The following is a 57,671-nucleotide window of genomic DNA, read 5'->3' as shown; positions in this document are numbered from 1 at the left end:
GACGGTGATTGATTTCATGAGGATGGATGCTAGGTGTTTGGTGCTGGTTGTGGAATTATATATAGTTTTTTTTACCGCAAAAGAGACAAAAGTTAACTATATATTTCAGTGAACCAAAAGAGGATAAAAGGATATGCTTAAAACCTCTCTGCTTTTGTGAACTTTATTATTGAGTTTTTCCATACAGCTTTTGTGACTTTGTGGTTAATACTTACAACGTTTTTTTGTTTTAGTTTTTAAAATTTCACGTCGGCGTACATTCCGATTTTCAGATAACCATCATTTTTTACATGAATCTTTACGGCATAAACCAAGTTCGCTCTTTCGTTTTTGGTTTGAATTGTTTTCGGTGTGAATTCGGCTTTGGAACTAATCCAGTAAACGGTTCCGGGAACTTCGCTGGTTTTTCCGTCGCCTTTGTCAAGCAAAACTTTCACTTGCTGACCGGTTTTTATTTTCGGCAACTGATCGCCGGTGATAAATATTTTTAAAGTCATCAGGTCGAGACCGGCCATTTTGAAAATTGGTTTTCCCACCGTGGCAAACTCACCTTCACTGGAATATTTCGTCAGCACCATTCCGGAAATGGGACTTACAATGGTGTTGTTTTTCAGCAGTTCATCGATCTGTTCCACTTTTTTTTCTGTCGGTTTTCTTTCACTTAAAACTGCTCTGTTTTGAATGGCAACATTTTCTTTTGCGGCAGAAATCTGCTGGGTGAGCGTTGTCAGTTGAGTTTGTGCTGCCAAAATTTGTTTTTGAATAACATCGATGAGCCCGTTGGCATCGTCGAGTTGTTTTCTGGTTGCCGCATCTTCACGGACGAGATTCGCTGTTCTGTTGCGTTCTCTGACTGCATTTTGCAACTGTTCCTTTAATACCGAAATACTGGCATTTTGAGAATGATACTGCGACTGTAAAACCTGAATCTGAGGAACTGCCGAATTGGTTTTTTGCCCGATTGCATCGAGACTTGCGATAACCTGCTCTTTCTGTAATTCGACCGTTTTCGGATCGATTTCTCCAACGTTTTGATTTTGGGTAAGTTCTTGGCCTTCTTCCACATTCAGTCGGGTGATGGTGCCGTTGGCTTTGGCGCTGACCATGACTTCATCGGCCTCGAAAGTGCCCGAAGCATCGTAATGACGATCTGCATTCCTGCAGGAAAAGAGCATGAGAGCAGTTATTAAGAAAATATATTTTTTCATGAGAAGTTTTTTGATTTTTAAAGAAAATTGCCGGTCATTTTAGAACTCAAACATTCAATCATTGATTGAGTTGTGCTTTTAGATTATATTGTGTTAAAAGATATTGGATTTCGTGGGTGATTTTCTGGTTTTTAGCACGATCCAATTCATTGACTTCCCGCAGATAATCGCTTGTTGTGATAACGCCGTTTGCAAGCTGAGCTAGAGAAGCTTTTTTAATGCTTTCACGCAGGATGATGAGTTCGTCGTCCTTATTAATTAGTTCCTGGATTTTATTCAGATCGTTATTGTTCTGAATGGTTTCGAACTGGAGGTTGAAAAGGAAGTTTTCTTTCTGTACTTCGATTTCCTGTTGTTGGGTTTGGATTAAAGCCAAATCGTTTTTCCGGGTATAAAATCCGGTGATGGGAATATTCAAACGCAAACCGCCAATATAGAAAAGGTCGAATTCATTTTTCAGCATGTTGAAACCCGGTTTACCGTAACCGCCCTGGAAAAATGCGCCTAACTTTGGTGTGTTTTTAGCATTAATCAATGATTTTTGGGTTTCTAAAGCCATTTTTTGTAAATCAAAAAGTTTCAGTTCTGCGCGTTTATTTTGTTCAGGAATAAGGATTTTTTCCGGTCTTTGGAGTTCAGTATTTTCGTCCAGATTTTTTTGAATGTAAAGGGAAAGCATTTGTATGAAACTTTTTTTCATACTTCGAAGTTCCAGCTCTTTCTGTTCCAGATTGATGAGTTGTGCTTTCAGAATATCCACGTTACTTCTATAGATAACACCATTCTGTAGTTGGGCTTCTGCTTTTTTTAATCCGTTTAAAAGGTCGGATTTCGTGAGTTGTGTTTGCTGGATTTGTTCATCGGTTTGCAGAATTCCGAAATAAATTTGGTTGATCCGCAATTCCAGCTGATCAGTTTCGACTTCGGTTTTCTGCAGTTCGACGTCAGAATTTGCGGTAGCCATTTTCTTTTGACCGGCGATCGTTCCGCCGTCGTAAATATTTTGCTGAATATCTGCGTACACTTTATACTGGTCTTTGCTCAGCGGACTAATGCTAAAATTAGGAATTTGAATGGGCAATTGCGTAACCTCATTTTGATAAGTAGCCTGTCCGGTAATCTGGATTTGTGGAAGCCAGCCTTTTGCGACATTCTGCAGATTGTATTCCTTTGTTTTGGCAATTAAATTATTTCTTTTGATAAGCGGATAATTCTGTTTGGCCAAACCGTAACATTCTTCTAAGGTTAATGTTTGGGCATTTCCAGTGAAAAAGAGGAGCAGTAATAGATATTTTAAAATTCTCATTTTTAATTAATTTAAAAAAATGGTGCGCAGGTAATTTAATGATCCAGCATCATCTTGATCCACATCGGAACCAACGTTTTTCTTTCTTCCACGAATTTCTGAAATTCAGCGTCATCCATTAAATCAAATGACTGTAAGATGGGTTTTCCTAAAAAAGGAAAAACGGTCATGCTTAAAAAGTTCAATAGAAAATGAAAAGGATCGATATCGGGTTTGCGGTCCTGAATCTGTTGTATCAAAAATGAATTCTTTAATAATTTGTCAAAGGGAAGAATTGATTTCACATCTGACGTTTTTTTCTGAATTTCACTCAAAACGAAAATGGGAAGATTCGGATTTTCAGACAAAATCTCGAAATATTTTGCGCTTGCCAAATCGAGTTTTTCATCTAATGAAGTTTTTTCGTTCGTAATGATTGGAATAATTTTTCCGAAAAGCAAAACGATTTTCACTTTCATGACCTGTTCAAACAATTTCTCTTTGGTTCGGAAATAATAATTGAGAAGCGCCACATTAATTCCTGCTTCTTCAGCGATATCGCGCGTTCTGGTTCCGGAGAAACCTTTTTCGGTAAATATTTTAGAGGCTGCGAGTAATATTTTGTCTTCGGAAGAAAGTTCGTCTGATTTCATATCTTTTTAAATCTAAAGTAAAGTTAGCACTATTTTTTTGATTTAAACAAATGAATTAATCAAATGATTAAACCGTTTGAAATAAAAAAACGCAACTCAGAAGAATTGCGTTTAATATTATATGGTAATTTGGTTTTAAAGTCCAAATTGTTTAGCAAACAAATCCGGGAAAACTCCCATCGCCACTAGTGCGAAGATGATAAATACTGCCACGATATTGTAAGTTAAGGAAACTTTTTCTGAGGTTTTGAAACTGCTTTCTTTAGGAAAAAACATCACCATGATCAGACGGAGATAGTAGGCAATTGAAATTGCAGATCCTAAAACGGCTACTAAAACTAAAAATGGCGCCTGATCAATCGCTTGGGCGAAAATCGCAAATTTCCCCATAAATCCCGCTGTTAATGGAATTCCGGCCATCGATAATAATGATACTGTTGCAGCAACCGCAAGAATTGGTTCTGTGTGTGCCAAGCCATTAAATGCAGTGTAAGATGTTTCTCTTTTCAGTTTTTCTACCCAGATCAAACACATCATAACTCCTACCGTTGCTAAGGAATAAGCGAATAAATAGAAAGCAAGATTATAACTTGACAGACTGTTCATTCCGTAGAAAATCAAAGATAAATATCCCACGTGAGAAACGGAAGAGTAGGCCAACATTCTTTTGACGTTGGTTTGCGCTAATCCCATGACATTGGCCAGGAATAAAGTAATGATAATTAAAACACCGATAATATTGATCCATTCTCCGGTAATTCCCAGGAAGCCGATGGTCATTAATTTAAAGAAAGCAAAGAAGGAAGCGATCTTCACCACCGACATCATAAAGGCGGTGATAAGCGAAGGCGAACCTTGATACACATCCGGACTCCACATGTGGAAAGGCGCAAGCGAAACTTTAAAAGCTAAAGCGACTAACATTAAAACCGCACCTAAAATAAACATTAAGTTTTTAGGATTTACAACGGCAAATTCGTGGATTTTATAAAGATCAAAACTTCCGCTGCTTCCGTAAATCAGGGCGACACCGAATAAAAGGAATCCTGTGGCAAAAGCGCCCATCAGGAAATATTTTATTGAAGCTTCATTGGACCGTAAATCGGTTTTGTTACTTCCTGCTAAAACATAGAGTGGAATTGAAAGAATTTCGACTCCTAAAAATAAGGTCACTAAATTTTGGAATCCAAATAAGATGATTCCTCCGCAAAGTGAAAATAACATCAGCGCATATAATTCTGACTGGTGATTGCGGTGATTGCTGAAAGAAAATCCCCCCAGAAAGAATAACAATATTGTTATGACAATCGCTATTTTAGTAAATAATGCAGCATTGGCGCCAAACTCAAACATGTGTTGGTATTGGCTGAAGAATGAAATTTCCGGTAAGAAACTGACATAAAAAGCAATCATCAGTCCCAAAATACCAATGTATCTTGAGAATTTTCCCTGTTCAAAAACACCCGCAAATAATGCGATAACTGCGGTAAGGAATATAATTATTAAAACGCTCATTGAGTATAGATTTGAGATTTATAGATTTGAGATTTCAGATTTCGTCCTGGTCTCGATCTCTTTATTTCTTAATTATTAATTTTATTAATTCATCATTGAAGTGAAAATAAACTTCAACGAACTGTTCACCATATCGAGGATTGGTTGAGGGAATATTCCTAAGAATATTACAAAAACAACCAAACTTGCCAATACTGAAAATTCAACACCGGTTAAATCTGCTGCGCTTGCCAATACTTCTTCGTCGCCTTCTCCAAACATGGCTTTTGCATAAAATCTGAAAAGGTAAACTGAGGAGAAAATCATGGTTGTTCCGGCGATCACCGCGGCGATAATACTGTAATCGAAAATCGATTTGATTAAGATAAATTCTCCTACAAATCCGTTGGTTAATGGAAGCGCAATTGATCCTAATAAAATGACCATGAATAAAACGGCGAATTTCGGTGCGACTCTTGCCAAACCACCCATTTGTCGGATGTCTCTGGTTTTGAATCTTTTGTAAAGAATATCTGCACAGTAGAATAGTCCTACGACGTTGATCCCGTGAGCAAATGACTGAATCAACGCTCCTTCGCCACCTTCAATCATCAAAGTTCCTTTCACCGTCAAGATTGCAGACGCCATAATACCGGCCGTCATTAAACCAACGTGAGATAAAGAAGAATAGGCAATTAATCTTTTCGAGTCATTTTGAATAATGGCAATTAAAGCACCGTGAACGACTCCGATAATTGCGAGAACCAATACAATCTGTCCGGAAAGTCCTAAAATCGGTTCTGGCGTAATTGGTAATAACCATCGTAGTAAACCGTAAACGGCCATTTTCAGCATAATTCCCGAAAGTAACATGGAACCTTGTGTTGGTGAATACGTATAAGTATCCGGTTGCCAGGAATGGAAAGGGAAAATCGGTAATTTCACTGCAAAGGCAAAGAAGATAAACCAGAAAATCACGGTCTGCGCTCCTGAAGTTAAATCAGCGTTATACAAATCGGTCAGTGCAAATGAAGCAGAGTGATTGTAAACGTAGATCAAGCCGATCAACATAAACAGGGATCCGACAAAAGTGTAAACAAAGAATCTTGTTGTAAACTGAATTTTCTTGTCTTCCTGTCCCCAAATTCCGGCGATCAACCAGATTGGAATCAAGGTTACTTCCCAGAAAATATAGAATAATAAGCCATCTAAAGAAGTGAAAACTCCAATTAAACCGAATTGCATTAATAAAATTAATCCGTAAAAAGTATTTCTGTAGCCCGGTTTTTCATTAAAGGAAGAAAGGATAATAAGCGGTGTTAAAATATTGGTTAATAACAACATCAGCATACTCATTCCGTCGATCCCGAAATGCAGATTACTCTTGATATAGTTGGACCACGGATAATTGATTTCATATTGCAAAACTCCGTCAACGGTAGGTTTGAAATCGAAACCGGTCAGCATATAAAAGGTCAATAACATTTGTGCAAATGCAATTCCTAATGCGAGATATTTACTGGCGGGATTTTTCCACGCGAACACCAATACTGAGCCTATAAGAGGTAAAAGCAGTAATGTTAATAATAGGTACGACATTTACTATTGTAATATAAAGTTAACAATTAAAATAATTCCGATGGCTAAAGACATGATGAGCACGTAATTCTCTACATTTCCGTTCTGAAGCTTTTTTGCGGCTCTTCCAGAATCTTCTGCTCCGGTACCGATGTAATCCCCAAATCTTTTGAGAACCCCTTTGTCAAACATATTTCCGCCGATACCAAGACCCTCGATGAATTTCACAAATGTTGCGTTATTCAGTTCATCGATGTACAATTTTCTGGTGGAAAGTTTCTCCCAGCCGGTATAATCTTCTTCCGGTAAAGCCATTTTTTTCTTAGTAACGTAAATGTTTCTTACAATGAACCAAACTACGAAGAACATTAAAACAGTTAAACCTAAAAGAATCATTTCTGTCATCAAAGGAACTTCTGGAAGTTTTACATCATAAACGTAAATATTCTGTAACCAAGTCCCTAACTTCGCATAGCTGCCGTGGCCGATAAAATGCGGAAGATTAATGAAACCTCCAATAACTGAAAGTACAGCCAAAACCATTAAAGGTAAAGTCATATTTAAAGGACTTTCGTGAAGATGGCTTTTTTGTTCTTCCGTTCCTCTAAACTCGCCGTGGAAAGTTAAGTAATATGCTCTGAACATATAAATCGCGGTCATCGCTGCAATGATGAAAAGGATGACCCATAAATAAGGACTTCTTCCATAAACATTTGCTAAGATTTCATCTTTGGAAATCATCCCTGAAAGGAATGGGAATCCCGAAATTGCTAATGTTCCGATTAAGAAAGTAATATGTGTAATTGGAATTTTTTTCTTTAATCCGCCCATTAATCTCATATCCTGTTCGCCGCTCATTGCATGAATTACAGAACCAGAACCTAAGAATAACAACGCTTTGAAAAACGCGTGCGTCATCAGGTGGAACATTGCTACTGTATAAGCACCAGTACCTACTGCTACGAACATAAATCCTAACTGAGAAACGGTAGAATAGGCTAAAACTTTTTTAATGTCATTTTGTCGAAGGCCAATGAACGCTGCTACCAAAGCGGTTAATAATCCTATGAAGAGGATTCCGTCCATCGTGGTTGGTGCCAATGAAAATAAGAAATTTGACCGAACTACTAAATAAATTCCTGCAGTTACCATCGTCGCAGCGTGGATCAATGCAGAAACCGGAGTTGGTCCAGCCATCGCATCAGGAAGCCAGGTGAATAATGGAATCTGTGCAGATTTTCCGACAGCTCCAATAAATAAACTTGCGGTGATGAAAATAATAACCGTAGAATCTAATTCGAATTTCCCTGAATTCTGAGCAACAGAAAGGTAATCGACAGCATTGGTTTGAGAGGCAATCATCAGAATCCCGATAATCATTCCCAAGTCTCCAATACGGTTCATGATAAATGCTTTTCTTGCTGCTGCACCGTATTCTTTGTTTTTGTACCAGAAGCCGATGAGTAAGTAAGAACATAATCCAACCCCTTCCCATCCGATGAAAAGAATCAGATAATTGCTTCCCATTACCAAAAGCAACATCATGAAGATAAATAAATTCAGATAAGAAAAGAATTTATGAAAACCTTCGTCAGTACTCATGTATCCGATAGAGTAGAGGTGAATCAAAGATCCGATTCCGGTAATAATCATGATCATCATTAATGATAACTGATCGATTTGGAAACCGAAATTCACCTGAATACCATTAATCCTGAACCATTCAAAAGCTCTTACAATAACGGGTTGTGAATCTGCATTAAACTTTAAGAATAAACTCAAAGCAATAATAAATGAAGCAAATACTACCGCAGTTGCCAAAGTTCCTACGAACATCTTCGGAAGTTTTTTTCCGAATAAGCCGTTGATCAGAAATCCTGCAAGTGGTAAAAGTATAATCGCGTAAACTAAATTTTCCATCCTTTATTATCCTCTTAATTTATTAAAAATACTGATATCTACTGATTTTGTATTTCTGTACAGCATCGCGATAATTGCTAAACCTACGGCAACTTCCGCAGCGGCAACCACCATGATGAAGAAAACCAGAATCTGCCCGTTCCCGTCACCTTTATAAGAGGAGAACGCTGCGAGCAAAAGGTTTACAGAATTCAGCATCAACTCTACACATCCTAAAATGATGATGGCATTTTTGCGGATCAAAACCCCCATGACACCGAGACTGAACAGAACAGAACTTAGAATAATGAAATATTCCAGCGGAACTGCCTGTATAAATGTATTTACTTCTCCCATAATTCTATAAATCTTTTTTACCAATTAAAACCGCTCCTACAATTCCGGCAAGAATAAGGATTGAGGCCAACTCAAACGGCAAAACATATTCGTTAAACAATAACCGGCCAAGGTTTTTAGTTAAACCAACCGACGAATCGGCATTTCCTGCAAATGTTTTTTGGTTCAAACCTTTGAATGCTCCTAAAATTCCTACCAATAATAATCCTGCGGAAAATACGCCGATGAATTTGGGAAGGTTTTTCTTTCTGCTTTCATCTTCCTTATTCAGGTTCAGCATCATTAAGATATAGAGGAACAGAACCATGATCGCACCTGCATAAACAATGATCTGTACAATTCCCAAAAACTGCGCATTGAGTAAAATATACAAGGCAGCAATCGAAAAGAAAGTAACGATGAGCGACAGAATAGCGTAGATGGCGTTTCTTGCAAAAACAAAATAAAATCCGCTTGCCAATGCCAAAAATGCCACGAAGAAAAAGATGATCTGTTCCATACTATTTTACTGATTTTTTTTGCAATTCACTTTGACGCTCCGTAATATCAATTCTTTCATTGATTTTTTCCACCAGTTTATCTTTACCATAAATGAAACTTCCGCGGTTGGTTTCCACATCCACCAAACGGTCTGTCAAATAAATCGCTGATTTCGGACAAGCCTCTTCACAAAGACCGCAGAAAATACATCTCAGCATATTGATTTCATAAACCGATGCGTATTTTTCTTCACGATAGAGGTGTTGTTCGTCTTTGGTCCGTTCAGCACCCGTCATGGTAATTGCTTCAGCAGGACAGGTCACTGCACAAAGTCCACAAGCGGTACATCTTTCTCGGCCTTCTTCATCACGTTTTAATACATGAAGTCCGCGCCAGATTTTAGTTCTTGGTTTTTGAACTTCAGGGTAAGAATAAACTTTACCTTTCGGTCCTGCTATTGCGTGCTTTAACGTAATTGCCATTCCCTTAAAAATTTCCGGGAGGTATAATTTTTCCATAAAAGTCATCTCTTTGTTCGAGACTACTTTTGATCTGTTTGTCAGTTTCATATTAATGGGTTTTAGCGCCACTTTTCAGTATTGCATTAAAACTTCTATTTTTAATTAATGGGCGAAGAAAACAATCACTGCAGCAGTAATTATTAAATTCACTAATGCTAAAGGAATCAGTGTTTTCCAACCCAAATGCATCAATTGGTCATATCTGAATCTTGGGATGGTCCAACGGATCCACATAAAGACTAAAATTCCAAATACTACTTTCGCTAACATTGCGAAAATACTTAAAGTTCCGGCAATATTTTCACCCCAGTTTTCAGAAACCCAGTTGATTCCAGGATAATTAAATCCACCGAAAAATAAGGTTGCAATCAAAGCATTGGAGATAAACATGTTGACATATTCACCGAACATATATTGCCCGAAGTTCATGGAGGAATATTCGGTCATATAACCATTCACCAGCTCCGATTCACATTCCGGTAAGTCAAAAGGTGCTCTGTTCGTTTCCGCCATTGCCGCAACGAAGAAAATGATAAATGCTAAAGGTTGATAGAAGATATTCCAGTTCATTCCGTCTGCCGGAATAAAACCCCATATTTTACCTGCACCCTGGGATGAAGTGATGAAATGTAAATCTAAACTTCCGGCCATTAATATAATAGAAAGAAGAGAAAGACCCATCGCCAGTTCGTAAGAAATCATTTGTGATGAAGCACGGATTGCACCGATCAGCGAGTATTTATTATTCGAAGCCCAGCCTCCAATCATCATTCCATAAACTCCGATGGAAACCATTGCTATCAAGTACAAAACCCCTACATCGATATTGGCCACCTGAATGTCAAAAGAATTCCCACCAATATTCAAAGATTTTCCCCAAGGAATCACTGCTCCGGTAATCAGCGAAATAAACATGGTTAAGGCAGGTCCGATATAGAATAAAAACCGATCGGCTCCCTGCGGTACAAATCCTTCTTTGAAGAAAAGTTTTCCACCATCGGCTAAAGGTTGTAAAAGCCCGAAAGGACCGGCTCTGTTTGGACCAATTCTGTCTTGCAGAATCGCCGCCACTTTTCTTTCTCCCCACGTAGAATAGGCGGCAACACCTAAGGATACTGCGAAAAGTGTAACAACTAATATTATTTTAAAAGTGATTAACTCCATAATTATTTCTCGTCTTTATCGCTCAGTTCTTTTGCATCTGGATTATCCAAAAGACTGATCATATTTTTAGGTTTTTCGTAATGGTTCAAAGAGATTACCGAATGGCGGTCGATATGACGTGGTCCTTCGATGGTCCAAAATTTCAAATCTTTTTTATGGAATCTACAGTCGTCGCAGATCCAATCCTGTACTTCATCGTACTGGTCTTTTCTGGCAGTTACCCTGATCACTTCCTCGCCTTTCATCCAAACGACTGCTTTACCTGCACATTTTGAACATTCGCAAGTGGCATTCATTGGTTTGGTGAACCAAACTCTGCTCGCGAACCTTGCCGTTCTGTCGGTTAAAGCACCAACCGGACAAACATCGATAACATTTCCAATGAAATCATTTTCTAAAGCTTTGTTCAGATTGGTTGAAATCTCCGCATGTTCTCCCCGGAACAAAATACCGTGTTCTCTGTTTTCGGTCAACTGATTGGCCACCAAAACGCATCTTGCACAAAGTATGCAGCGGTTCATATTCAACTTGATATTAGGACCGATATCTTCCGGCTCAAAAGTTCTTCTTTCGAATTCTGTTCTTGTTCTTTCTAAACCATGTTCGTAACCTAAATCCTGTAAATGACATTCTCCTGCCTGATCACAGATAGGGCAATCCAGCGGGTGATTGATCAGTAGAAATTCTGTTACGGCTTTTCTGGCTTCCTGAGTTTTTTCGGAGGTGAGGTTTTTCACTTCCATTCCGTCCATCACGCTTGTTCTGCAACTCGCGACTAATTTCGGCATCGGTCGTGAATCAGCGTCAGATCCTTTAGATACTTCTACCAGACAGGTTCTACATCTACCGCCGCTGGATTCCAGCGGTTTGTAATAACACATTGCCGGTGGTACCGATTTACCGCCGATTTGTCTCGCGGCTTCCAGAATAGAAGTGCCAGGCAAAACTTCGGTAGTTTGACCATCGATGGTTATTTTGAATTTTTTAACTTCTTCGCTCATTATGGATGAATTCAAAAATGAATTAATTATTTTTTCTTGTATTAAAAGTGTATCCTATCCCTGCATTAATCTGTCCGAAAACAAAGTCCTGGGTTGCTTTGTCAGGTTTATTATTTAAAGTCGTTTTGATGTCCCACATATTGATGTAGCCAACTTTTGCTTCAACTCTGGCCATCCAGTGTTTCCAGAATACGACATTCAAACTTGTTCTCAGATCGGTTCCCATTCCTGCAACGTGAAAACGGTCGCTTCTTTCGTTCCCGAATAATTTCACATTACTTTTTGGAAACATCACTCCAGCACCTGCACCGTAAGACCAAACCAAATCTATTTTGTCTTTATTAATGAGATTGTGATACTGTTCCAAACCCAGGCTTTCATAATTCAATCCGTCGGTATGCTCGAAAGTCAGGAAATTTTCATCGGCTAAATTCACCTGTCCGTTTTGCACATAAGCTGCATATTTAGGGTCGGAAACCGTTCCTGAAAAACCAACGGTTTGATTTTGGTTCATCACATATTTCATGTGGTCGATTCCCAAAACTAAAGCTAAATTATCTTTGATAAAATATCCTATTCTGAAATTATACTGCGTTACCGTAAACCAGGCCGGATCAAAATAAACCAATCCGAATTTCGTGGGTCTGTCTGCCGCGGCTACATTATTCAACTGAAAATCGTAGCCTTTTCCTTTAAAGTGGATGTCGGAGTTACTAAAAGCTCCTCTGTTCCACCCGTAAAAAACGAACATTTGACCTTTTTTGGTCAATGGTTCATTTTTAGGCGAAACATCTTGACCAAAGGCAAGAGTGAATCGTGAAAATACCAATGCTGAAACTATTACTTTCTTCATGTCTTAAAGAGACAGTACTCTTTATATCTTTCTTAATAAAACAACTTTTTACTCTGCTTTTGCAGCCACTGGTATGGGATCAGCATAATGGGCCAAACCATAGTTTCGGGTTTGAGATTCCGGATTATCGATATACCACTCAAACTCATCGCGGAAATGACGGATCGCTGCAGCGACCGGCCAGGCGGCAGCGTCACCCAACGGACAAATTGTATTTCCTTCGATTTTTCTTTGAACATCCCACAACAAATCAATATCTGCCAACGTTCCTGCGCCGCTGTGTATTTTTTTCAAAATCTTATACAACCAAGGCGTTCCTTCTCTACAAGGCGTACATTGTCCACAACTTTCGTGCGCATAGAAATGGGCTAAAGTCATGGTGTGTTTAACGACAGACTGATCTTCGTCTAAAACGATAAATCCGCCCGATCCCATCATTGTTCCGGTTGCAAAACCGCCGTCTGAAAGGGATTCATAATTCATGTATCTTGGTTCACCATTAATGGTTTTCAGCAATAAATTGGCAGGGACAATCGGCACAGAACTACCGCCGGGAATACATGCTTTTAATTTTTTACCATTTGGAATACCGCCGCAGTACTCATCAGAATAAATAAATTCTTCTACGGTAATGGTCATGTCGATTTCGTAAACTCCCGGTTTATTGATATTCCCGCAAGCCGAAATTAATTTTGTACCAGTCGAACGGCCAACACCTATTTTCGCATATTCTGCTCCGGTGATATTGATAATTGGCACAACTGCCGCAATTGTTTCTACATTATTCACTACGGTCGGTGACTCCCAAAGTCCTTTAACAGCAGGGAAGGGCGGCTTCAATCGCGGGTTTCCTCTTTTACCTTCCAGAGATTCCAAAAGGGCAGTTTCTTCTCCACAGATATAAGCACCGGCACCGCGGTGAACATAAATTTCTAAATCGAAACCGGTTCCTAAAATATTTTTTCCTAAAAATCCGGCAGCTCTGGCTTCTTCGATGGCCTGTTCCAGAATATCCGGAATCCAGGCAAACTCTCCGCGGATATAAATATACGCGGTATGTGCTCCTAAAGCGAAAGAGGAAATGATCATTCCTTCGATTAAAAGGTGGGGAATGTGTTCCATCAAATACCGGTCTTTAAAAGTTCCCGGTTCAGATTCATCTGCATTGACCACCAAGTATCTTGGCACGCCTTCAGGCTTTGCCAGGAAACTCCACTTCATTCCTGTCGGAAATCCTGCGCCGCCACGACCTCTTAATCCGGAAGTTTTCACCTCTTCGGTAATGGCGTCGGGAGCCATTTTGAAAGCTTTTTCCACCGCTTCGTAGCCACCTTGTTTCCGGTAGACTTCGTAAGTGCGGATTCCTTCTATATGGGCATCTTTAAGTAAAAGTTTTTTACTCATTATTCTTATAAATTAATCCAAAGCAAGAATTCCCTGTCTGCAAAGGTCAAGGATTTCGTTTACTTTTTCTTTTGTTAAATGTTCATGATAAAATTTACCGAGCTGCATCATCGGAGCATAGCCACAGGCGCCAAGACATTCTACTGTTTTTAAAGTAAACAGTCCATCGGCAGAAGTTTCTCCGGCATTGATGTGCAATGTATCTTTAATATGTTGAATGATTTCATCGCTACCGTTTAACATGCACGGTCCCGTTTGACAAACTTCCAAAACATATTTTCCTACAGGTTTCATGTTGAACATGCTGTAGAACGTCGCTACTTCATAAACCTCGATAGGCTTTATCTCTAACAGTTCTGCAACGTAATCCATTACTGGAACCTGCAACCAGCCGCCAAATTCCTTTTGTGCCAAATGAAGCACCGGAATCAAAGCTGATTTTTTTCTTTCTGCAGGATATCGTGCGGTAATTTTATGGACCTGAGCTAAGGTTTCAGGTTTAAAAGCAATCGTTTCGCTCATTATTTTTATAGATTAAAGAACAAAGAACAAAGAGTAAAGACTCTGAAACTGTTCCGTATTCTATTTAATTTTTTAATGATAAAAGTTGAAAAATTTTTCATCTTTTATCTATTTTCTTTTAATACTCAATTTTACGCGTCTAATTCGCCTGCAATTACGTTCATACTGCATAAAGTAACAATCGCATCAGAAATCAAACCGCCCTGTATCATTTCAGGATAGGCCTGATAATAGATAAAGCAAGGTCTCCTGAAGTGCAGACGGTAAGGGGTTCTTCCACCATCGCTTACGAGATAAAATCCTAATTCACCATTTCCACCTTCCACACAACTGTAAACTTCTCCTTTTGGAACTTCGGTTTCTGCCATCACGATTTTAAAGTGATAAATCAAAGCTTCCATATTGTTATAAACGTCTGCTTTTTCCGGCAGGTAAAACTCTGGAAGATCAGCATGGAATGGTCCTTCCGGTAAATTGGTGTAGGCTTGTTCGATAATTTTTAGACTTTCCCAAACTTCCTGCTGGCGAACCATGAATCGGTCGTAAGTATCTCCGGAAGTTCCAACCGGAATTATGAAATCGAAATCTTCATAAGAACAGTAGGGTTGAGCAACCCGTACGTCATAATCCACGCCTGTTGCCCGTAGATTGGGACCGGTGAAGCCGTAACTTAAAGCTCTTTCCGCAGAAATTGGTCCGGCATTAATGGTTCTGTCCATGAAAATTCTGTTTCTTTCATTCAGCGAACAGAAGTCCTGCCATACGACCGGGAATTTTTTCAGGAAGGTTTTCAGGAGTTCATGAAACTTCGGAGTGAAATCTCTTTCAAAACCTCCAATTCTTCCCATATTGGTTGTCAGTCTTGCTCCACAAACCTCTTCATACATTTCGTAGATTCTCTCTCTTTCCTGGAAAAGATAAGTTAATCCTGTAATCGCACCAGCATCCATCGCAATAACTCCGTTGCAGATCAGGTGATCTGAAATTCTGGCCAACTCCATCATAATCACCCGCATATAATCTACACGTTTTGGAATTTCGCAACCTAAGAGTTTTTCAACAGTTAAGTGCCATCCTATATTATTAATGGGAGCCGAACAATAATTCATCCGGTCGGTTAATGTTGTAATCTGAGTGAAGTTTCTTCTTTCTGAAATTTTTTCAAAAGCACGGTGAATGTATCCAACAGTTTGTTCGGCGTGCAGAATTCTTTCGCCATCCATCGTCAGGACGTTTTGGAAAATTCCGTGGGTCGCCGGGTGTGTTGGGCCGAGATTCAAGGTGTATAATTGTCCGTCAATCTGTTCCTTGGAATCGTGCTGGTTCAGTATATTTGAGAGTGCGTTGTCTTTCATAATTATTTGACTTTAAGTTAAAAGGATTTCCCTTTCAACTAATTATCTTCCGAACATTTTATCGTCTTTGTCGGTTCTGGTACCGTCTTCTAAACGATATTCCTTCAACATTGGGTGGTAACCCAAATCTTCCATATTCAGGATGACTCTTAAATCTGGATGTCCTTTAAATTTAATTCCGTAGAAATCGAAAGTTTCTCTTTCCATCCAGTTGGCACCTGCGTAGAGATCAGTCATAGAATCTACTTCTGCATTTTCTCTGGTCATGAATGTTTTCAAACGTATTCTGAAATTGGTCATCATATTATGAAGATGATAAATCACACCGATTTCTTTTTCGGGAGTTTCAGGGTAGTGAATACCACAAATATCAGTCAGGAAATTGATTTGAAGAGAAGAATCTTTTAAATGATGAATCACCTTTTTGATATCTTCTTTCTTTATTTCTAAAGTTAAGAAATCATAAGGCGTATCATGCGAAATTACGGATTCAGGAAACTCTCTGGTAATTGCTTCTAAAACAAAGTCATTCGTCATTTCCATTATTTTATGTCGTAAGAGGCTAATAATTGTTGGTATTCCGGTAAATCTCTTCTGCGGATGCTTTCACCTTCGCAAAGCGCTTGTACCTGCATGACGCCTTCAATGATTTGTTCAGGTCTTGGTGGGCAGCCGGGAACATAAACGTCCACCGGAATGATTCTGTCGATCCCCTGCAAAACAGAATAAGTGTCGAAAATGCCGCCGCTTGAGGCACAGGCACCCACAGCAATGACCCATTTCGGCTCAGCCATTTGGGTATATACCTGTTTTAAAACTGGACCTAATTTTTTGGAAATGGTTCCACAAACCATTAGCATATCTGCCTGTCTTGGCGAGAAAGAGTTTCTTTCCATACCAAATCTTGAAGCATCAAAAGTTGGATTTAGCGTAGCCATGAATTCAATTCCACAGCATGAAGTAGCAAAAGGCAATGGCCAAAGCGAGAATTTTCTTGCCATCCCAATCACACTGCTGAGTTTGGTGGCGAAAAAACCTTCTCCTTCAAAACCTTCCGGAGCTTCCGCATCCATTCTTATTACTGGTTTATTATCAGACATTTTAATTTTCTTAAAGTTACTAAAAATTCAAATTTTCAGACTGTTATTTATCCCAATCCAGTGCACCGCGTTTCCATACATAAACGAAAGCGATGAAAAATACAGAGATAAAGGTAAGTACTGCGAAGAAACCTTCGACACCGAATTCACGGATGTTAACCGCATAAGGGTAAAAAAAGACGATCTCGATATCGAACAGTACGAAAAGTACTGCGGTTAAAAAATACTTTACAGAGAACGGCGTTCTTGCATTTCCTTCTACTTCTACACCACATTCGAAACTTTCATTTTTTTTGGTAGACGTCGATTTTTGTCTTGGTCCTAAAAAATGAGTTCCTAAGATAGAGAGTAAAACGAAACCTGCACCAACCGCAATCTGAAGAATAATCGGGATATAATTTTCGGGAAGATTCATCTTGTCATTATTTTCTTAATCATGCAAATTTAAGGAATTAAGTATAATAGAAAAAATTATAACCCTTAAATATCGTTGTTAACAAACAAAAATTAAATGTATGACAAGCATATAATTTATTTTTTGCCGGTATCTTTTACTCTTTTCAAAACCAGATACGCCAAATACCCGATATACAGAAAAAGAAAACTGGCAAAAATAATGTTGATCGCTTCATTAAGCCGGGCATCTTTGACCTGAAAAAACTGGTTGTACACGATGAATGCAATGATCATCGCCATGTAGATGTAGAGTTGTTTCTTCATTTTTGTCTTATTGTTTTTCGTTGCCAATTTCCATTGCGTAAGTTCTGCGTCGTTTGTGATTTACAGGATTGTAATCCTGCCAGAGCACCTGAACACTTTTGTTTTCTTCTAATTCGGGGTTGGTTTCAAGGATTTTAACCCCTTTTTTACTGAAATTGCGCCAGATTTCTTTAAATATAATAGAAGTTACGCCTCTTCTTTGATAATCCGGGTGAATTCCGATGAGATAAAAATTAGCACGCAGGTTCTTTTTGCCCGCCTGTAAAAAATGGTACCAACCCAACGGAAATAATTTACCATTGGCTTTCTGCAGTGCTTTCGAATAAGAAGGCATTGTAATCGCAAAGGAAATCAGCTCATTATGTTCATCGACGATACATACAATGTAATCTTTATCAATAAAACCGAAATATTTTTCCCGGTAGGTTTTTATTTGCTCATCTGTAATGGGAGTGTAGGTTGAGAGGGTTTTGTAAGTTTCATCCAACAGCCTGAACATGGGTTCTACATAAGGAAGTATTTCCTTTTTATTTTTAAACTGGAGTACTCTTAATTTATATTTCTCAGCAATCAGATTGCTGAATTTCTGTACTTTTTCTGACAGAACTTCCGGGAAATCCAGTTCAAATTCTACCCATTCTTTTTCTTTAACTAAACCTAATTTTTCTAAATGTTGTGGATAATAGTCGAAGTTGTATAAACCGATCATCGTTGCGGTCTTATCAAAACCCATGGTCAGCATGCCGGCTTTGTCCAAATTGGTAAAACCCATCGGTCCTTCAATTTTACTCATGCCTTTTTCTCTGGCATAATCAGTGGCTTTCGAAATCAATGCCTTGGAAACCTCGATATCATCGATAAAATCTAACCACCCGAATCTTACTTTTTTGATTTTTAATTCATTGACCTCTTTATGATTGATCATCACTGCAATTCTGCCGACCACTTTTCCGTCTATGTAAGCCAGGTATTTTTTGAATTCTGAATAATCTAAAGCCGCATTTTCCCTGGGATTCCAGATGTTTTTTTCGTCATTGATTAAGGGCGGAACATAATTTTCATTACTTTTGTAGAGTTCCATCGGAAATTTGATGAAATTTTTTAAATCAGCATCGGTTTTTACTTCAAGAATCGTAATCACATTCATCAGTTTTAGTTTGAGAAAACAAAGATAAATCATTCGGCCAAAACTAAAAACTTTGGCACGTTTTTTATTGCTAGATAGTCGATTATTAAATTTAGATAAAAAAGAAAAAATGACAGGGTATTATGTAATTATTGGGATTTCGATGTTGGTGAGTTGGTTGGTTTCATCCAGATTAAAAGCAAAATTCGAACATTATTCGCAAGTACATTTGCGCAACGGGATGTCCGGAAAAGAAGTCGCTGAAAAAATGTTGAAAGATAACGGCATCAATGATGTTAAAGTAATTTCAGTTCCGGGACAATTGACGGATCATTATAACCCGGCAAATAAAACAGTAAATTTATCAGAAGGCGTTTATATGCAGAGAAATGCAGCTGCGGCGGCGGTTGCGGCACATGAATGCGGTCACGCTGTTCAGCATGCTGTGGGTTATTCTATGTTGCAGTTGCGGTCAAAATTGGTTCCGATGGTCAACATCAGTTCTAATTTGATGCAGTTTGTATTAATCGGTGGTATCGTTTTAATGGGCGCCACCAGAACCATCCAAAATCCAAATGGAAACACTACCGTTCTTGCTATTGGTGTAGCCATGTTTGCAGTAACCACTCTTTTTGCCTTTGTGACTTTGCCTGTGGAATACGATGCAAGTAACCGGGCGATGAAATGGTTGAAAGATACCGGAACGGTGACTTCAGAAGAATATGTAGGGGTGAAAGATTCCCTGACCTGGGCGGCTAGAACATATGTTGTTGCGGCACTGGGTTCATTGGCACAACTGTTATACTGGGCGTCGCTGCTGATGGGGAGAAGAGATTAAGAAGAGCCAGGTAAAAAGTAAAAAGAACCAAGTGAAAAGAGCTAGGTAAAAAAAGCTAAGTAAAAAGAATCGGGTACGAAACTGAATTTAGGAAGAGTTGTTTCCTAAGAATTCAGGAATTTAAACGAAATATTCTGCATCTCAGACAACTGCTCTGAGATGTTTTCTTTTTCAGAAGTTTTGAGCTGGGCAGTAATAGTACATTTTTCTTCTGTTTTAAAATCGATGATTTTGGCGCCAAATTTATTTAACAAGGTGAAAATCACATTTTGCTGGTCAAATTCAAACTGAATTTCTATTTCAGACTGCAATTCTTTGGTAATCAGTTCGCAGGATTCCAAGGTAAATTTGGCAGATTCTTTATATGTTTTAACCAAACCCGAAACGCCTAATTTTGTTCCGCCATAATATCTGACCACGATCAGCAGAACCTGGGTAATATTATGCGCCAGCAGTTGATTGTAAATCGGTAATCCTGCGCTGCCGGAAGGTTCGCCGTCATCGTTTGCACGGTAATTTTCACCATTTATTCCTAATCGGAAAGCGTAGCAGTGATGAGTTGCTTTTGGATGTGCTTCCTTAACTCTCGCCAATGCCGCTTTTATGTCTTTTTCATTTTCTACGGGAAAAGCAAAGCCAATGAATTTGCTTCCTTTTTCTTTAAGAAGAATGTTTTCGACCGGCGATTTTATAGTGTCAAATGAAAATTCCATGGTTAAGAATTTTTATAGAATTCAATCAGATTGTCCCGAAATTGTTTTGTTTCGAACTTTTCAAAATCAAATACCGGCGCTTTTGTTCCATGAAGTAAATGCAGATTTTCATTTTTAATGATAATTGCTTCATCCCAAAGATTTTGGCCGATAAACTGTTGCAAAGTAAAACGTCCGCCCTCAATGATAACCGATTGAATCTGTTGTTCAGATAATTTTTCCATTAGATTTTCTATGAAGTTTTCCCTTTTTATTTTAATAAAAGTAATATTTCTTTCAACTGAATTTTTCACAGCATTGAAAACCAACGTTTCCGCTTCGTCATTGTATAGATTAAAATGGGCAGGAACCTTTAAATCAAAATCGATTAAAATTCTCACCGGATTTCTTCCCACAATTTTTCTCGTTGTCAAACTTGGATTGTCGGTCAAAGCTGTATTTGTCCCAACTAAAATGGCATGTTCCTCACTTCTAAGCTGATGAACAAATTGTCTGGTCAAAGCATTACCGATTTGAGTCGGTTTAAAATCCTGATCTAAAAAACCATCACCGGATTCGGCCCATTTCAAAATAAGATAAGGTCTCCGTTTTTGGTGGAAAGTAAAGAACCGCGTGTTCAGTTCCCGACATTCTTTTTCCAGGATTCCGGAAATAACTTCAATTCCTGCGTCTTCTATAATCTGTTTGCCTTTTCCATTCACTTTATCGTGAGCATCCAAAGTTCCGATGACCACCTTTTTGAAACCGGTTTCTACAATTTTGTTGGCGCATGGAGGCGTTTTTCCGAAATGCGCGCAGGGTTCCAGCGAAACATAGATCGTAGATTCCTTTAACAATGCTTTGTTTTTAACAGAGTTAATTGCATTAATTTCAGCATGAGCACAACCTGCTTTTTCATGAAATCCTTCGCCGATAATTTCGTTATTATGTACAATTACGCAACCGACCAAAGGATTTGGATAGGTTTGCCCTAAAGCTTTTTGGGCGAGATCGACGCAGCGCCGCATGTAAATTTCGTGGTTCATCTGAATTAAAAAACACCCAACGGGTTGCCGGGTGTTTTATTGATTATCATTAAAGATTAATTTTTTGCAGCAACTTTTATTTCCGGAATCTTGAACTCAATCATCGTTGTAATGAGATGATCTCTTTGTCTTCCCAAAGATTTCGCGGCAGATTTTAAATCGCCGTACATTCTTTTTGCATAAGATAAAATAAGGAAGCTTTTTGAGGTTCCGTTATCATACTTTTTAAAACGATAGACATTATACTCGATAAAAGAACTGCCTTTTTCCGGACTTTCAGAAATGAAATAATCGACGATATATTCCTTTCCGTCGGGACTTTCAACTACATTTACTTTTGCGAATTTATCAGATTTCGCTCTTTGCTGGATTCCCTCAACTTTTTGACGGACCGCCAACTCCATTTCTATTTCTTTGGTGAAATACGAAAAATCGAGGAGTTGGGTGAAGTCTTCAATGCGCTCATCACTGGGTAAATACTGTTGCCGATAAAGGGTTTTCGACATCGGTTTGCTCCAGGACAAAAAATATTCAGTCCCATCATATTCTATCGGGCCGGGGATTGATAATAAATCCGGTACGCTGCCCTGTGCTTTAACAAAAGATAAAGTGCTGATGAAAAGGAGTAAGAATATTTTTTTTACCATGACTTTTTTATTGGTTTTCGCCGATCAGAATACTGTGTAAGCTTTGTTTCATGCTTTCGAGCTGTGCTTTTTTATCGTCAATTTTCTGGTAAGTTGCTTTCAGTAAAGGATTTTCTCTGGATGCATTGCTGAAGAATCCAATGTTGTTTTCCATTTTTACGATTTCCGCTTCTAAATCAGTAATTTGATTTTTGATTTTTCGGGCTTTATCGGTGACTTGGTTTTCAGAAAGTCCTTCTTCTTTCAAATCATATTCGTGGATTTTGTTCAGTTTCAGTTTGTCGCGAAGCACTTTGTTGAACTCAGTATTGATGGTGATTTTCTCTCTTGGAACTTTTCCGATATTATTCCATTTTGATTTAATCTGCTCTATTTTTTCAACGCTTCCTTCTTCGTTGCCGATTTCTTTTAATTCGTCCAAAAGAAGTTTTTTACTTTTGAAGTTTTCTTTCCAGTTATCGTTGGCGGTATTGTTTTTTTCTCTGTAATTATTAAAGAAAGTATTGCATGCTTCCCGGAAATCGTCCCAAACTTTGTTGGTCATGCTTCGCGGTACGTGACCGATTTTTTTCCAGTCTTCCTGTAATTTTTTAAATAAAGGTACTACCACTTCCCATTCTTCGGAGAGCATATTGTCTTTTGCCGAGGCGATTAATTTCAGTTTTTCGTCAAGGTTTGTTTGCTGAGAATTTTTTAAACCTTTGTAAAATTCATTTTTCTTTACATTAAAGTTTCTCAAATGTTCTTTAAAATCATTCCAGTTTTGATTCGAAACTTTTCTTGGGACATTTCCTAATCTTAAAAATTCAGTGCGCAGAGTTTCCACTTTTTTAATGGCGTTTTGCCAATAATTATGATTGGTCTCTTTTGTGGCTTCCGCCATTTTTTGGATTTCCGCGATGATTTCATTCTTACGGACCAGATTATCGTTTTGTTCTTTTTCGATCTGTTCGGTCAGTTCAGATTTTCTGTCATGGATTTTATTCGAGATTTCTTTGAATTCGTCCCATGTTTTTTCCCTGAATTCTTCGGCAACCGGTTCTGCTTCTTCTTTCCAGAGTTTATGAAGGTACTGCAACTCATTCAGCGCTTTCTGCACGGAAGGTTCCTGCTGTAATTCTTTGGCCCGTTCGATGATGTGCTGTCTTTTTTCTAAATTATGTGCAAATTCCTGCTCCATATATTCTTTGTTCATATCAAGCATTTGATAGAACTGATTCAGATGATGGAAGTAGTTGTTATTCAGTAATTTGAATTCTGATTTCGCCACTTGGCCGGCATTTTTCCATTCTTCTTTTATTTCGCGGATGGCTTTGAAAAGATTGGTTCCTGCTTCGGTATTGGTATAGAGGTTTTTCAAATTTTCGATAATCGTCTGCCGGTGCGCTAAGTTGATATGGTGGTTTTCTTCCTGTTTTCTGTGGTATTCATCGTTCTTTTCACGGTAAATATTCAGTAAACCTGAAAGTTTAGCCTGTAAAGGATGTTGATGACTGAAAAGTTCTACAGGATTTCCTGCTGCAACAAATTCACTTTTCAAATCTTCGGTTTGATCGTGAATCAAATGATTCGCCTGCTCTTTCAGTTGATTGAATTTTCTAAAATGGGCGCCAGCATCTTGTTTGTTAACGATGGTTTCCATTAAGGAAAGAATTTCTGATAAAGACAAATGGGATAAATCTTCCGCTTGCTCTTCATGATGTTCTTCCTCTTCATTTTCTGCCGTTTTTTCAGCGGCAACTGCTTTGGTTTCTGCTTCTTTAGCGGTATCCGGTTCCTCAGAAGATTCTTTCTCCTCAACGGTTGGCTGAATTTCTGCAGGAGCTTCTTCTATATTCTCAGTTTCTTTGGGCTCTTCTACAGCTGCATCAAGAGTTTCTGACAGGGTTTCAGTCATTGTTGCTGTTGGGTTTTCAGCGGTCTGTTCGTTTGAAACCTCATGGTTAATCGGTTCTTTCTCGTGGTTCTCAGAAAGTGAATCTTCTGTAATCATAGCAGTCTTTTTATTAAGTTTTTTTGGTCGGTTTATTTTCAACGATAAACCGTGCACTAAATTAACTTATTTTTTTTGAACATTCCAAATTTCCCATGCTTTTTCTGCTTGTTGTTCAAGCATATAAAATCCATTCACCGTTTTTGCGCCATTTTCGGCGGACTTTTTTATAAAAGAGCTGTATTCCGGATTATAAATCAGGTCGATAATTAAATGACCGGAAGTTAATGCGGCAAAGGGGAATTCAAGACATTCGGCCACATTCGGGAAAGTTCCGACCGGGGTACACTGGATGATTAAAGTGTTTTCAGCCACAATTTCTTTAGTAATATTCCCGAAATTTAATTCGGTGTTTCTGGAAACGGTTTTGTAGGGAATGTCATGCTTTTCCAAAATATATTTTACGGCTTTTGCAGCACCGCCGTTTCCTAAAACCAAGGCTGCACGATGATGATCTTTTTTGTGAAGTAAAAGTGTTTTCTCAAAACCAAAAGCATCGGTATTAAATCCTTTTTTAATATTGTCTTTTATCAGAACCGTATTTACGGCACCTATTTTTTCAGCTTCATCACTTAATTCATCCAGGTAAGGAATTATTTTTTCTTTAAAAGGGATGGTCACATTTAGACCGAGTAGATTTGCATCATTGAAAATCCTGTCAACTTCGGCAATATCATTTAGATCGAAAATGGTGTAAGTGTGATTGTTAAGAAATAGTTTTCTGAATTTATTTTCAAAATAATTTTTAGAAAAAGAGTAAGAAATATTTTTCCCGATGAGTCCTAATTTTTTTTGTTCCATTCTTCAAAATTAAAAAAAGACCGGCTAAAAACGGATCTTTTTGGAGGATTTATTTTTTTGACTAGAATTTAAAGATTTTATACTTTTACATTTTTCCGTCCTCAAGTATTTCCGTTAAATCATATATTTTTCAGGATAAAATCCACCCGTTCTTCCGGCGGTATAACAGGTACATGAACCAAGGGAAAGTGTAAACTTTCGTACACGCTGATAATAAGGTTATGGATCCGCACCTGTTCCGATTCATCTTCAAGCCGCGCATAATCATTGGTTAAAGGGAGCCGGTCTAAAATGAAAATTTTGTGATATGCATATTTATGGCATTCCTCAAGAAGAATGTCATCATACTTCAAACCTAAAAACTGGTAGTACGCCATGGCATCGGGTAAAGCCCGGTCCAGAAAGACCTGTTCATGAGGGTCGAGGATTGATTCTTTTGCGATCTGCATTTTCAGAACGTTTAATTGAAATTCTTTTTTATTCTTCCTTATTTCCTCCACGGTCCGTCCCTTTATTTCCTGCATATCAATATAATGACGGGCAAACTCAATAGTCGTTTTGTAGCCCCTTTTTGCAAGGAGATCCACTACTGTTGTTTTTCCGGTGCACGGTCCGCCTGTTATGACGTTCCAGTTCGTTTGGATTTTTCTGTTTTCCACCGTCAGGAATTAATTTATGGAATGACAGTGATTTCAGCATGATCATTCAAAGCGGGGATTTCAGCATCCCAATCATAAACTGTTTTAATTTGATGCTGCAGCCCTTCTGCTCCCTCTTTTTCTGCATGAACGATGAAGATGCGTTCCGGTTTTCCGGCAAGTTTGCTCATCCAGTCGATTAAACCATTTTGGTCGGCATGAGCGGAAAGTCCTTCCATGTTTTCGATGGTTGCCCTTACCGTAAAATATTTTCCGTACAGTTTGATTTCTTTGGCACCTTCCAACAAAGCCCTGCCCCGTGTTCCTTCTGCCTGAAAGCCAACCAGCATAATGGTAGCATTGGCATCGCCCAAATATTTTGCAAAATAGGTGAGTACCCTTCCGCCGGCTGCCATACCGCTTCCGGCAATGATGATTTTCGGACGGGAATCTTTTGCCAAAGCAAGGGTCTCATTCACGGTACCGATAAAGGAGATCTCATCGCACATCCCGTAATATTCTTCTGGAGAAAGCTTATGCCAGTCTCTGTTCTGATGGAATACTTCGAGAACATTCCGGCTCATCGGACTGTCCATATAGATAGGGATTTTTGCCATTTTTCCACTTTTATTCAGCTGCCAGAAAAGATACATTAGCAATTGAGTGCGTTCCACTGAAAAACTAGGGATGATGATGGTTCCGTTTCTCTCGGTGCAACGGTTAATGATTTTCTGTAAAGCATCGATAACCGGAATCTCAGGATGAAAGCGGTCACCGTAAGTGGCTTCAATGAAAAGCAGGTCGGCTTTTTCCGGCTTTTCCGGCGGGAAAAGTAAAGGATCGATTTCCCTTCCAATATCACCAGAGAATACTAAAGTTTTGTCCCCGACTTCCATCTCGATAAACGTCGCACCAATGATATGTCCGTTGTATCTGAAGCGGTAGCGGATATTTTCGTTAATGCTTTGCCAGTCATTTAAAGGTTTTGATCTGAATAAAGGCAAAGTTTTTTCTACATCATCAAGGTTATATAAAGGCAGGGCAGGATGGTGCCTGGAATATCTGAATTTGTTTGCTCTCACCGTATCTTCTTCCTGAATTTTGGCACTGTCTTTTAAAATGATTTCAGTGATCTGAAGGGTGGGAGAAGTACCAATGATATTTCCGCTAAAACCTTCTTTTACCAGTCTCGGCAAATAGCCCGTATGGTCTAAATGTCCGTGCGTGAGCAGAACCATATCAATTTGATCTGCCGGAAACGTTAGCGGTTCCCAGTTCAGCAGCCGCAGTTCTTTCAATCCCTGAAACAGTCCGCAGTCGATCAGAATGTTTTTTCCATATGCGGAAATTAAGTGTTTGGAACCGGTGACAGTACCTGCTGCTCCCAGAAATTTGATTTTAATTGCGCTCATGATTTTAGGTTTTAATGGAATTGACTGCCATGGGAAATGGTTCGCATAATGCGGTGCATTCGGCCTGTACTTTTTGAAGACGTGGAGGCCTTACTCCAATATGTTCCAGAATTTCGCGGCTGTTCACGATGCTTTTGCACAGCACGATTTTGTCATCCAGCAACTGTTGTTTTTCTTTTTGGGTGAGTGTGGTTAATGAGGTGATGGGGTGAAGCCCGGAACGGTCTATCCAGTCTTTCAGTGCATTGTTTTTCGGGTAGTCCCAACTTACCAGCTGCATCCCCATACATTTTGCGTACTGTGCGGCATCTTCCGAAAAGCGGGTATTGGTGATGACCCATCCCTGATCAAATTTTTCAGGCTGACCCGTTGCAACGTTCTTTGAAGTGGCCACATCTCGAAATCTTGAATGGATATACAGTGGTATTTTGATGTCGCATACATATCCGGGTCGGTTATGAAATTTACATTCAATCATGATGTGCCGTTCTTCTTTTTCGGCAGTGATATCCACTTCATGGGTCACGCAATGTCCCTGAAGAAAAACTCCAACCTGGGTTTTGTATTCCTGCACCTGTAAAAGTTCAGCGACATACCGTTCGAAAGGAAAACCGGAAGGACCCAATTCCAGCAGTCCCTGTTTTAGTTTATACCTCGCTGCGACCGGACGCGAAACATTTTTCAGTAAACGGAAGGCAACCTTATGGATTTTGCCCGTGGACATGCCTTCAACCAGTAACGAAATTATTTCACTGATCACTTCCTCTGCCTCAAAATCATTTGCGCCCGCACGCAAAAGGGATTTTTTGAGTTTCCCTACATTGAAAGGCACTTTCTGTCCTGAAGATTTGGTGATGAGGATGCGTTCCGCTTTATTCTTCATGATGGGTAATTTTTTAAATATCAGAAATAACTGCTCAATAATGGAGGTTGCGCGCAGTAAACAAGCTGGTGTTGAACTTCAAATTGTTCAATATCAAATGAATAGTGTTTTCGTGATACTAATTTACGAAAAAATCAGTATATGGTAATCACTGAGGAATTACAAAAATGGCCGGAAGAAATATTCCGGCCATTGCATTTATTTAAAGTGATTCTCTGAATAAAATACTGAATTTATTTCAGATAGTTTTCTACCAACGCTGAAACCACCCTGTTTTAAGGGAGGAAAAACCGGAAAAATACCTGTTGTAAAAGAATAAGTGGCTGCTGCTTTTTAGGTCTGTATTTTTGAAAATAAAAAAAGGCCGGAAGAAAAATCTTCCGACCATAATGGGGTTAAAAACCGGTCTTTGTTTAAAACAGGAGTCCTGAAATTATTCAATAATAAATTTCGCGTTACTGTTTCCTACTTTCAAAATATAAACGCCTTTCGGCAAGTTTTTAAGAATGATTTTATTGCTGTTTTTAAACGGCTGGGAAACCGTCTGAACTAATTTTCCGCTGTAATCGAAAATCTGAGCGGTTGCAATATTTGTTAAATCTTTACCACTGATATTCAATTCTCCATTTTTTACTGGATTTGGATAGACCGTAAAATTAGATTTAGTAACTGCATTTTCAGTGGTTGCTAAATCTTTATAGCAGGTCCATTTCATATCATCAATTGCAATTCTGTTGGAATTTGAATTTACCAGACTGATTTCGATATTCCCGGAAATGTTAATTCCTGTAACGGTAGTTGTCGTTTGTGTAGCGCTGTATGGAATGGTTTTTCCGGTATCAACATCATTTACAAAAATTTTCAAAGTACCGGCACTGCCCGTAAATTTTAATTGTGTCGTTACTGTTAAATCGCCAATTCCGTTCGGAACTGATAATGCTGTAAGGAAACCATTTTTGATGGTAATCGCTTTTCCGTTAATGGTTTGATCTGTTCTCGAGTCTTCCGAAGTCCATGAAATTCCGTTGCTGGTCCAGTTATAAGTGGAGTAAGTAGAGGAGGCTGCTGGGATAGAATCGAAGGTTTCATCGCCACAGTTTAAGCCAATTGCCAGCGTAGTTGCTGTTACTGAATTACTTGCTGGAGAAACGTTTCCTGCAGCATCTTTCGCAACTACATAAATGGTGTAAACGGTAGAAGGATCTAAATTGGCAATATTAGAATTGGTAGAAGTTGTAGAACCTGTTAATTGTCCATTTACATACATATCATACGAAGCAACTTCAACATTATCTGTTGCAGCAGTCCAGCTTATGGCGATATTATTTGTTCCTACTGAACCTAAAGTTAAATTCATTGGTGCTGTCGGTGCTTGGGTATCGATCAAAGTCGTCCCTGTTACGGTGTTGCTTTGTGGGGAAACATTTCCTGCAGCATCAGAAGCAATGACATAGAAACTGTAAGTGGTTCCCTGAGTCAATCCGGAAACTGTTACCGTGTTGGTGCTGGAGTTCATGTGAAAAGTACCATTAACATATACTTTATAATAAGCAACTCCAATATTATCTGTTGAAGCAGTCCAGGCTAAATTAGCTGACGCAGTAGAAAGAGAATTTAAAACTAAATTAGTGGGAGTAGAAGGGTTTTCATTATCAATAACCTGAGTTCCCCATATTGTTTGAATCCATTCTGGATGGTCAATAAAAGGATTTCTATTATTTTGATAAACATAGGATGCATTGTTTCTTGCAATTTCTGCGGGCGAAACGGGGTCTTGAGCGGCCCAGGTCAAGAGTACATTTTTTTCCCATTCCTGCAAGCCAGGATAAGTCGTATTTCCTAACATGCCTCCGGAAGAGAATACTGAAAGTCTGCTTTCATATCGGGTTACAAAGTAAAAAACCATTCTTGCGATATCACCCTTAAACTCATCGATAGGTTCACAGACTGTTCCTGAATAACCTTGTGAAGTGCTTGGTCCGACTTTAGTTCCGTTTTTTGATTTAAAAGAAGGATTTGTTACCGCACCAAAAGGATAGTTGCTCCTCATTCCGTTTACTTTTCCATCGGTGGGACGAATGAAATGAACATCGGAAACCATGGGGGCTTTACTTCCAAAAAAACTTTGTGGAACAACATGTTCTCTGTTGTAGCAATCCCCCTCTACACTATAGTTACCACATTTTTTTTGACCATGCCGATAGTTGTAAGGATCTGTTCCTGTAGGATTTTCGGAATACATATCCAGAACCGTTCCGTCATTTTCATAAAAGCTGTCGGTGTCTGTGGTTGGATACGCATTGTATAACCCGTCATAACCTTTGTCTTTGGCACCGGCCGTGATAATTTCGCTTAGTTTTGTTTTCAGAGCGGAGCCCGATAAGCCTTCGGTTCCGTTATAATAAGTAGCTGGAGCTTGCGCTGATGCTATTGAAAACATGAAGCCCAGTAAAAGAGTAGTGAGTTTTTTCATTATAAAAAAATTAAAATTGGAGGGCAAAGGTATATAAAAATGTAAAGAAAAAATGTCTTTTTTATATAAAGCTGATTTTTTTTAGGTTTTTCAGAATGATAACTGGGATATGTTGTAGTATTCTGTCTTTTAATGCTAAGAAAAAATACTTTTTTAATAGAATAAAAATGTGTTTGGTTGAAAATCCCAAGAATTTAATTATTAAAAACAGTATTGAAAACCCATGGCGAACATCGGTTTTTAATACTGTTTTAACTGGTTTTAAAATGTCTTTTGTTAACCTTTGAGAAAAGCCATGCAACCGCGAGTCCAAAGATTCCTGCAGTGGCGGTGACGATAAAATAGTTTAGGGTGTTAATTCGAACCGGAAAAGCCAAATCGGTATTCGCGCCTGCTTTAAAGAAGCCGGTATTGATCTGTATATAACAAATCGCAGTTCCCAAAATCAGTCCGCAAATAATGCCGAAAAAGACAATTAAAAGTCCGGTATAGAAATAGATATTCCGCAGCGATTTGAAATTCATTCCCAGAGAAATAAGGGATTTCGCCTGTTCTTTTTTATCCAGTTGTAAAATAATAATCGCTCCTGCCAAATTGAAAGTGGTAATGAAAATAACCAGCGCGAAAATCAAATAGATAAAGAGTTTTTCGGTGTTGATCATTTTCCAGAAAGCCGCATTTTCTTCTTTCTTGGTTTTCAGATCATAGTCCATACCCAGTAATTTCGAAAGTTGTTCTTTAACTTCATCTGCTTTATCAGCATCCTTTAATTTAATAACAATCTGATAGGCAGAGTTTTTCGGCAAGTTCAAAAGTTCCCGCGCAAGTTCAATAGGAGAAATAATGGTATTGTCAAGTTGATCATTCCCGGGAAAAATACCAGAAACTATAATGTCTCTTTTGGTGAAAATATCTTCTTCTTTACTGATCATTCCCGTCCCTGGCTTGGGCATCAGAATCGTGGCATAATCTGCAGCTTCACCAACGGGAATCGTAAGACGGTTGTCGAGTTTGTTTTCCATCAACACCTCGTTCGAATATTTAAAACTCGGATAGTTACCGTATAAAATATTCTGATTGATGGGATTTACAAAAATATAGGCAGAATCCACCCCACGCAAATTGGCGATATCTCCATTTTCACGAAAACGGATATAAGCCTTCTCTTCAATTACTTTTGAGAAATGGGCAATGCTTTTATTTTGTCCGATGATTTTTGTTGCGTTGTCGATGTTGGACAGTGCCTTTCCTGTATTGCTTTTTATGGTAATATCGGCGTGCACATTCGCAATTAAATCCTGGTTGAGTTCCTCTAAACCCGAGAAAACAGAGATGATGATAAACATCGCAGCCACTGCAACCATCATCGCCACTGCCGCGAGCCACGTAATGAAAGTGACGGCCGTACTACCTTTTTTGGCTAAAAGATAGCGGGTAGCGATATAAAATGAAGTGTTTTTCAAAAGGAAATAACGATTTATAACAGATTAAAGGATTGGATTATCACCTTCGCCTCTCAATTCTTTTTCAATTTTTTCCACGTCGTCTAAAGTGGTATCCAGGTAGAAATTAAGTTCCGGGATTATCCGGACCTGTTTGCCCATTTGTTGCCCCAGGAAGTTTCGGTAAGTTGATTTGTTGACCAAAATTTCCTTCATAATATCTTTGCGGAACTCTGGCGGAAAAATACTCAGGTAAACTTTTGCAATACTCAAATCGGCCGTTACTTTTACATCAGAAACGGAGATTAAAAAGGACTGTTTGCTTTCTGAGGCTTGTTTACGGAAATATTCCGCTAAATCTTCCTGTATAATTTGGGCGACTTTTCTTTGTCTGTTGCTTTCGTTCATGGCGCAAATTTACTACTTTTGTTTGAATTATTTTCCCGTCGTCAGGCGAGATTTTTTTAACCATAATAAAGAGCAGCGAAAATAAAGGCCGGATTCCGTCCGGTTTGATTTAAACCTGGCAAAAGCAGCTTTAAAAATACGCTTCGTCCTCCGATAAACTGCATTAAAAAAAATGTCCGTTATAAAATAAGAATAGAACGCTTTAAAATAAATCATTCTGACTTTAATTTTTTTGATCTCATCCAACATCCAGCATCCATCACCCAACATCCATCATTATGAAAATAGAACATCTCGGTATTGCCGTAAAATCTTTAGGAACATCGGACGACTTATTTGCTAAATTATTAGGCAAAGAAAACTACAAACAGGAAACCGTGGAAAGGGAAGGCGTTACCACTTCCTTCTATGAATTAGGTGAAAGCAAAATCGAACTTCTGGAAGCGACCAATCCCGATAGTGCCATTGCCAAATTCCTCGATAAACGCGGAGAAGGGATTCATCATATTGCGTTTGGAGTAGGAAACATTTATACAGAAATCGAACGCTTAAAAGCGGCAGGATTCATCTTTATCTCCGAAGAACCGAAAGACGGTGCCGACAATAAACTCATCGTTTTCCTTCATCCGAAATCTACGAACGGTATTTTAATAGAACTGTGTCAGGAGAAACCTTAAGGTAAGAGCCAAGTAAAAAGTAAAAAGAGCCAAAGCAGAGTGAATGGTGTACTTTTTAAACCGATTTCAATTAACCTTATCAAGAGATTGGAAAAGCCTGCGTCTTTGGTAAGTGTAAAGCCTTTGAATATTAAAAAGTGAGAAAAACTGAGTGTTTGTAAATGAAACCTTTGTTTTGCTCAGAACGGGATTAAAAATTTTCATGATGAGTAATGCTAGCGATAAAAAAAATCTTCAAACTGCATTTATCAAAACTTTCTCAGGAAAATCCTCAAATAAATTTTGATTTTTTAAAAAAAACGCTATTTTTGCAATCCCAATTGAGACTTCTATTTCTTTGAAATAAAGATAGGCCCTATAACTCAGCTGGTTAGAGTAGCTGACTCATAATCAGCAAGTCCCTGGTTCGAGCCCAGGTGGGGCCACAATATTGGAAATAAAGCACTTGCAGCGATGTAGGTGCTTTTTTGATTATTAAAAAATCTTTATTTTGCATCAGTGCCAAACTGAAAAGGTATTTTGAAAAAGTGGTTTTGTTATAGAGACTTGGGAATGGAAATACAGCAGTGCAAGAATTTATTGTGATGAAAATCAGGAGATTTTAGAAATTGATGTAAATCTGTAATGATGATGGGAACGGGCGGGACGATCGCAGCGGGCTTTTAGATTTTTTTGTCATTGGCAAAGCAAAGGCGCAAAATTTCCTAATTGACTCTGTTTTAAGGCGCAGTTTCGGCTTCGCCGATTGGGAAGAATTATATTCAGCCTCTTTTTAAAGTCATACTCAAATGGTGATGGTCTAAATATTCCCTTCTGCCTTTGCATTAGTTTGGGTCGAAGTGCACTTTAATTTTTAAGTTTTTGAAGACCTTTGAGATTAAGAATTGTAATCACCCTTGCATTTTTATTAATGAGTTTTTCTGTTTTGAAATCGCTGAGAATCCTGCTTACCGTTTCACTGGCCATTCCTGCCATCGCAGCAAGATTTTCTCTTGAGATTTCGAAACAGTTGGTGGGTGAATGATTCGCATGGAGTTTGATCAGTACTTCGGCCATTCTTTTTCGGACGGAATAATAAGCGAGCTGTAATAATTGTTCTTCGTGATCAATAACATTCTGTGCTAAAATGGTGATGAATTTTTCGGCAATGTCAGGATATTTATGCAGCAGCTGCTCTATAACTTCTTTTGGCACAGAGCATAATGTACTATCTTCCAATACCTCGGCTGTTTCCTTATATTCTTTTCCAGAAAACAGGGATACAATTCCAAAATAGTCGTCGGGATGATAAGTTCCTGTCATCAGTTCTTTACCGTCCTCAGTCATTTTTGTTGTTTTAACGGATCCTGAAAGAACTAAATAAGCGGTATTTGCAGGATCGCCTTCATAATAAATGATCTGCTTTTTTTTAAAGAATTTAATTTTTCTTTCGTCAAATGATTTTTTTAATTCATCAAGGCCGTGTGAATCCAGAAATAGATTGGTCATCTTGGTGAGCGTAGAGGTGTACATGCTTTTCTGTAGTTCTTTCTTTTTCAGCCTGCTTTCAATTGCACTCAGGAGTTCGGTATCATCGAAAGGTTTTGTGAGATAGTCATCTGCTCCCATTTCGATTCCTTTTCTGATTTCTGTTCTATCGGTTTTTGCAGAAATAAAAACAAAGGGAATCAATGCGGTATCTTCCCGGTTGCTAAGCAGATGGAGGACACCGTACCCATCCATTTCCGGCATTATAATATCGCACAGGATAACATCCGGCATATGTTCAATAGCCATTTCTACCCCTTTTCTCCCGTTATCCGCCTGGAAAACTTCATAGCTTGCCAGTGTAAGAAGGTCGGCAGTATTCTCACGGATGTCTTCATTGTCTTCAATAATCAGAACGCGTTTTTTTTCCATTGGTTTAAAAAAACAGTATTAATGTTCATTATATTTTATGAAATGACAGGGTGAATTTACTGGCCATTCCAGTTTTGCCTTTAAAAAGAATTTGACCGTTCACAGGGTGATTTTTCTGTCAAAGCAAAGGAATTCAGGCTTTCTATTCTGCCATGCTGTTAATGGTAATAATACTTTCAGCAGCAGTTTCTATAATGGCATACAACAGTTTTTCACTTTTCATCATTTATAAGTAACTGAATGTTATAAAGTTAAAACTTTATCTTTAAATTAAACTATTAACATGGAAAGATGTAAATTTTTTATATGGAAGGGCTCTGTTTTGCTTTCTGAATCGGCAAAAATCGGCATACCGAAAATATATTTTAAAAATTGTTCATTTTTTTATATTAGAAGAGAAGCATTCCATCTTGGGTAAGGCTGATCCTGCATCTGCAGATATGGTAATCACGAAATCTACCGTCTGTATTTTTTTGATATAATTTTTTATGAGATCGGGGCCAGTACACTTATTTTTGATTTTGAATGTCATTAAAAAGACGTTCTGCATTTTCTTTTGTAAACAGTCCCGTTCCTTCTGTCATTGTAGCAGCAGATCCACATGCAATCCCCATTGAAATCATTTTTTTATGGTCTCCTCCGTTGATCAGGACAGACAGCATACCGGCAACCATACTGTCTCCGGCACCCACCGTACTTTTCACTTTTACCACAGGAGCTGCAATTTGAATCTTTTCATTTTCTGAAAATAAAACAGCTCCGCCAGAACCTAATGATACGACAACTATTTTAGCTTTTCCACGCGAAATTATACGTTGAGCGGCCTGTTCTATCTCACTGTCTTCCAGTTTGTCTTTTCCAACAAAAGCACTCAGTTCCCGTACGCTGGGCTTGATTAAAAATAAACCTGCTTCTATCGCTGTTTTGAGCGCTTCCCCTGAGGTGTCTACAATAACGTTACTGCCTTTGGCTTTGCATTTATTAACAAGTTGGCTCAAAAAAATTGGATCAACCCCTGGTGGAAGGCTGCCACTAAACACTACAAAATCGGGACAGGGATTTATCCTGTCGACAAAATCTGTTATTTTTTTTTGTTCTTTCAAGGTAAGCTTTCCGCCGGGGAATATAAAACGATATTGCTCTTTGCTAACGGTATCCGTAACAGTAAAGTTTTCTCTGGTTTCTGTGGAAATGTCAAGCGGGAATGTATGGAGTCTCTCGGTCTGGAGTATTTCTTCCAACAACTGGCCAGTTCTTCCTCCGGAGGTAAAGAAAACATCTGAGGAAATCCCCAGTCTTGCTAATCCTCTGGAAACATTGATGCCGCCACCTCCTGCCTCATGTTTGGGGGCTTTGCACCGTAGTTTCAATCGTGGTACTATGTTTTGTACGCTGCTGCTTTTGTCTACTGACGGATTTAAAGTAATGGTTAGAACAGATTTTTTCATCGTTGTATTTTTTATTAATGTCATCACACAGTAATTTTCTCGGCGATAAAAACTTTACGGGTAGTACTAATTATGCACTTGCCAATAAAATTTATATATATATCTGTCTTTGATCATAATGAAAATTTTTAATCTCGTCGTGAATGAGACAAAGATTTCATTACAACAGGCTTTTTTTCTCCTTTTAAATGCAAACTTCGGTGTAATTGATCACTAGATTCGGTTTAAACTGAACATCTCTTTTTTGTAGTAAAAACGGATGTTTTTCATGTGCTAATTTGTATTCAAATATAATTAATTTTCGGCTCTGTTTATTCCTCTTTTTTTGTGCATCGATTCTACCTTCAGTTCGAGGCGGTGAGATTGGTGGATCAGCCAGTCTAAAATAGTGTCAGCAATGGTTTTTTCGCCAATAATATCATACCAACCCTGAACCCGAAACTGTGAGGTTACAATGATAGAACTGTTGTTATGACGGTCTTCAATGAGTTCGAAAAGAGTAATTCTGTTTCTGCTAATGCATGGAGTCTAAAATCATCGAGTATAATCATCTCTTAGGGTTGTATTTTGGCAAGTTTCTGAAGATAAGAGCCATCTGCTTTTGCCATTTTCAATTTAGCAAACAATTTACTGGTGTTAAAATAACTGACTCCGAAATATGTGGTCAATTTGACCGTTTTTTCTATTAACCTAATAAACGAACACTTTAGACCCCACTCAACTAATAATTGAAGAGTTTTTTTGCTTTGTAAGTAAAGCCATATGTTTAATGAATAATATTAATTGACTTCAAATCAAGTGGTTGCGCAAAATTTGTGGTAGGTTCGTTGGTTTATAATACTATGAACGGTTTTGCTATTCGAATTCAAAATCATATTGACTATGCTATTTAACGTAGTATTTTTGATTTTATGAAGTAGGAATTACCAGATTTTTTTTTAATATGATTTATGAAAAAAACATTTAATGAGAATATACCTACATATGAGATAGTCCCCCACCAAAATCTCATTTTTGTGGTACCCCTCCCATGCTGCTTACTTTTTTTTGAAATTTAGAAACAGAAGACTGGCTTCTCAATAATTTTGCAAGAAATAAATATGGGATCAATCTCAAAAGTTGTGTGTAAATTGAAATAAACTTTAAGAACATTGGATCATTATCTGGAACTGCTGAAACATATTCTGCCTGAATTTTTAATTGAACATTTTGATTTAACCAAGCAAGCCACCGAGGGTGAAGTGATGCACCTTTATTTTGAGGAGAAAAATAACCCTCCCAAAGAAGTGTCAAATCGAATTTTAATAGCACACGGATTCCATAAGGAGATTACTATTCAAGATTTTCCCCTGCGTGGAAACGCCGTTTACCTGCATATTAAAAGGCGCAGATGGCTGGATAAGAAGACAAAGGAAATCGTGCAGAGAGACTGGAACTTAGTCGCAGAAGGCACCCGTTTAACGAAGGGGTTTGCCGATTTTTTAAAAGAAATCTGTCGATACCCGACCTCTTGATTGTAAAACCATTGCTGAAATGTACGGTGTGGCGGGTAAAAAATTCCAGCGCCAATACAAAAACATATAAAACCTGGAAAGAGAAATCCCATGCACAGGAGTGGCTCATTTATCCCGAAAACATGTCACAATCCTTGTCGATAGAGGAAGTAGCCTTGTCTAGCGGTGAACTTTATACTGTGGTTACTTCTAAAAAAGCGAAAGGTAAAAAAGGTTGCCTGGTTGCCATTATTAAAGAAACCCGTGCAGAAACCGTCATAGAACATTTACTGAAAATCGACCGTAGGTTGAGGTTAAATGTAAAAGAAATCACTCTGGATATGGCCGGTTCCATGAAACTCATTGCCAAGAGATGCTTCTCCAATGCCAAACGAACCATTGACCGGTTCCACGTACAGCAACTTGCCTCAGAAGCCCTGCAGGAAATCCGTATCAAGCACCGATGGAAAGCTATAGAGCAGGAAAGCGATGACATCCTAAATGCCAAGAAAAATAAAGAAATCTACCAACCAGAACTGTGTTCAAATGGAGACAGTAGAAAACAGCTCCTGGCACGAAGCAGGCATTTGCTGTATAAGAGCGCCTTCCACTGGACTGAATCCCAGAGAGAACGCGCCCAAATCCTATTCAGTGGATATCCGGATATCCACCACGCTTACCAACTAACAGAAGCTTTAAGAAACGTCTACCACAAGAAAAACACCAAAGAAATCGCTATGTTAAAATTAGCAAGATGGTATCACCAGGTGGAAGCGTCTGGCTTTAAATCTTTTGCTATCCTATTAAAAACTTTTACCACCCACTATAATGATATCCTAAACTACTTCAATCATCGAAGTACAAATGCATCCGCAGAATCTTTCAACGCAAAAAAATAAAAAATTTAGAAGCAACTTCAGAGGAGTCAGAGATCGGGCGTTTTTTCTATTCAGACTACAAAATATTTTTGCATAAACACAACTTTTGCTACTGATCCTAAATATGTGGGGTAAATGTGGGGATTAAAATCGAGTAAAATAAAATAACCTACTGATAATCAGCAGGTTATTTAAAGTAATTGTAGAGAGGATGGGATTCGAACCCACGGTACAGTTGCCCGTACACTAGCTTTCCAGGCTAGCTCCTTCAACCACTCGGACACCTCTCTAATTGAAGACTGCAAAAATAGGGTATTTAATTGAATTCTAAAAACGGAAAACCGTAATTTTTACAAATAAAAACTTATTCTCCCTTTTTGCTCCTTGCTGTGGCGATTATTCAGTAACCTCACCGCACAAATTCCGCACAAAGTTTTCGGCAAAGTTTCCCTCATAATTAGGATTGTCTAAAAGGTGCATCGCTTTTGTAATGGCACTTTCCGCTGTAATGTCGTGACCACTGATCGCACCGATTTTTGTGAAAATATTAGAATTAGAATATTTTCCAAAACTAATTCCGCCGGAAACACACTGGGAGATGACAACGATTTCTGTCCCCTGATCCCGCAACATCTGCAAAGTCTTAAGCGTTTTTGGAGTATTAAAAATAGTCCCCGAACCGAAAACCTGTAAAATCAAAACCTTCACATTGGGGATTTGCGTAAAATGGTTCAAATGCATTCCCGGAAAAATGCGCCAAAATAAAACGTCCTGCGAAATGTGGTCATCTACCATAAATTGATCATCGGTTTTGTTTCGCCACAGATAATCTTTCTTCACATTCAAATGAACGCCTGATTGACCCAAAACCGGATAATTCGGCGTTTGATAAGCATCAAAAAACTCTGCTGAATATTTCAAAGTTCGGTTTCCCCGCAGTAATTTGTATTCAAAATAAATCGTAACTTCCTGAATGACCGCCTCGTTATTTTCGTACAGACTTGCATAATACAAACTCGTCAGAAGGTTTTCTTTCGCGTCCGTACGCAAATCTCCGATGGGCAACTGGGATCCTGTCAAAATCACGGGTTTCTTTAAATTTTTCAACATAAAACTCAATACAGAAGCGGTGTACGACATTGTATCTGTCCCGTGCAGAATCAAAAAACCGTCGTAGTTATCATAGTTTTCACCAATATGATTGGCGATAAATTTCCATTCTTTTGGACCCATATCCGAAGAATCGACCGGTTTTTTAAAAGGATATACCGAAACTTCACACTCGATCAATTTCATTTCCGGAATTTTCTGGAAGATATTTCCAAAATCGAAGGCCTGCAAGCTGCCGGTTTCGTAATCTTTTTCCATGCCGATGGTTCCACCGGTATAAATCAGGAGCACTTTTCTTTTCATAACTTCAAAAATACAGTATTTTAGAGAATAATAAAACTTCTAATCCGGTGATTTTTTGTTGATTTCCTGAACGAATTATCGTCGACAATATTTTTTGAAAAAAACGGGTTCTTCGTTTTAATTCCTCTCCTGAAGAGCGCTGTTAGAGCTTAAAGCTCTAACAGCGCTTAACTTCTCACCTTTTCCGAGCTTTGTTTGCTCATTGCCTATTTTTAAACCTTTACTGTTTTTTTAAACCTCGAAGGTTTAATTAACTCCAAATAATCCTTATTTTTGAATCCATGAAAAACAAGCAGACCTTCGAGTATCTCCAGCAGTTTCTTACCGACGAGCGACTCCGGAAAATCAATCATTTTGCTCCGGAAAGTTCCGATTTTGTTTTGCCTGTGATCGAAGATGTTTTTCAATTCAGGAATGCCGCGGCGATTGTGCGTTCCGTAGAAGCCTGTGGATTTCATAAAATTGTCGCGATGGAAAGCGCGCATGAATTCAATCCCAATTTACGCGTCACCAAAGGAGCAGAAACCTGGGTAGAAGTAGAGCGGCTTCCGCAAAGCATCGATTCTTTAAAAGAAATTAAAAACCGGGGTTATAAAATTGTTGCTGTTTCTCCCGAAAATAATGCGACGCTTTTACCGGATTTTCAAATTACAGAACCTGTCGCGTTGGTTTTTGGGACCGAAGCAGAAGGAGTCAGCAAGGAAGTTTTAGATTTCGCCGACGAAACTTTAGCGATTCCCATGTATGGATTTACGCGAAGTTTCAATGTTTCTGTTGCGGCGGCAATCTGTATGTATGAACTCAAACAGAAATTGATAAAGTCGAATTTAGATTACAAACTTTCCGAAGAGAAACTGTGGGAAATGAAAGTGCGATGGGCGGTGAATTCAATTACAAGTGGGCAGAAAATATTGGAAAGGTTTCAAAAACACTTAATTTAGAGCTATGAAGAAATTTACACCATTGCTTTTTTATTTAAGTGTTTTTTTTATGGCAGTCACCTATTATTTGACTTCTATAGGAAAAGCTGAAGTTTATCCCTTTTACTCATGGAAATTATTCTCTAAGCCATTTGGATCAACAACAGAAGATAAAATATTTAGGATCTATGGATTAGAAAATAAACGCCTTGTGCTTATTATGAATTTTGATCAAGATGCCTATGATGGAAATACAAAATTCAGCATCATAAATCTTTATGGGAAAAATATCAAAATGAATATTGATAAAGAGCAAAATCTTAAGAAATTGCGGAATTTTGCAAAAATTACCGCACCACAATTTTCAAAATATATTCTTGTCGAGGAAAGCTTTAATTTTCAAAAAATTAATGAGGAAAAAATTAAAATAAATCAAGAAATTATAACGGAATTTTGATGGATTATAAAAAACTTACAGTATTCAATTACCAGATTGCTTATTATGCGTTTAGGTTGTTTACTTTATATTGGATTTGGGAACAAATTTGTTACTATAAAATCTATTCGCAGCGATTACCGGAGTTTTATAATCCAAAGGTTTGGATTCAACTTATGATGTTTCCGAGTTTTCCATCGGCATTTTACTTTGGTGGACTTTGTTTATTACTTTGTTTATTCTTGATCTGGAGCTTATTTCAGCAGAAATATTGGATCAACAAACTCATCTTTGTTTTTATTTTTTTGGTAAATCTTCCAATTGCAGGTTATCATGGAATGGGGCATCATAGTCATATTGTGGTTTTATTTTATTTTTTCTCGATGTTTTTACTGCCAAAAGAACTGAATGAAAGTGATTATAAATTCGTACAGTATTTGAATTTAGGAATTCTTATAACTTACTCGTTAGCTGGAATGTATAAATTTATTTCAATGACAAAAGACATAGTTTCCGGTTCACCTGATTTATCTTGGTACGAAAGAAATGCTGCCCGAATCAATACAGAATATAACTATTATATTATTGATCGAATGTTACCTCAATGGATGATTGATTTCTATGAATATGAAAATTTGTGGATTGTTTTAACTTTATTAGGTATTCTGTTTCAGACTACTTGTTTTCTGGGGGCTTTCAATAGAAAATTTCTGACTTTTGCAATGGTATTTATCGTATCATTTCATTTGTATACAAAGTTTTTTGTTTTTGCAGATTGGAAAAGTACGATCTATGGTGTGGTGTTTATGTTTTTGCCCTATCACTGGTTTTATACTTTTTTGACGAATAAGTTAAGATTTTCAACACTGTAAATTTCTTAAAATCTAAATTCTTTTTTTTGTGTCTTTATTCGAAGATTTAAATGTCGCTGCTGCGTCATTAATCTTTAGGTGTGAATTCAAAAAGAAATTGATAAATTCGATTATAAACTTTCGGAAGAAAAATTGTAGGAAATGAAAGTCCATTTTACAAAGTTGTGAAAAAGTTTAAATAAATTTTAGGAGCTATGAAGATTGAAATTTATTTAAAAAAAATTTGGAGTCAATGCCGCAAGCGGAAAAACTGCTCCAATTCTGATTTGATTAAATGGGAAATATTTAATTCCGTATTGGTACTGCAAAAAGCACGTATTTTTCTTACCTTTTAAATTAAGTTTTGTTGCCAGAACAAACGGTCTGTCCCCGTAGTCATCAGCCCTTTTGATCCAACCGCTGTAACCGGAAATAGTGTTTTCCCAGGATAGGTTTTTCTTTTTCAAAATTACTTTTAAACCGTACATCACGGCGTCATCCTGCACATTGTTATTGGGAGTCTGTACATCCCAGGAGTAAAATCCAGCATTGGCAACCAAACGGATTTCATTGAGGAAACCACGTACTATAAAGCTTTTGCCAATTTCGGTGTCAAAATAGTAGCCGGCAGTATTAAAGAATCTTCTGTTAATAAAATCACTTCCTGACGCAGTTTTTAAGGTAGCGTTGAATATGACCGCAATTTTATGTTCTTTTTCGTTGAAAAGCGCTATTCTGGTTTGCAGATAAAAATCACCCGACGCTAAACCTGAATTTCTGCTCATCATTCTCCGTTCTTTAACAGCATCAGTCACCGTGTAATATTCGATAGGAACGATCCACAGCTTTACAGATATTTTTTCAGGGAGTAAGGGGATTTCTACTTTTAATAATTGATCAGCTGTCTGGTCTCCATAGCCAAAATAATAGTCGCCATACACAGAGAATTCAGTGTTTTTTGGAATGGTAGCACTCGTGAAATCCGGTACAGGATTCGCGTTTGGACCAAAATAATTGGTCGTGTGGTTGATCAGCGCCTGCGACGGAATGCAACAGGGAAAAAGAAACAAAATAATTAGAAATGCTGAGTAAAGGTAATTTTTCCACATTGCTGATTTAGTTTAAATTATTTTGACTCGCTTACTCTATCTCACTCTTATTCGAAGTTAATAAAATAATTCCAGGCTGCTACAAAAACACCTGCGGTCTCTGTGCGTAATCTTTGGTTCCCAAGCGAAACTGCTTTTACTCCTTTTTCAGCTAAAATTTTAATCTCATTAGGAGAAAAATCACCTTCGGGACCAATGAGAAAAGTGATGTTCTTCTGCGCGTTAATCTGTTTTAAATCAGTTCGTTCCAGATTTTCGTCGCAGTGGGCTACAAAAGTGGTTTCAGGATTAATGTCTTTGATAAAGTCAGAAAACTTTGTCAAATCATTCACTTTGGGAAAATGAAAGCGCAGACTTTGTTTTGAAGCTGCAATCGTTTGTTTTCGCAACTTATCAATATTCAGGTTTTTACGTTCTGTTTTTTCGGTTTGCAATAAAGTGATTTCTGCAATTCCCATTTCTGTCGCTTTTTCAACAAAGAATTCGATGCGGTCGATATTTTTCGTCGGCGCAATTGCGATGTGAAGTTGCGTCGGGAAATTAGGAAGATGCTCCTGAATTTCTTGTACGTCGAGCGACACTTTTTTTCCTTCAAATAAAAGAGTTCCTTTTGCGAGATTTCCTTTGCCATCGGTCAACGCAATCTCTTCCCCGGATCTCATCCGCAAAACTTTTACGATATGCGTTTGTTCTTCTCCGTTGATTTTGACTTCGGGAACTACCTCTCCAAAAAAAAGTTTCATAATTTATTCTTTATTATATCTTTCAACACTTAACATTTCAAGCACCCAACATCCATCACCCAACAATTACTTAAACCCCTCCTCCTCAATATCATATCTTGCCGTGGCAGAAACTGATAAATCGGTAAATTCGCCACGGTCAAATTTTAACTTGGCGACCATTGCAATCATCGCAGCATTATCCGTGGTATATTCAAATTTCGGGATGTAAATATTCCATCCTAATTTCTCGGCGTTTTTCTGCATCGCTTCCCGTAAAGCGGAATTGGCGGAGACGCCACCGGCAATAGCAACTTCTCTGATATTAAGTTCTTCGGCCGCTTTTTCTAATTTATCCATTAAAATTTCAACGAGGGTCTGCTGTACAGAAGCACATAAATCGTTGAGGTTTTCTTTAATGAAATCTGGATTTTTACGAACTTCTTTCTGGATGAAATAAAGCACAGAAGTTTTAATTCCACTAAAAGAATAATTGTAATTTTCTATCCGTGGTTTATTGAATTTAAACGAATTTCCATCGCCGTTTTTTGATAATCTGTCAATGATTGGTCCCGCAGGATAATCTAACCCGAAAATTTTACCGATTTTATCGAAAGCTTCACCAGCAGCATCATCAATGGTTTTTCCGATAATTTCCATATCGAAATAATCTCTGACCACCACGATCATGGTATGCCCTCCGGAAACGGTGAGACAGAGGAAAGGGAATTTCGGTGGCTGGGGATTTGCATCATCGATAAAATGAGCTAAAATATGCGCCTGGAGATGATTCACCTCAATTAAAGGAATATTTAAACTCATTGCTAATGATTTTGCGAAAGAAGTTCCGACCAAAAGAGATCCTAAAAGTCCAGGCCCTCTTGTAAAACCGACCGCAGAAATATCTTTTTGTTGTATATTTGCTTTATCGACTGCTTTTCGGACAACCGGGATAATGTTTTGTTGATGCGCACGAGACGCCAATTCCGGAACCACACCACCATATTCGTTGTGGATTTCCTGATTGGCAGCGATGTTGGAGAGGATGATATTCCCTTTGAGAACGGCAGCAGAAGTGTCGTCGCAGGAAGATTCAATCCCTAAAATTATTGAGTCACTCATAACAATGGCAAATTTAGAGAATAATAACGATAAAGAAAACAAAAAATCAATTGCAGAAAACATTGGGGATTCTGTGCAGAAAGGCGTGGAAAATGTTCAGGATTCTGTAAAAGAAACAGTGAAAGGTGCAGCGGATCTTGCTTCTGATGCCATCAATCATCCTGTAGAAACGGCCAAGGAATTTGGTGAGCAAGCCGCAAAAGATGTTATAAGTTATAAATGGTGGGCAAAATTACTGCTCGTCATGTTTTGGACTTTTCTTTTTCTGGTTTTTTCTTTTATTGTCATTGTGAGTTTGCCTGCAACCAAAAACTGGGCAGCGCAAAAAGTAATTATGAAACTTAATAAAGATTTGAATGCGAACATGTCTTTTGAAAGTGTGGATGTGAGTTATTTTGGTGATATCTACATTCATAATGTGGCGGTGAAGGATTACAAAAACTTTCAGTTTTTAAAAGCAAAAGAAATGTATGCTGATTCCGACTGGTTTTCAATTATCAGTGACTCCCGGAATTTACAGTTTCAGTCCTTATCTTTAGATGAACTTGATCTTAAAGTAATTACTTACAAAGGTGACAGCATATCTAATTTTATCCGTTTTGTAGATTTATTTAATGGTCCCGCTCCTGCGGTGCCGAGAGAGCCTTTTCAATTAAAATCACGGGTTTATATTACCAACTCAAAAATTTCCATTATTAATCAAAATACAGAGGGTGAGGCTGGGAAATGGCTAGATGCCCAAAATGTAAATCTTGTGATTCCGGAACTAAAAGTGCTTGGTTCAGAGGTTTCTGCCCAAATTAACAATATGCGGTTTACCACCGAAAGATGGGGTAAAAAACATTTTGTAGATACGTTTTCTACCGAGTTTTCTTTAAAACATGACTTTCTTTTACTCAAAGATTTAACGCTTAATACCGATCATTCCTTGCTTCAGGGTGATGTTAAATTTAATCTCAATGACGGATCCTGGCAAGATTTCACTAATAAAGTCCGGTGGGATTTGAATCTTCAGCAGGGTAGTCAGATCAGTGGTTATGATATCAGTTATTTTGTGACCGATTGGGATAATTATAAACCCATCAATATTTCCGGAAAAATGGCCGGCCCATTAAATAAATTTACGCTCAATGATTTCCTGATTAGAAATCCACAGGTCAATATTAGGACCAAAACAATGAACGTAACCCATATTTTGCAGGATAATTTTCAGATTGAAACCAATACGCTTTCTACCGATTTTACCTATAAAGATTTAAAGGCGATGATGCCCACTTTCATTTCTTCAAAGATGAAAAATTTCGCCGATGATTTTGGAAGAATAAAATATGACGGTGCAGCACGGGTAACTCCCAAACAGGTTTTTGTTCCGAACGCAAAATTGATTACCGGAATCGGACAGGCAAAAATCACCAATTTTTATTTAGAAGATTACAGTACAGATTTACCAAAATACCGTGGTTTTGCTGAAGTCAATGATTTGAATTCTTCCGTCATTACCAAAAGTAAAGAAGTGGGTTTAATCAGTGGAAAGTTTAATGTTGATGGGAGAAGTTTTGATGTCAACACGATGGTTTTGAGAACAAAATCGCAGATCTCGAAAATTGAAATTACCAATAAAGTCATTAATAATGTTTATTTAGAAGGGATTCTCGATCATAAAAAATACAACGGAATCATTAATGTAAATGACGATCAGGCAAAAGCCACTATAAAAGGACTCATCGATTTCAGTACTTCAAAACTTATTGCCGATGTCAATGCGAATGTGGATTATTTAAACCTGAATTATTTTACGGGTACAAAAGGAACTCAGGCTGTGAGCGGCGTGGTTAATGGAAAGATATCGATGACCAATATTAACGATTTAACTTTAGATGCTAATCTGCAAAATGTGAAGTTTGCGGCGAACAATCAAAAGTTTACGATTCCTAATGCCGACGTAAAAGCGTTTTTCGAAAATGGAAACCGGATTGTTTCTGTAGACGCACCGGGGGCGGTCAAAGGAAAGATCGATGGGAAATTTAATCTGGGCGATTTAGCCGGAATGGTTGAAAATGGTTTCGGGAAAATATTGGTAGGCCCGCCGCCGCGAAAATTATACCGTGGGCAAAACTTTGCGATGAATTTTGAAGTCAGACAGGATCTTGTCAATTATTTTATGCCTGAACTTCATCTCCCGAAAGGCGCGACTGTTGATGGTTCTTATGACGGCAATTCAAATAATTTAATTCTGAATGTAGATGCTGAGGTGTTGAAATATGTGATGACCAAAAAAGAAGAAATCACAGAGGCTGATAAAGCACTTGCCAAAGCAAATCCCGCATATAAGGTAAATGAAAGAGACCAGATTTCAAAAGACAGCGCGATGATTGATCAGTTGACGGTCAGAATAAACACAGCGAATTTAGAGGAACAGATTTTCGCAAAAATAAACCGGATAGAATACAATCAAAATATTCTGAAAGACATTACTTTAAGCGGTACCAATGAAAGGAATCAAGTCCTGCATATTGCGGCTAACTTTAAACTCGGTTCTCCCGAAGAGGAAGTGAAACAGGAACTGAAAGAATATACCATCAATCTTAACCAAAGTACCAACAGCCAGGGCGATTTTGTTTTCCGCTTCGAGCCCACTACGGTTAAATTTAATGATATTGCGTGGAGTGTAGATACCGATCCGGCCTTAGATCACTCGATTACTTACCGGAAAAAAACGGGTGATTTCTTTATTCAAAATCTAAGGCTTTATTCAGATAAAAGCGAGCTGTTTTTAAAAGAATCCATTTTTAAATCAGCGAAGGATTTCTCCGCAGAGGGCGAAATTCGGAATGTAGATGTCGCGAAAGTATTTGCTTTGATTAAGAACAAAAACGACATGGATGTCAAGGGAATTGCCAACGGCACATTTGATATTAAAATGAATAAAAATAATCTCGAGCCACTCATAAATATTGCCATTACAGACATTTTCATGAACGGTAATGAAATGGGGAAAATAGAGATTCTTACGAAAAACAGTCCCATTCCAAATGTATTTGATGTGGATGCGAAAGTGATATCCAGTGGGATGTTAGGAGATAATAATCTTCATTTAACAGGCACCATTAATAACAATACTGCTTCGCCATCACTTGATCTAGTGGCCAGAATGAATGATTTTGATCTGGCGTTTGCACAACAATTTGTAGAAGGAGTATTTTCTAATATTCGGGGGAAAGCTTCTGGTGATCTGCGCATTGCCGGGCAGCTCAATGATATGGATTATAGTGGGGATATCGTGCTGAAAAAATTCGGGTTGAAACTAGATTTTACGGGTGTTGATTATTCCTTTGACGATACCGTAGTTTCCTTATCAAGAGGCTTGGCTATTTTGAATGATATTGGGGTGAAGGACGGTAGAACCAATTCCCGCGGTACAATTTCCGGGGCGATTCAGTTTGAGACTTTATCTTCAATGGGAGTCAACTTAGTGATGCGTGCGGATAATCTTTTGTTGCTGAATACCACTCAAAAAGATTACGATTTATTTTGGGGAAGAGTTTATGGTAACGGAACTATCTATGTAGACGGACCTGTTACCGGACTAAATATTTCTACGCCCGAAATGCGTGCGCTTAACAATTCAGTCTTTACATTTAATTCCAATTCAACCTCCAATGTAGAAGAGTTTAAAATGCTGCGTTTTTTGAAAAGAGACGAGACCGGTGCGGTCACCACAGAAAAAAAGAAAAAATCCGGAGCCAATATGAATGTCGATTTCAACCTGGAAGTCGATAAAGGAACAACAGTAAATGTATTAGTAGGAAATGATATTGGTGATATAACGGTCCGGGGAAATTCCGAAAGGCTGCGGTTTACCATGAGCAGAACGGGAGCGATCTCGATGAACGGAAATTATATCGTGGATAATGGAACCTTTGTTTCCAAAGCAATCCTGAGCCGGACTTTTCAGATTGCGAAAGGAAGCTCCATCCGGTGGGACGGCAATGCGATGGCACCGCAATTAGACATTAATGCCACTTATCTGCGAACCGTAACCAACGCCGGACAATATCTGAATCTGGGAACTTTACAACCCATTAATATTGTGCTTTCTACAAAAATATCCCAAACGCTTAATAATCCGAAAATAGAACTTGGTGTCTCTGCACAGGATGTTTCCAGCAGTGTGAAAGAAACTCTTGCCCAAAAAATGAGTAACGAGGACGAAAAAATCATCCAGTTTGGGTCGGTTTTGGTTTTAAACAGTTTCAACAACACCAATTCAGGATTTGACGTTAACATCGGGAATTTTGCTGAAAGTTCCGGGTATAATATGTTATTTAAGCAGTTAGGTTCTGTTTTAAATACAATCAGTAATGAGTTTCAAGTCGATTTGAATTACCTGAAAGGTGACGCCTCCTCCAATACCGGAGACCGGGCCAACGCAAGTTTAAGTTTTGCCCTCTCGCCGAGAACGACTGTTAAAACCGGTTTAGGAATTCCTATTTCAAAATCCGAAACTGCAAGCAGTGATTATCTTTCCGGAGAAGGAATTGTAGAGTACGACTGGTCAAAGAAAAATGACGGCACCCGATTACTGCGTGCTTATTCAAAACCTACCAATATTGGACTCAACGGAACGGAGGCAGCCAATGCCGGCGCTAACCAAAGTTACGGAATAGGGGTGGTGTACAGTAAAAGTTTCAATACAATATTTAAAAGAAAGAAAAATAACAAAAATCAAAAGCCCGATTTGCCTGAAAATAAAATAGATTCTACTAAAAAGAAGTCTGAAAATTAAGAATGTTTATGTAAAAGCGGTCATTTAGTTAAAATTTATTAATGTTTGATATAATTTTCGTGTATTCATATTTTTTTGTAATTTTGCAAAAAATTTGACATACTATTAATAAATATATAAAATCAATATAATGAATTATCAACTCGACGAAATAGACAAGAAAATTCTGGACTTTTTAGTTGAAAATACCAGAATGCCCTTTACAGAAATTGCAAAACAAATGGATGTTTCTGCAGGGACCATACACGTACGTGTAAAAAAAATGGAAGACGCAGGAATTATCTTAGGCTCTTCACTGAACATTGATTACTCGAAATTAGATTACCACTTTACCGCTTTTATCGGAATCCTTTTGACCAAGTCAAACAGAACCCAGGAAGTTTTAAAAGAACTGGCCACCATTCCAAATGTTATAGAAGCAAGTGTAATTTCTGGGAAATACAATATCTTCTGCAAAGTAAAAGCAAAAAATACAGAGGATGCCAAAAGAATTATATATCAGATAGACGACATCCAGGATGTGATGAGAACGGAAAGTATGATTTCTATGGAAGAACATATCTCCGATAAAAACAGATTGATCCGGGCTGTTTCGATCTAAACACTGATTTATATCAACAATAACTAAAACTTTTGATTTCTTATCAAAAGTTTTTTTATTTTTACCATTATGAATAATAATTTTGAAGGTGAAAGTCCAAAGAAAAATTTCGGATTTGTTTTAGCATTGGCTGCGCTGATGCTTTTCTCGCTCATGGGCGCGGGAATCGACCTGGATGAGTTTACACAACATCAGGAAATCAATATTCCGCTCGGATATTTTTATTTTATATTTTTAATCGACCTGCTGATGGTTATTTCAGTGGTATTTATCTTTTTCTACAAAAAGATCGCTGCCTATGTTTTTCCCGCCGCAGTCGTAACGCATTTTATGGCGCATAATTTCTTTCTGTCTACTTTTCTCTATACCGATGTGACCAATATGTTTCTCTACACCAGTCTGGGGCTCTTTGTGATCATTCCGAAATGGCAGTTTTTTAAATAATAGTATTATAACAGATGTTTTCCAAAGCCTGCGAATACGCGATCAAAGCAACGATTTATATTGCCCAGCAAAGCCATCAGGAGCGGCGTGCCAATGTAAAAGAAGTTGCCAAAGCAGTAAATGCACCCGAAGCTTTTACCGCTAAAATTCTGCAGCAACTTTGCCGTGAAAACATTGTGGAATCCATTCGCGGGAAGCAGGGTGGTTTTATTTTTCCGGTGGAACGGCAAAAACAAATCAATATTTTCGATGTTGTTCAGTTGATCGACGGCGACGGAATTTTTACCAACTGCGGACTGGGACTGCATAAATGTTCCTCAGAAAATCCCTGTCCCGTTCACGACGATTTCAAAGAAGTACGGAATGGTTTGGTAGCCATGGTACAGAAATATTCTTTTTACGATTTGGCTATAAAAACCGAAACCGGTCTGGTTTGGCTGAAATAATTTTCCCTTTAAACTTTATTTAAATTTTATCAAAAATAGGATTTATAATTTTAGTATTTTTAATTAAGATAATTTTGTCCGAATTAAAATATTGTGTACATTTGTATCATAATATTAAATAAGACATCATGTTAACGAAAGAAAAAACCATCGGCGAACTGGTAGCAGAAGATTTCAGAGCAGCACAGATATTCCGCAAATATAAAATCGATTTTTGCTGCAAAGGAAACCGAACCGTAGAAGAAGCGTGCGAGAACAAAAAATACCGGGCAGAAGATATTTATAATGAATTGGCAAATGTTGCAAATCTAAAATCGGGCGATATCGATTTTAATTCCTGGCCACTGGATTTATTGGCAGATTATGTGGAGAAAACCCATCACCGTTATGTAGAAGAAAACTCCACCGTGCTCATTCAATATTTAAATAAACTGTGCAAAGTTCATGGCGACAGACATCCGGAATTATTTGAAATCGCAAAATTATTCACAGAAAGTGCCCATGAATTGGCGGCACACATGAAAAAAGAAGAATTAATTCTTTTCCCTTTCATTAAAAAAATGGTGAACTCAAAACAAACAGGCGAACCGCTGGCAAGTCCCAATTTTGGAACCGTAGAAAGTCCCGTGGCGATGATGAAACATGAGCACACCGTAGAAGGTGAGCGGTTTGTGAAAATTGCGGACTTAACCAATAATTATCAATTCCCCGCAGATGCCTGTGGAACGTATCAGGTCACTTATAAAATGCTTGAGGATTTTGAAAAAGATCTGCATACCCACATTCATTTAGAAAACAATATTCTTTTTCCAAAAGCAATCGCTTTAGAGAAAACATTCTAAATTTTAATTTTCTGTTTTTTTACTGAAATCCACTTCATTTTGATGAGGTGGATTTCTATTTAGAATTAAGGGATTTTCCGATTTTTTAAAAGTAAAAAAATCAGAACAATCAAAATGAAAATTTAGTTTTTGTATTCTTTTGAGCAACTATTGATCTGCATTAAACTTTTGTCTCTTTTGAGGAAAAAAAAGGTTTAATACATTATCTCTAAATTTTCGAACTCAGATAAAAGTCGTACGTATAAACATTATACGGAAGAAGTTTTTTCGCAAACTGATGAGAAATAAAGCAGCAAACCAAAATAGGAACAAACAAAACATAGCCGTCCGGAAGAAGATTGCAGATTAAAACCACCGAAGTAAAAGGGGCATACAAAGAGGCCGATAAAGTAACCGCCGCACCGAGCAGCGCAAAATTAACCGGAATTAAATTCATCCCGAAATAATTGTTTCCAATGAAGGCCACCATTAATCCCAAAAAAGCACCGGCTACGATACTGGGCGCGAAAACGCCTCCGTCTCCGCCAGCTCCCAAAGTTAAGGAGGAAGCTAATGGTTTCAGAACCGCCACCGCAAGAAGAAATAAAACCGGGATTCTGGAAACCGTTAAGGACTGATCCAGAATTTCCCGCAATCCGTGATAGCTGTCTCCATATAAAGTGGGGAAAAAGAAAATCAATGTTCCGACCGCGATGGCTCCCAGATTCACCCGAATAAAATTATTCGAAATAGTGCTGAAAATCTTTTTCATTCTCGTGACCAACAGCGTAAAGTAAACAGAAAATATTCCGCCTAAAATACTTAAAACTAAAAAGAAAGGGATTGCTTCATAATTCCAGTTCTGCGCTTTTACAGAAAGTATGGTTTCAGAATCGAATAATTCAATAAATAACCAGCTTAGCAAAGCTGAAACGGTGCACGAAATAACCAGTGACTTTCTTGTTTTTCGCGCAATTACTTCCAGCGCAAATAGAAATCCGGCAAGCGGGCTGGTGAATAAAACCGCAACTCCCGCTACCACTCCCGCACAGATTAATTCCCGTTTATACATCCGCGCCGAGAATTCTTTTTCGTAAGCGTAATTCCCAATAGTCGCTGTGGCAACCACCGTAGAAACTTCAACTCCGGTAGAACCGCCGAAAATGACAGTCAGGAATCCATTCACAAAATGCGACGGAATTTTAAATAAAGGCAGATGGTCTTTCCGCTGATCGAGTGTTTTATAAATCTCTGTGATTCCTTTATTCTTTCTGTTTTTGAAAAGATATTTTCTTAAAAAGTAGATGGCGGTAATTCCGACTGACGGTAAGATAATAAAGAGCGGTGCATATTGATGACGGATAAAATCAAAAAAATAATGTTCGAAAAATTCGGTGCTGTGTTTGAGAGCAAAAGCCAATATGGCACTTGCCAATCCTACCGTTAATGATGAAACGATGAGCCGGAAATAATGCTGGGTGACGATTTTTTTTCTTTCCAAGGGATTCCTTTAAAATGAATGAAAATAAAGTGAATTTGCTTTGATTTCAATTTTTTCTGTAAAAACGAAAGTGAGAAAAATCAAAATTTAACACTGCAAATTTAACGAAACTTTTGCGAAAACAGGATTCCGGCGAAAGGGGCTTTGATTTTAAGCGGAATATTTACTTTAAAATGAAAAGTAAACTTCCGACACTCACGGTCACCCAAAGAACAATGGCAAGAAACAGAGGTTTCCAACTGATTGTTTTCAGGGTTTGAACAGAGATGGTAGTACCGATAAAAAATAAAGTTAAATTCAATCCTGATTTTGCGGCGACCGTTGCAACTTTGCTGAAACCATCGAAAACAGGGAAGTAGGTATTAAGGATAATCGCTGCGATGAAATAGCCGATGAACCAGGGAATCTTCACTTTTGCACCTTTGGTTTTAAAAAATACCATCGTTAAAAGTGATATCGGAATAATCCATAAAGCTCTTGAAAGTTTTACCGTGGTTGCGATTTTCAAAGCGATATCTCCATATTTATTGGCTGCTCCAACGACAGAACTTGTATCGTGGATTCCAATCGCGCACCATAATCCGAACTGTTCCTGAGTCATGTGAAGCAAATGTCCGAGTGCGGGATAAATAAACAGCGCGACCGAATTAAGCGTGAAAACAACTGCCAGGGCCAATGATATTTGTTTCGTACTCGGTTTGATAATCGGTGAAACCGCAGCAATCGCACTTCCGCCACAAATAGCCGTTCCCACGGAAATTAAATAAGATAAAGGTTTTTCTAATTTTAATAATTTTCCCAGAAAGTAGCCGAGAATCATGACCGTAGAAATACTCATCACCGTTAAAGTGATTCCTTCTTTTCCGGCCTGCAGCGCTTCATCCAATTTGAGTCCGAATCCTAAACCTACAATCGATATCTGCAGTAACAGATGAATGTATTTGTGAAGATACTGTTCATAAGGATTCCCGATAATAATGGTAAAAGCGATTCCCAAAGCCAGTGCAACCGGTGAAGAAGCGAAGGGTGAGATACAGAAAATGGCTAAAACGAAAAACAGGAGTTTTTGTAAAAGAACTTTATTAATAGTTTTCATCTGATGATTTTATTTTCAGATGCAAAGGTCTGTTATTTGTTATTCAAAAATAAATCACATTTTGTTTTTGACTATAACTTTTAATTATAACTAATGAATTTTAGAAAGAGATGGATGAGTTCTGACTGTTCGCCTTTCAGCGTGATAAAGTGAAAATTCCTTTCAATAGTGAAGTTCTTAATATCGATGATACTGAGTTGCTCATTTTTAAGTTCCTGCAAAACCGTGCTGACGGAAAGAAACGCCATCGCTTCAGAATGCAGCAAATAATTTTTAATGCTTTCGCTGCTTCCCAACTGCATCACCGTTGTTAAAAGTTTGAGGTCGATCCCGTTTTGTTGCAGCTGATTTTGAATGAACTCCTGTGTTCCCGAACCTTGCTCGCGAAATATCCAATCGATTGTATAGAGATCATTCAGTTTCAACGTTTTATTTGCCAAAGGGTGACCGGCTTTACAAACCAGTACAATTTCATCGGGTTTGAAAATCTGATAATCAAAAAAAGAAGACTGCGAAGCACCTTCTACGATACCCAAATCGATCTGCCCGTTTTTCAGCAAAGTCGAAATGTCTTCGGAATTGCGCGTCACCAGTTCGATGTCGATTTCTTTATAATAGGAATGGAATTTTGCCAGAATTTCCGGTAAAATATATTGTGCAATCGTAGTGCTCGCGCCGATTTTCAGTTTGCCTTTTGCGTGTTTGTTAAGTTGAGAAATATCAAATTCCAGGTCACGGGAAAGGTTTCGGATTTTTTCGGCGTAGGACAGCAAAATCTTACCGCTTGCGGTCAGCTGAATCGAAGTGCCGTTTCGGTTGAATAATTTCGTGTTCAGTTGATTTTCTATTTCTTTGATATGTCTGGTCACCGCGGGTTGCGAAATGCTCAGTTCATTTGCGGCTTTTGTAAAGCTCAGGCGGTTCGCAACGGTGTGAAAAACTTTCAGTCGGTAATCAAACATTTTTGTAGCATTAAAGTAGGTTGTAAAAATGCGGTTTTTTAATTTTAAACACAAAAAGGGATCAAAGATAAATAAGAAGAATAAAGGTTTACAAAAAGTTTGCAACAGATAAAACCTTGCTTTTCTCAATCCTTTCAGACTTTTTATGAGGTAATCAGTGAAAAGCTATTGTTGCTTTTGCGGTAAAAAAGATTCACACTATTTCTTTGAATATTATTCTTTCGTCAGCGCAGCACCTTTGTGTGCCGCGATATGATCGGTTTTGCTACTTTTGATTTCGTATTGCGGTTCGTCTTCTGTGGCATGATGCGTATAACCTTTGTAATCAAAATCTTTGGTATGAACTTTAATAACCGTTCCCGAAACTCTTCCGGCTTCAGAATTCCAACTGACTTTATCTCCGATTTTAAATTTTGTTTTCATTTTTAAATTTTTACTTTAAACCCAAAATATTCATCATAAAACATTCAAAAAAATACCCTTTCACCTGTTCAAACGAAATCTAGACATGAATCAGGAACTTTCCTTTTCCAAACTTTGAATTATTAATTTTAGAATTGCTCTTTTATCTTTTGCGGTGAAATGAAAACTTTTCGTGGCATTCTAAATCAGTCTTTTTCCGAATAAAAAACCTTCTCGCCCACAACTCTTGCTGGAGAAGTATAAGGATGTTCCGTCGCTTTCCCGACCGACATAATATGCAGAACTTCCCAACCTTTCGCTTTCAGATAATCCGAAACCATCGAACGGTGACAGCGCCACCAAACCGCTTCTGAACACATCATTGCCGTTGGTTTTCTTAAAGCTGATTTTTGTAATTCATCAGCGCCTTTTTCAAAGGATTCGCTTTCCATATAATCGGCGTAAGCCTGAAAAGACTTATTGTTCCAGAGGATGTTTTTCGAAGTTGGCGAGACTTTTCGCCGCCCGCCTAAATTTTCAATATATAGATATTCAATTCCGTTTTCTTCCAGTGATTTTTTCAAATGATCCTGATTAAACTGCGGATATTTCCTGGAACCGGGTAATCTGCGGATATCCGCCAAAACTTTAATTTTAAATGAAAGCAGCAGTTCCAGAAATTCTTCAATACTTCTGGTGGAGTGACCAATGGTATAAATAGTTGGTTTTTCCGGTGGTTTCATTTTAAAAATTAAAGAGGTTCTTTATTATTCATATCAAAATTAAATATTTTAAATGAAAGCATCCTTCATGTGCTGGTTAATTTTGAAATCCCGTCTAAAGGAGCGTAGAAATGTAATTATTAATGTGCCGCTGATTATTAATGGTATTTGGAAATTGAAATCATTTGCAAGCCAGTTGTAGCATTTCTGAATTTATCCTTAAATTTGAAATATGCAAAAAGTATTTTATCTCAAAACCTGTGGAACCTGTACCAAGATTTTAAAAATGTTCGACCTTTCCGGTTGGGAACTTCGTGAACTGAAAAGTGCACCGGTTACCGAAGAAGAACTGGCTCAAATGTATGCGCACACAAAATCTTATGAAGCGCTGTTCAGCAGAAGATCCACCCAAATAAAAGCCCGCAGTATCGATCTTAAATCTTTAAAAGAAGACGATTTTAAAAAATTAATTTTAGAACATTATTCGTTTTTGAAGCGACCGGTTTTCCTTACCGATCAGGAAGTTTTCGTAGGAAATGAGAAAAAGAATATTGAGAATTTAGAAGCGTTTTTCAAAGTGGAATAATGAGGTTTTTAATACTGCTGTTTTTCTGCGTTCATCTTTCAGCACAAACGGTTTACAAAACGCCGTCTGGCTCTAAATATCACTTGTCAGGCTGTAGAATGGTGAAAAATGTTTCTTCCGCTTTACCTTTAGATAAAGCATTGCGGGAAGGATTGACTTTCTGTAAAATATGTAATCCACCGCAGTCCCAAACTTTAGGAATAGGATCCAAGCCTATAAAAACTGCGGGAACCAGTTCGCAAAACAGGTGTTCAAGCAACACCTTCGGTGAGCGGTAACTGCTTTTCAAAAATAGTCTATTTATTGTAAAATCTCAACTTTACCTTTCATTTAAAAATTTATA

57 protein-coding genes, 2 tRNA genes and 1 pseudogene (1 of these 60 running past the window's edge) are annotated in these 57,671 nt (G+C 38.1%); 15 read left to right on the top strand and 45 right to left on the bottom strand.

The window, feature by feature from the left end; all coding sequences use genetic code 11:
* The 21 genes from QF004_RS11435 to QF004_RS11335 form a co-directional block, all read right to left on the bottom strand.
* On the bottom strand, window positions 1-18 hold the 5' portion of the coding sequence (locus QF004_RS11435) for an ABC transporter ATP-binding protein (RefSeq protein ID WP_307426409.1). 915 nt of this gene lie to the left of the window's left edge; the window shows 18 of its 933 coding nt (coding positions 1-18); it begins with the start codon at window positions 16-18; its stop codon lies off the left edge, out of view.
* A gap of 218 nt (window positions 19-236) precedes the next feature.
* The gene (locus QF004_RS11430; RefSeq protein ID WP_307426406.1) at window positions 237-1,208 is read right to left on the bottom strand and encodes an HlyD family secretion protein; all 972 of its coding nucleotides are present in this window, start codon (window positions 1,206-1,208) and stop codon (window positions 237-239) included.
* Between the two features lie 58 nt (window positions 1,209-1,266).
* A complete protein-coding gene (locus QF004_RS11425; RefSeq protein ID WP_307426403.1) occupies window positions 1,267-2,514 on the bottom strand; it encodes a TolC family protein in 1,248 nt (415 codons plus the stop codon).
* 35 nt (window positions 2,515-2,549) lie between these two features.
* On the bottom strand, window positions 2,550-3,146 hold the full coding sequence (locus QF004_RS11420) for a TetR/AcrR family transcriptional regulator (protein ID WP_307426400.1): 597 nt from the start codon (window positions 3,144-3,146) through the stop codon (window positions 2,550-2,552).
* Window positions 3,147-3,281: 135 nt separating this feature from the next.
* A complete protein-coding gene (locus QF004_RS11415) occupies window positions 3,282-4,661 on the bottom strand; it encodes an NADH-quinone oxidoreductase subunit N (RefSeq protein WP_307426397.1) in 1,380 nt (459 codons plus the stop codon).
* 84 nt (window positions 4,662-4,745) lie between these two features.
* Window positions 4,746-6,239: a NuoM family protein gene (locus tag QF004_RS11410; protein ID WP_133438524.1), complete on the bottom strand. Its 1,494-nt coding sequence runs from the start codon at window positions 6,237-6,239 to the stop codon at window positions 4,746-4,748.
* A 3-nt stretch (window positions 6,240-6,242) separates the two neighbouring features.
* Window positions 6,243-8,138 carry an NADH-quinone oxidoreductase subunit L gene (gene nuoL, locus QF004_RS11405; protein ID WP_133438523.1) on the bottom strand — a complete coding sequence of 632 codons (1,896 nt, stop codon included), beginning with the start codon at window positions 8,136-8,138 and terminating at the stop codon, window positions 6,243-6,245.
* 6 nt (window positions 8,139-8,144) lie between these two features.
* Window positions 8,145-8,474, bottom strand: coding sequence for an NADH-quinone oxidoreductase subunit NuoK (gene nuoK, locus QF004_RS11400; RefSeq protein WP_133438522.1), 330 nt, complete (start codon window positions 8,472-8,474; stop codon window positions 8,145-8,147).
* Between the two features lie 4 nt (window positions 8,475-8,478).
* On the bottom strand, window positions 8,479-8,973 hold the full coding sequence (locus QF004_RS11395; protein ID WP_133438521.1) for an NADH-quinone oxidoreductase subunit J: 495 nt from the start codon (window positions 8,971-8,973) through the stop codon (window positions 8,479-8,481).
* Between the two features lies 1 nt (window position 8,974).
* Window positions 8,975-9,523 (bottom strand): NADH-quinone oxidoreductase subunit I, encoded by a 549-nt coding sequence (locus QF004_RS11390; protein WP_133438520.1) that lies wholly within the window; start codon window positions 9,521-9,523, stop codon window positions 8,975-8,977.
* Window positions 9,524-9,577: 54 nt separating this feature from the next.
* Window positions 9,578-10,639, bottom strand: coding sequence for an NADH-quinone oxidoreductase subunit NuoH (gene nuoH / locus QF004_RS11385; protein ID WP_133438519.1), 1,062 nt, complete (start codon window positions 10,637-10,639; stop codon window positions 9,578-9,580).
* Window positions 10,640-10,641: 2 nt separating this feature from the next.
* On the bottom strand, window positions 10,642-11,640 hold the full coding sequence (locus tag QF004_RS11380; protein WP_307426394.1) for a 2Fe-2S iron-sulfur cluster-binding protein: 999 nt from the start codon (window positions 11,638-11,640) through the stop codon (window positions 10,642-10,644).
* A 22-nt stretch (window positions 11,641-11,662) separates the two neighbouring features.
* Window positions 11,663-12,493, bottom strand: a complete 831-nt coding sequence (locus tag QF004_RS11375) for a hypothetical protein (protein ID WP_307426391.1) — start codon at window positions 12,491-12,493, stop codon at window positions 11,663-11,665.
* Window positions 12,494-12,541: 48 nt separating this feature from the next.
* Window positions 12,542-13,897 carry an NADH-quinone oxidoreductase subunit NuoF gene (nuoF, locus tag QF004_RS11370; RefSeq protein ID WP_307426388.1) on the bottom strand — a complete coding sequence of 452 codons (1,356 nt, stop codon included), beginning with the start codon at window positions 13,895-13,897 and terminating at the stop codon, window positions 12,542-12,544.
* Window positions 13,898-13,909: 12 nt separating this feature from the next.
* The gene (gene nuoE, locus QF004_RS11365; protein WP_307426386.1) at window positions 13,910-14,419 is read right to left on the bottom strand and encodes an NAD(P)H-dependent oxidoreductase subunit E; all 510 of its coding nucleotides are present in this window, start codon (window positions 14,417-14,419) and stop codon (window positions 13,910-13,912) included.
* Window positions 14,420-14,550: 131 nt separating this feature from the next.
* Window positions 14,551-15,774, bottom strand: coding sequence for an NADH-quinone oxidoreductase subunit D (locus QF004_RS11360; protein ID WP_133438514.1), 1,224 nt, complete (start codon window positions 15,772-15,774; stop codon window positions 14,551-14,553).
* A 42-nt stretch (window positions 15,775-15,816) separates the two neighbouring features.
* On the bottom strand, window positions 15,817-16,311 hold the full coding sequence (locus QF004_RS11355) for an NADH-quinone oxidoreductase subunit C (RefSeq protein ID WP_133438513.1): 495 nt from the start codon (window positions 16,309-16,311) through the stop codon (window positions 15,817-15,819).
* 5 nt (window positions 16,312-16,316) lie between these two features.
* Window positions 16,317-16,874 carry an NADH-quinone oxidoreductase subunit B gene (locus QF004_RS11350; protein WP_133438512.1) on the bottom strand — a complete coding sequence of 186 codons (558 nt, stop codon included), beginning with the start codon at window positions 16,872-16,874 and terminating at the stop codon, window positions 16,317-16,319.
* A 43-nt stretch (window positions 16,875-16,917) separates the two neighbouring features.
* The gene (locus tag QF004_RS11345; RefSeq protein WP_133438511.1) at window positions 16,918-17,289 is read right to left on the bottom strand and encodes an NADH-quinone oxidoreductase subunit A; all 372 of its coding nucleotides are present in this window, start codon (window positions 17,287-17,289) and stop codon (window positions 16,918-16,920) included.
* Window positions 17,290-17,405: 116 nt separating this feature from the next.
* The gene (locus QF004_RS11340; RefSeq protein WP_307426380.1) at window positions 17,406-17,594 is read right to left on the bottom strand and encodes a hypothetical protein; all 189 of its coding nucleotides are present in this window, start codon (window positions 17,592-17,594) and stop codon (window positions 17,406-17,408) included.
* 7 nt (window positions 17,595-17,601) lie between these two features.
* On the bottom strand, window positions 17,602-18,741 hold the full coding sequence (locus tag QF004_RS11335) for a GTP cyclohydrolase (RefSeq protein ID WP_307426377.1): 1,140 nt from the start codon (window positions 18,739-18,741) through the stop codon (window positions 17,602-17,604).
* A gap of 109 nt (window positions 18,742-18,850) precedes the next feature.
* Between QF004_RS11335 and QF004_RS11330 the strand changes: the two genes are divergently transcribed.
* Window positions 18,851-19,558, top strand: a complete 708-nt coding sequence (locus tag QF004_RS11330; RefSeq protein WP_133438508.1) for a zinc metallopeptidase — start codon at window positions 18,851-18,853, stop codon at window positions 19,556-19,558.
* 104 nt (window positions 19,559-19,662) lie between these two features.
* Here the strand turns inward: QF004_RS11330 and QF004_RS11325 are convergent, their stop codons facing one another.
* From QF004_RS11325 to rbfA, 11 genes are all read right to left on the bottom strand, one after another.
* Window positions 19,663-20,271, bottom strand: coding sequence for a YigZ family protein (locus QF004_RS11325; RefSeq protein ID WP_133438507.1), 609 nt, complete (start codon window positions 20,269-20,271; stop codon window positions 19,663-19,665).
* A gap of 2 nt (window positions 20,272-20,273) precedes the next feature.
* Window positions 20,274-21,296: a bifunctional diaminohydroxyphosphoribosylaminopyrimidine deaminase/5-amino-6-(5-phosphoribosylamino)uracil reductase RibD gene (ribD, locus tag QF004_RS11320; RefSeq protein ID WP_307426372.1), complete on the bottom strand. Its 1,023-nt coding sequence runs from the start codon at window positions 21,294-21,296 to the stop codon at window positions 20,274-20,276.
* A 56-nt stretch (window positions 21,297-21,352) separates the two neighbouring features.
* Entirely contained in the window at window positions 21,353-21,943 is a 591-nt protein-coding gene (locus tag QF004_RS11315) for a hypothetical protein (protein WP_307426369.1), read from the bottom strand.
* 7 nt (window positions 21,944-21,950) lie between these two features.
* Window positions 21,951-23,840, bottom strand: a complete 1,890-nt coding sequence (locus QF004_RS11310; RefSeq protein ID WP_373456905.1) for a DUF349 domain-containing protein — start codon at window positions 23,838-23,840, stop codon at window positions 21,951-21,953.
* Between the two features lie 162 nt (window positions 23,841-24,002).
* A complete protein-coding gene (locus QF004_RS11305; protein ID WP_307426363.1) occupies window positions 24,003-24,737 on the bottom strand; it encodes a shikimate dehydrogenase in 735 nt (244 codons plus the stop codon).
* Window positions 24,738-24,856: 119 nt separating this feature from the next.
* Complete coding sequence (locus tag QF004_RS11300; RefSeq protein ID WP_307426361.1) at window positions 24,857-25,396, bottom strand: ATP-binding protein; 540 nt, start codon at window positions 25,394-25,396, stop codon at window positions 24,857-24,859.
* A 14-nt stretch (window positions 25,397-25,410) separates the two neighbouring features.
* Window positions 25,411-26,787, bottom strand: a complete 1,377-nt coding sequence (locus QF004_RS11295) for an MBL fold metallo-hydrolase RNA specificity domain-containing protein (RefSeq protein ID WP_307426358.1) — start codon at window positions 26,785-26,787, stop codon at window positions 25,411-25,413.
* Window positions 26,788-26,791: 4 nt separating this feature from the next.
* On the bottom strand, window positions 26,792-27,670 hold the full coding sequence (locus tag QF004_RS11290; RefSeq protein WP_133438500.1) for a restriction endonuclease: 879 nt from the start codon (window positions 27,668-27,670) through the stop codon (window positions 26,792-26,794).
* Window positions 27,671-28,103: 433 nt separating this feature from the next.
* Window positions 28,104-30,143, bottom strand: coding sequence for an endonuclease (locus QF004_RS11285; RefSeq protein ID WP_307426352.1), 2,040 nt, complete (start codon window positions 30,141-30,143; stop codon window positions 28,104-28,106).
* Between the two features lie 251 nt (window positions 30,144-30,394).
* On the bottom strand, window positions 30,395-31,606 hold the full coding sequence (locus QF004_RS11280; protein ID WP_133438498.1) for an ABC transporter permease: 1,212 nt from the start codon (window positions 31,604-31,606) through the stop codon (window positions 30,395-30,397).
* Window positions 31,607-31,630: 24 nt separating this feature from the next.
* On the bottom strand, window positions 31,631-31,993 hold the full coding sequence (rbfA, locus tag QF004_RS11275; protein ID WP_133438497.1) for a 30S ribosome-binding factor RbfA: 363 nt from the start codon (window positions 31,991-31,993) through the stop codon (window positions 31,631-31,633).
* A gap of 278 nt (window positions 31,994-32,271) precedes the next feature.
* On the opposite strand from rbfA, the gene mce reads away from it, so the two are divergent.
* Window positions 32,272-32,670: a methylmalonyl-CoA epimerase gene (gene mce, locus QF004_RS11270; RefSeq protein WP_307426349.1), complete on the top strand. Its 399-nt coding sequence runs from the start codon at window positions 32,272-32,274 to the stop codon at window positions 32,668-32,670.
* Window positions 32,671-33,021: 351 nt separating this feature from the next.
* Window positions 33,022-33,095, top strand: a tRNA-Ile gene (locus tag QF004_RS11265).
* A 421-nt stretch (window positions 33,096-33,516) separates the two neighbouring features.
* Here the strand turns inward: QF004_RS11265 and QF004_RS11260 are convergent.
* The 3 genes from QF004_RS11260 to QF004_RS13985 all read right to left on the bottom strand — a co-directional run bounded on the left by QF004_RS11260 (window position 33,517) and on the right by QF004_RS13985 (window position 36,521).
* Window positions 33,517-34,569: a response regulator gene (locus tag QF004_RS11260; RefSeq protein ID WP_307426346.1), complete on the bottom strand. Its 1,053-nt coding sequence runs from the start codon at window positions 34,567-34,569 to the stop codon at window positions 33,517-33,519.
* Window positions 34,570-35,078: 509 nt separating this feature from the next.
* Window positions 35,079-36,017: a 1-phosphofructokinase family hexose kinase gene (locus tag QF004_RS11255; protein WP_307426344.1), complete on the bottom strand. Its 939-nt coding sequence runs from the start codon at window positions 36,015-36,017 to the stop codon at window positions 35,079-35,081.
* Window positions 36,018-36,311: 294 nt separating this feature from the next.
* Window positions 36,312-36,521 (bottom strand): ATP-binding protein, encoded by a 210-nt coding sequence (locus tag QF004_RS13985; RefSeq protein WP_373456904.1) that lies wholly within the window; start codon window positions 36,519-36,521, stop codon window positions 36,312-36,314.
* 647 nt (window positions 36,522-37,168) lie between these two features.
* Between QF004_RS13985 and QF004_RS11250 the strand changes: the two genes are divergently transcribed.
* A complete protein-coding gene (locus QF004_RS11250; protein WP_307426341.1) occupies window positions 37,169-37,531 on the top strand; it encodes a transposase in 363 nt (120 codons plus the stop codon).
* A 19-nt stretch (window positions 37,532-37,550) separates the two neighbouring features.
* Window positions 37,551-38,485: pseudogene (locus tag QF004_RS11245) on the top strand (transposase).
* 106 nt (window positions 38,486-38,591) lie between these two features.
* Here the strand turns inward: QF004_RS11245 and QF004_RS11240 are convergent.
* Together QF004_RS11240 and QF004_RS11235 are read right to left on the bottom strand one after the other, a co-directional pair.
* A tRNA-Ser gene (locus QF004_RS11240) sits at window positions 38,592-38,678 on the bottom strand.
* 106 nt (window positions 38,679-38,784) lie between these two features.
* On the bottom strand, window positions 38,785-39,801 hold the full coding sequence (locus tag QF004_RS11235; RefSeq protein ID WP_133438492.1) for an asparaginase: 1,017 nt from the start codon (window positions 39,799-39,801) through the stop codon (window positions 38,785-38,787).
* 281 nt (window positions 39,802-40,082) lie between these two features.
* Between QF004_RS11235 and QF004_RS11230 the strand changes: the two genes are divergently transcribed.
* Genes QF004_RS11230 through QF004_RS11220 form a run of 3 tightly spaced genes read left to right on the top strand, consistent with a single transcriptional unit; the run spans window position 40,083 to window position 42,029 of the window.
* Window positions 40,083-40,742, top strand: coding sequence for an RNA methyltransferase (locus QF004_RS11230; protein ID WP_307426333.1), 660 nt, complete (start codon window positions 40,083-40,085; stop codon window positions 40,740-40,742).
* 4 nt (window positions 40,743-40,746) lie between these two features.
* Window positions 40,747-41,178 (top strand): hypothetical protein, encoded by a 432-nt coding sequence (locus QF004_RS11225; RefSeq protein WP_307426330.1) that lies wholly within the window; start codon window positions 40,747-40,749, stop codon window positions 41,176-41,178.
* On the top strand, window positions 41,178-42,029 hold the full coding sequence (locus QF004_RS11220) for a hypothetical protein (RefSeq protein ID WP_307426326.1): 852 nt from the start codon (window positions 41,178-41,180) through the stop codon (window positions 42,027-42,029). The genes QF004_RS11225 and QF004_RS11220 overlap by 1 nt, the downstream gene beginning before the upstream one ends.
* A gap of 212 nt (window positions 42,030-42,241) precedes the next feature.
* Here the strand turns inward: QF004_RS11220 and QF004_RS11215 are convergent, their stop codons facing one another.
* The 3 genes from QF004_RS11215 to tsaD all read right to left on the bottom strand — a co-directional run bounded on the left by QF004_RS11215 (window position 42,242) and on the right by tsaD (window position 44,961).
* Window positions 42,242-43,117 carry a hypothetical protein gene (locus QF004_RS11215; protein ID WP_307426323.1) on the bottom strand — a complete coding sequence of 292 codons (876 nt, stop codon included), beginning with the start codon at window positions 43,115-43,117 and terminating at the stop codon, window positions 42,242-42,244.
* A gap of 47 nt (window positions 43,118-43,164) precedes the next feature.
* Window positions 43,165-43,860, bottom strand: coding sequence for a 16S rRNA (uracil(1498)-N(3))-methyltransferase (locus tag QF004_RS11210; protein WP_133438487.1), 696 nt, complete (start codon window positions 43,858-43,860; stop codon window positions 43,165-43,167).
* A gap of 66 nt (window positions 43,861-43,926) precedes the next feature.
* The gene (gene tsaD / locus QF004_RS11205) at window positions 43,927-44,961 is read right to left on the bottom strand and encodes a tRNA (adenosine(37)-N6)-threonylcarbamoyltransferase complex transferase subunit TsaD (RefSeq protein WP_133438486.1); all 1,035 of its coding nucleotides are present in this window, start codon (window positions 44,959-44,961) and stop codon (window positions 43,927-43,929) included.
* Window positions 44,962-44,965: 4 nt separating this feature from the next.
* Here tsaD and QF004_RS11200 point away from each other — a divergent pair, with 4 nt between their 5' ends.
* The 5 genes from QF004_RS11200 (at window position 44,966) to ric (ending at window position 52,080) form a co-directional block, all read left to right on the top strand.
* Window positions 44,966-49,747, top strand: a complete 4,782-nt coding sequence (locus tag QF004_RS11200) for a translocation/assembly module TamB (RefSeq protein ID WP_307426316.1) — start codon at window positions 44,966-44,968, stop codon at window positions 49,745-49,747.
* A 130-nt stretch (window positions 49,748-49,877) separates the two neighbouring features.
* Entirely contained in the window at window positions 49,878-50,348 is a 471-nt protein-coding gene (locus QF004_RS11195) for an Lrp/AsnC family transcriptional regulator (RefSeq protein WP_133438484.1), read from the top strand.
* 69 nt (window positions 50,349-50,417) lie between these two features.
* A complete protein-coding gene (locus QF004_RS11190; protein ID WP_307426313.1) occupies window positions 50,418-50,792 on the top strand; it encodes a hypothetical protein in 375 nt (124 codons plus the stop codon).
* A gap of 14 nt (window positions 50,793-50,806) precedes the next feature.
* Window positions 50,807-51,238 (top strand): Rrf2 family transcriptional regulator, encoded by a 432-nt coding sequence (locus tag QF004_RS11185; protein WP_307426311.1) that lies wholly within the window; start codon window positions 50,807-50,809, stop codon window positions 51,236-51,238.
* Between the two features lie 128 nt (window positions 51,239-51,366).
* Window positions 51,367-52,080 (top strand): iron-sulfur cluster repair di-iron protein, encoded by a 714-nt coding sequence (ric, locus tag QF004_RS11180; RefSeq protein ID WP_307426308.1) that lies wholly within the window; start codon window positions 51,367-51,369, stop codon window positions 52,078-52,080.
* A gap of 208 nt (window positions 52,081-52,288) precedes the next feature.
* On the opposite strand, the gene QF004_RS11175 is transcribed toward ric, so the two are convergent.
* The 5 genes from QF004_RS11175 to QF004_RS11155 form a co-directional block, all read right to left on the bottom strand.
* Window positions 52,289-53,560, bottom strand: a complete 1,272-nt coding sequence (locus QF004_RS11175; RefSeq protein WP_307426304.1) for a chloride channel protein — start codon at window positions 53,558-53,560, stop codon at window positions 52,289-52,291.
* Between the two features lie 163 nt (window positions 53,561-53,723).
* Window positions 53,724-54,656 (bottom strand): YeiH family protein, encoded by a 933-nt coding sequence (locus QF004_RS11170; protein ID WP_307426301.1) that lies wholly within the window; start codon window positions 54,654-54,656, stop codon window positions 53,724-53,726.
* Window positions 54,657-54,736: 80 nt separating this feature from the next.
* Window positions 54,737-55,618 (bottom strand): LysR family transcriptional regulator, encoded by an 882-nt coding sequence (locus QF004_RS11165; RefSeq protein WP_133438478.1) that lies wholly within the window; start codon window positions 55,616-55,618, stop codon window positions 54,737-54,739.
* Between the two features lie 213 nt (window positions 55,619-55,831).
* Complete coding sequence (locus QF004_RS11160) at window positions 55,832-56,041, bottom strand: DUF2945 domain-containing protein (RefSeq protein ID WP_307426298.1); 210 nt, start codon at window positions 56,039-56,041, stop codon at window positions 55,832-55,834.
* A 185-nt stretch (window positions 56,042-56,226) separates the two neighbouring features.
* On the bottom strand, window positions 56,227-56,763 hold the full coding sequence (locus tag QF004_RS11155; protein WP_307426294.1) for a DUF488 family protein: 537 nt from the start codon (window positions 56,761-56,763) through the stop codon (window positions 56,227-56,229).
* 211 nt (window positions 56,764-56,974) lie between these two features.
* Here QF004_RS11155 and QF004_RS11150 point away from each other — a divergent pair, with 211 nt between their 5' ends.
* Complete coding sequence (locus QF004_RS11150) at window positions 56,975-57,328, top strand: arsenate reductase family protein (RefSeq protein ID WP_307426292.1); 354 nt, start codon at window positions 56,975-56,977, stop codon at window positions 57,326-57,328.
* Window positions 57,328-57,606, top strand: a complete 279-nt coding sequence (locus tag QF004_RS11145; RefSeq protein ID WP_307426289.1) for a hypothetical protein — start codon at window positions 57,328-57,330, stop codon at window positions 57,604-57,606. Before QF004_RS11150 ends, QF004_RS11145 begins: the two co-directional genes overlap by 1 nt.
* The last annotated feature ends 65 nt before the right edge of the window (window positions 57,607-57,671 follow it).

The sequence above is a fragment of the Chryseobacterium sp. MDT2-18 genome (genome assembly GCF_030815285.1).
In the GTDB taxonomy this organism is placed as follows: domain Bacteria; phylum Bacteroidota; class Bacteroidia; order Flavobacteriales; family Weeksellaceae; genus Kaistella; species Kaistella salivictor.
This window is presented reverse-complemented; position numbering and strand designations above follow the sequence as displayed.

What these genes read in the sequence shown, in the direction of transcription:
- QF004_RS11330 (WP_133438508.1), top strand. Translation starts at nt 18,851, where the DNA reads ATGACAGGGTATTATGTAATTATTGGGATTTCGATGTTGGTGAGTTGG.
- QF004_RS11375 (WP_307426391.1), bottom strand. Translation starts at nt 12,493, where the DNA reads ATGAAGAAAGTAATAGTTTCAGCATTGGTATTTTCACGATTCACTCTT.
- QF004_RS11325 (WP_133438507.1), bottom strand. Translation starts at nt 20,271, where the DNA reads ATGGAATTTTCATTTGACACTATAAAATCGCCGGTCGAAAACATTCTT.
- QF004_RS11200 (WP_307426316.1), top strand. Translation starts at nt 44,966, where the DNA reads ATGGCAAATTTAGAGAATAATAACGATAAAGAAAACAAAAAATCAATT.
- QF004_RS11360 (WP_133438514.1), bottom strand. Translation starts at nt 15,774, where the DNA reads ATGAAAGACAACGCACTCTCAAATATACTGAACCAGCACGATTCCAAG.
- QF004_RS11380 (WP_307426394.1), bottom strand. Translation starts at nt 11,640, where the DNA reads ATGAGCGAAGAAGTTAAAAAATTCAAAATAACCATCGATGGTCAAACT.
- QF004_RS11255 (WP_307426344.1), bottom strand. Translation starts at nt 36,017, where the DNA reads ATGAAAAAATCTGTTCTAACCATTACTTTAAATCCGTCAGTAGACAAA.
- QF004_RS11415 (WP_307426397.1), bottom strand. Translation starts at nt 4,661, where the DNA reads ATGAGCGTTTTAATAATTATATTCCTTACCGCAGTTATCGCATTATTT.
- nuoK (WP_133438522.1), bottom strand. Translation starts at nt 8,474, where the DNA reads ATGGGAGAAGTAAATACATTTATACAGGCAGTTCCGCTGGAATATTTC.
- QF004_RS11170 (WP_307426301.1), bottom strand. Translation starts at nt 54,656, where the DNA reads ATGAAAACTATTAATAAAGTTCTTTTACAAAAACTCCTGTTTTTCGTT.
- nuoF (WP_307426388.1), bottom strand. Translation starts at nt 13,897, where the DNA reads ATGAGTAAAAAACTTTTACTTAAAGATGCCCATATAGAAGGAATCCGC.
- QF004_RS11295 (WP_307426358.1), bottom strand. Translation starts at nt 26,787, where the DNA reads ATGAGCGCAATTAAAATCAAATTTCTGGGAGCAGCAGGTACTGTCACC.
- QF004_RS11345 (WP_133438511.1), bottom strand. Translation starts at nt 17,289, where the DNA reads ATGAATCTTCCCGAAAATTATATCCCGATTATTCTTCAGATTGCGGTT.
- ric (WP_307426308.1), top strand. Translation starts at nt 51,367, where the DNA reads ATGTTAACGAAAGAAAAAACCATCGGCGAACTGGTAGCAGAAGATTTC.
- QF004_RS11150 (WP_307426292.1), top strand. Translation starts at nt 56,975, where the DNA reads ATGCAAAAAGTATTTTATCTCAAAACCTGTGGAACCTGTACCAAGATT.
- QF004_RS11260 (WP_307426346.1), bottom strand. Translation starts at nt 34,569, where the DNA reads ATGGAAAAAAAACGCGTTCTGATTATTGAAGACAATGAAGACATCCGT.
- nuoL (WP_133438523.1), bottom strand. Translation starts at nt 8,138, where the DNA reads ATGGAAAATTTAGTTTACGCGATTATACTTTTACCACTTGCAGGATTT.
- QF004_RS11390 (WP_133438520.1), bottom strand. Translation starts at nt 9,523, where the DNA reads ATGAAACTGACAAACAGATCAAAAGTAGTCTCGAACAAAGAGATGACT.
- QF004_RS11160 (WP_307426298.1), bottom strand. Translation starts at nt 56,041, where the DNA reads ATGAAAACAAAATTTAAAATCGGAGATAAAGTCAGTTGGAATTCTGAA.
- QF004_RS11290 (WP_133438500.1), bottom strand. Translation starts at nt 27,670, where the DNA reads ATGAAGAATAAAGCGGAACGCATCCTCATCACCAAATCTTCAGGACAG.
- QF004_RS11190 (WP_307426313.1), top strand. Translation starts at nt 50,418, where the DNA reads ATGAATAATAATTTTGAAGGTGAAAGTCCAAAGAAAAATTTCGGATTT.
- mce (WP_307426349.1), top strand. Translation starts at nt 32,272, where the DNA reads ATGAAAATAGAACATCTCGGTATTGCCGTAAAATCTTTAGGAACATCG.
- rbfA (WP_133438497.1), bottom strand. Translation starts at nt 31,993, where the DNA reads ATGAACGAAAGCAACAGACAAAGAAAAGTCGCCCAAATTATACAGGAA.
- QF004_RS11235 (WP_133438492.1), bottom strand. Translation starts at nt 39,801, where the DNA reads ATGAAAAGAAAAGTGCTCCTGATTTATACCGGTGGAACCATCGGCATG.
- QF004_RS11225 (WP_307426330.1), top strand. Translation starts at nt 40,747, where the DNA reads ATGAAGAAATTTACACCATTGCTTTTTTATTTAAGTGTTTTTTTTATG.
- QF004_RS11185 (WP_307426311.1), top strand. Translation starts at nt 50,807, where the DNA reads ATGTTTTCCAAAGCCTGCGAATACGCGATCAAAGCAACGATTTATATT.
- QF004_RS11165 (WP_133438478.1), bottom strand. Translation starts at nt 55,618, where the DNA reads ATGTTTGATTACCGACTGAAAGTTTTTCACACCGTTGCGAACCGCCTG.
- nuoE (WP_307426386.1), bottom strand. Translation starts at nt 14,419, where the DNA reads ATGAGCGAAACGATTGCTTTTAAACCTGAAACCTTAGCTCAGGTCCAT.
- QF004_RS11315 (WP_307426369.1), bottom strand. Translation starts at nt 21,943, where the DNA reads ATGGTAAAAAAAATATTCTTACTCCTTTTCATCAGCACTTTATCTTTT.
- QF004_RS11195 (WP_133438484.1), top strand. Translation starts at nt 49,878, where the DNA reads ATGAATTATCAACTCGACGAAATAGACAAGAAAATTCTGGACTTTTTA.
- QF004_RS11340 (WP_307426380.1), bottom strand. Translation starts at nt 17,594, where the DNA reads ATGAAGAAACAACTCTACATCTACATGGCGATGATCATTGCATTCATC.
- QF004_RS11215 (WP_307426323.1), bottom strand. Translation starts at nt 43,117, where the DNA reads ATGTGGAAAAATTACCTTTACTCAGCATTTCTAATTATTTTGTTTCTT.
- QF004_RS11145 (WP_307426289.1), top strand. Translation starts at nt 57,328, where the DNA reads ATGAGGTTTTTAATACTGCTGTTTTTCTGCGTTCATCTTTCAGCACAA.
- QF004_RS11305 (WP_307426363.1), bottom strand. Translation starts at nt 24,737, where the DNA reads ATGGAACAAAAAAAATTAGGACTCATCGGGAAAAATATTTCTTACTCT.
- QF004_RS11430 (WP_307426406.1), bottom strand. Translation starts at nt 1,208, where the DNA reads ATGAAAAAATATATTTTCTTAATAACTGCTCTCATGCTCTTTTCCTGC.
- QF004_RS11350 (WP_133438512.1), bottom strand. Translation starts at nt 16,874, where the DNA reads ATGTCTGATAATAAACCAGTAATAAGAATGGATGCGGAAGCTCCGGAA.
- QF004_RS11410 (WP_133438524.1), bottom strand. Translation starts at nt 6,239, where the DNA reads ATGTCGTACCTATTATTAACATTACTGCTTTTACCTCTTATAGGCTCA.
- QF004_RS11395 (WP_133438521.1), bottom strand. Translation starts at nt 8,973, where the DNA reads ATGGAACAGATCATCTTTTTCTTCGTGGCATTTTTGGCATTGGCAAGC.
- QF004_RS11335 (WP_307426377.1), bottom strand. Translation starts at nt 18,741, where the DNA reads ATGAATGTGATTACGATTCTTGAAGTAAAAACCGATGCTGATTTAAAA.
- QF004_RS11210 (WP_133438487.1), bottom strand. Translation starts at nt 43,860, where the DNA reads ATGAAACTTTTTTTTGGAGAGGTAGTTCCCGAAGTCAAAATCAACGGA.
- QF004_RS11285 (WP_307426352.1), bottom strand. Translation starts at nt 30,143, where the DNA reads ATGAAAAAACTCACTACTCTTTTACTGGGCTTCATGTTTTCAATAGCA.
- QF004_RS11310 (WP_373456905.1), bottom strand. Translation starts at nt 23,840, where the DNA reads ATGACTGAAACCCTGTCAGAAACTCTTGATGCAGCTGTAGAAGAGCCC.
- QF004_RS11230 (WP_307426333.1), top strand. Translation starts at nt 40,083, where the DNA reads ATGAAAAACAAGCAGACCTTCGAGTATCTCCAGCAGTTTCTTACCGAC.
- QF004_RS11420 (WP_307426400.1), bottom strand. Translation starts at nt 3,146, where the DNA reads ATGAAATCAGACGAACTTTCTTCCGAAGACAAAATATTACTCGCAGCC.
- QF004_RS11155 (WP_307426294.1), bottom strand. Translation starts at nt 56,763, where the DNA reads ATGAAACCACCGGAAAAACCAACTATTTATACCATTGGTCACTCCACC.
- nuoH (WP_133438519.1), bottom strand. Translation starts at nt 10,639, where the DNA reads ATGGAGTTAATCACTTTTAAAATAATATTAGTTGTTACACTTTTCGCA.
- QF004_RS11425 (WP_307426403.1), bottom strand. Translation starts at nt 2,514, where the DNA reads ATGAGAATTTTAAAATATCTATTACTGCTCCTCTTTTTCACTGGAAAT.
- tsaD (WP_133438486.1), bottom strand. Translation starts at nt 44,961, where the DNA reads ATGAGTGACTCAATAATTTTAGGGATTGAATCTTCCTGCGACGACACT.
- QF004_RS11220 (WP_307426326.1), top strand. Translation starts at nt 41,178, where the DNA reads ATGGATTATAAAAAACTTACAGTATTCAATTACCAGATTGCTTATTAT.
- ribD (WP_307426372.1), bottom strand. Translation starts at nt 21,296, where the DNA reads ATGAACCACGAAATTTACATGCGGCGCTGCGTCGATCTCGCCCAAAAA.
- QF004_RS11355 (WP_133438513.1), bottom strand. Translation starts at nt 16,311, where the DNA reads ATGACGAATGACTTTGTTTTAGAAGCAATTACCAGAGAGTTTCCTGAA.